This is a genomic window from Sulfuricurvum sp. (assembly GCF_028712165.1).
In the GTDB taxonomy this organism is placed as follows: Bacteria; Campylobacterota; Campylobacteria; order Campylobacterales; family Sulfurimonadaceae; genus Sulfuricurvum.
In genome coordinates, this window is the sequence record NZ_JAQTQR010000013.1 from 1 (window position 1) to 43,389 (window position 43,389).

38 protein-coding genes are annotated in these 43,389 nt (G+C 43.5%); 8 read left to right on the plus strand and 30 right to left on the minus strand.

Features of this window, described 5'->3' with window-relative positions:
• The 5 genes from PHP90_RS13995 to nifN all read right to left on the minus strand — a co-directional run.
• On the minus strand, positions 1-86 hold an 86-nt coding region (locus PHP90_RS13995), incomplete at its 3' end, for a nitrogenase-stabilizing/protective protein NifW (RefSeq protein ID WP_366141099.1).
• 38 nt (positions 87-124) lie between these two features.
• On the minus strand, positions 125-640 hold the full coding sequence (locus PHP90_RS03535; RefSeq protein ID WP_299925330.1) for a flavodoxin: 516 nt from the start codon (positions 638-640) through the stop codon (positions 125-127).
• A 2-nt stretch (positions 641-642) separates the two neighbouring features.
• The gene (locus PHP90_RS03540; RefSeq protein WP_299925333.1) at positions 643-1,098 is read right to left on the minus strand and encodes a NifX-associated nitrogen fixation protein; all 456 of its coding nucleotides are present in this window, start codon (positions 1,096-1,098) and stop codon (positions 643-645) included.
• Position 1,099: 1 nt separating this feature from the next.
• The gene (gene nifX / locus PHP90_RS03545; RefSeq protein ID WP_299925336.1) at positions 1,100-1,552 is read right to left on the minus strand and encodes a nitrogen fixation protein NifX; all 453 of its coding nucleotides are present in this window, start codon (positions 1,550-1,552) and stop codon (positions 1,100-1,102) included.
• Complete coding sequence (nifN, locus tag PHP90_RS03550) at positions 1,542-2,840, minus strand: nitrogenase iron-molybdenum cofactor biosynthesis protein NifN (protein WP_299925339.1); 1,299 nt, start codon at positions 2,838-2,840, stop codon at positions 1,542-1,544. Before nifN ends, nifX begins: the two co-directional genes overlap by 11 nt.
• A gap of 116 nt (positions 2,841-2,956) precedes the next feature.
• On the opposite strand from nifN, the gene trpB reads away from it, so the two are divergent.
• A complete protein-coding gene (trpB, locus tag PHP90_RS03555) occupies positions 2,957-4,174 on the plus strand; it encodes a tryptophan synthase subunit beta (protein WP_299925342.1) in 1,218 nt (405 codons plus the stop codon).
• A gap of 5 nt (positions 4,175-4,179) precedes the next feature.
• On the opposite strand, the gene nifE is transcribed toward trpB, so the two are convergent.
• From nifE to PHP90_RS03575, 4 genes are read right to left on the minus strand one after another with little or no spacing between them, the layout of a single operon-like run.
• Positions 4,180-5,538: a nitrogenase iron-molybdenum cofactor biosynthesis protein NifE gene (gene nifE, locus PHP90_RS03560; RefSeq protein WP_299925345.1), complete on the minus strand. Its 1,359-nt coding sequence runs from the start codon at positions 5,536-5,538 to the stop codon at positions 4,180-4,182.
• A gap of 60 nt (positions 5,539-5,598) precedes the next feature.
• Positions 5,599-6,204, minus strand: a complete 606-nt coding sequence (locus PHP90_RS03565; protein ID WP_299925348.1) for a class I SAM-dependent methyltransferase — start codon at positions 6,202-6,204, stop codon at positions 5,599-5,601.
• On the minus strand, positions 6,204-7,043 hold the full coding sequence (locus tag PHP90_RS03570; protein WP_299925351.1) for a mechanosensitive ion channel family protein: 840 nt from the start codon (positions 7,041-7,043) through the stop codon (positions 6,204-6,206). Before PHP90_RS03570 ends, PHP90_RS03565 begins: the two co-directional genes overlap by 1 nt.
• A gap of 20 nt (positions 7,044-7,063) precedes the next feature.
• Entirely contained in the window at positions 7,064-7,933 is an 870-nt protein-coding gene (locus PHP90_RS03575; protein WP_299925354.1) for a hypothetical protein, read from the minus strand.
• A gap of 182 nt (positions 7,934-8,115) precedes the next feature.
• Between PHP90_RS03575 and PHP90_RS03580 the strand changes: the two genes are divergently transcribed.
• The 3 genes from PHP90_RS03580 to pcm are packed head-to-tail and all read left to right on the plus strand — an operon-like array spanning position 8,116 to position 9,576.
• Entirely contained in the window at positions 8,116-8,454 is a 339-nt protein-coding gene (locus PHP90_RS03580) for a TraR/DksA family transcriptional regulator (RefSeq protein WP_299925357.1), read from the plus strand.
• A 10-nt stretch (positions 8,455-8,464) separates the two neighbouring features.
• Positions 8,465-8,938, plus strand: a complete 474-nt coding sequence (locus PHP90_RS03585) for a DUF2603 domain-containing protein (RefSeq protein WP_299925360.1) — start codon at positions 8,465-8,467, stop codon at positions 8,936-8,938.
• Positions 8,939-8,958: 20 nt separating this feature from the next.
• Positions 8,959-9,576 (plus strand): protein-L-isoaspartate O-methyltransferase, encoded by a 618-nt coding sequence (gene pcm, locus PHP90_RS03590; RefSeq protein WP_299925363.1) that lies wholly within the window; start codon positions 8,959-8,961, stop codon positions 9,574-9,576.
• A gap of 5 nt (positions 9,577-9,581) precedes the next feature.
• Here pcm and amrS read toward each other — a convergent pair whose 3' ends face one another.
• The 6 genes from amrS to PHP90_RS03620 form a co-directional block, all read right to left on the minus strand.
• Entirely contained in the window at positions 9,582-10,607 is a 1,026-nt protein-coding gene (amrS, locus tag PHP90_RS03595) for an AmmeMemoRadiSam system radical SAM enzyme (RefSeq protein ID WP_299925366.1), read from the minus strand.
• Between the two features lie 33 nt (positions 10,608-10,640).
• Complete coding sequence (locus PHP90_RS03600) at positions 10,641-11,072, minus strand: host attachment protein (protein ID WP_299925369.1); 432 nt, start codon at positions 11,070-11,072, stop codon at positions 10,641-10,643.
• Between the two features lie 106 nt (positions 11,073-11,178).
• Positions 11,179-11,607 (minus strand): Hsp20/alpha crystallin family protein, encoded by a 429-nt coding sequence (locus PHP90_RS03605; protein ID WP_299925372.1) that lies wholly within the window; start codon positions 11,605-11,607, stop codon positions 11,179-11,181.
• 120 nt (positions 11,608-11,727) lie between these two features.
• Entirely contained in the window at positions 11,728-13,839 is a 2,112-nt protein-coding gene (locus tag PHP90_RS03610; protein WP_299925375.1) for a Tex family protein, read from the minus strand.
• A 68-nt stretch (positions 13,840-13,907) separates the two neighbouring features.
• On the minus strand, positions 13,908-14,876 hold the full coding sequence (gene corA, locus PHP90_RS03615) for a magnesium/cobalt transporter CorA (RefSeq protein ID WP_299925378.1): 969 nt from the start codon (positions 14,874-14,876) through the stop codon (positions 13,908-13,910).
• Between the two features lie 13 nt (positions 14,877-14,889).
• Positions 14,890-16,101, minus strand: coding sequence for a phosphoglycerate kinase (locus PHP90_RS03620; protein ID WP_299925438.1), 1,212 nt, complete (start codon positions 16,099-16,101; stop codon positions 14,890-14,892).
• Between the two features lie 156 nt (positions 16,102-16,257).
• Here PHP90_RS03620 and PHP90_RS03625 point away from each other — a divergent pair, with 156 nt between their 5' ends.
• A complete protein-coding gene (locus tag PHP90_RS03625; RefSeq protein ID WP_299925381.1) occupies positions 16,258-17,709 on the plus strand; it encodes a pyruvate kinase in 1,452 nt (483 codons plus the stop codon).
• Between the two features lie 13 nt (positions 17,710-17,722).
• Here PHP90_RS03625 and PHP90_RS03630 read toward each other — a convergent pair whose 3' ends face one another.
• The 15 genes from PHP90_RS03630 to PHP90_RS03700 all read right to left on the minus strand — a co-directional run bounded on the left by PHP90_RS03630 (position 17,723) and on the right by PHP90_RS03700 (position 37,832).
• Complete coding sequence (locus PHP90_RS03630) at positions 17,723-19,099, minus strand: sensor domain-containing diguanylate cyclase (RefSeq protein ID WP_299925384.1); 1,377 nt, start codon at positions 19,097-19,099, stop codon at positions 17,723-17,725.
• Positions 19,100-19,169: 70 nt separating this feature from the next.
• Positions 19,170-20,810 (minus strand): alpha-glucan family phosphorylase, encoded by a 1,641-nt coding sequence (gene glgP / locus PHP90_RS03635; RefSeq protein ID WP_299925388.1) that lies wholly within the window; start codon positions 20,808-20,810, stop codon positions 19,170-19,172.
• 29 nt (positions 20,811-20,839) lie between these two features.
• A complete protein-coding gene (gene glgB / locus PHP90_RS03640; protein WP_299925391.1) occupies positions 20,840-22,756 on the minus strand; it encodes a 1,4-alpha-glucan branching protein GlgB in 1,917 nt (638 codons plus the stop codon).
• A gap of 29 nt (positions 22,757-22,785) precedes the next feature.
• Positions 22,786-24,258 carry a glycogen synthase GlgA gene (glgA, locus tag PHP90_RS03645; RefSeq protein WP_299925395.1) on the minus strand — a complete coding sequence of 491 codons (1,473 nt, stop codon included), beginning with the start codon at positions 24,256-24,258 and terminating at the stop codon, positions 22,786-22,788.
• 47 nt (positions 24,259-24,305) lie between these two features.
• Entirely contained in the window at positions 24,306-25,727 is a 1,422-nt protein-coding gene (locus PHP90_RS03650; RefSeq protein ID WP_299925398.1) for a glycogen/starch synthase, read from the minus strand.
• On the minus strand, positions 25,720-26,724 hold the full coding sequence (locus PHP90_RS03655) for a UTP--glucose-1-phosphate uridylyltransferase (protein ID WP_299925401.1): 1,005 nt from the start codon (positions 26,722-26,724) through the stop codon (positions 25,720-25,722). The genes PHP90_RS03650 and PHP90_RS03655 overlap by 8 nt, the downstream gene beginning before the upstream one ends.
• Positions 26,717-28,747, minus strand: a complete 2,031-nt coding sequence (locus tag PHP90_RS03660; RefSeq protein ID WP_299925404.1) for an alpha-amylase/4-alpha-glucanotransferase domain-containing protein — start codon at positions 28,745-28,747, stop codon at positions 26,717-26,719. The genes PHP90_RS03655 and PHP90_RS03660 overlap by 8 nt, the downstream gene beginning before the upstream one ends.
• An 8-nt stretch (positions 28,748-28,755) precedes the next feature.
• Positions 28,756-30,747: a glycoside hydrolase family 57 protein gene (locus PHP90_RS03665; RefSeq protein ID WP_299925406.1), complete on the minus strand. Its 1,992-nt coding sequence runs from the start codon at positions 30,745-30,747 to the stop codon at positions 28,756-28,758.
• A complete protein-coding gene (locus tag PHP90_RS03670; RefSeq protein ID WP_299925408.1) occupies positions 30,747-33,254 on the minus strand; it encodes a sugar phosphate nucleotidyltransferase in 2,508 nt (835 codons plus the stop codon). Before PHP90_RS03670 ends, PHP90_RS03665 begins: the two co-directional genes overlap by 1 nt.
• 235 nt (positions 33,255-33,489) lie before the next feature.
• Positions 33,490-34,692 carry an ArsS family sensor histidine kinase gene (locus PHP90_RS03675; protein ID WP_299925410.1) on the minus strand — a complete coding sequence of 401 codons (1,203 nt, stop codon included), beginning with the start codon at positions 34,690-34,692 and terminating at the stop codon, positions 33,490-33,492.
• 3 nt (positions 34,693-34,695) lie between these two features.
• A complete protein-coding gene (locus tag PHP90_RS03680) occupies positions 34,696-35,367 on the minus strand; it encodes a response regulator transcription factor (protein WP_299925413.1) in 672 nt (223 codons plus the stop codon).
• On the minus strand, positions 35,360-35,746 hold the full coding sequence (locus tag PHP90_RS03685; protein ID WP_299925416.1) for a periplasmic heavy metal sensor: 387 nt from the start codon (positions 35,744-35,746) through the stop codon (positions 35,360-35,362). The genes PHP90_RS03680 and PHP90_RS03685 overlap by 8 nt, the downstream gene beginning before the upstream one ends.
• 12 nt (positions 35,747-35,758) lie before the next feature.
• Positions 35,759-36,862 (minus strand): cytochrome b/b6 domain-containing protein, encoded by a 1,104-nt coding sequence (locus PHP90_RS03690; protein ID WP_299925419.1) that lies wholly within the window; start codon positions 36,860-36,862, stop codon positions 35,759-35,761.
• A 13-nt stretch (positions 36,863-36,875) separates the two neighbouring features.
• Positions 36,876-37,412, minus strand: a complete 537-nt coding sequence (locus tag PHP90_RS03695; protein WP_299925422.1) for a diheme cytochrome c — start codon at positions 37,410-37,412, stop codon at positions 36,876-36,878.
• A 12-nt stretch (positions 37,413-37,424) separates the two neighbouring features.
• Positions 37,425-37,832: a DUF1924 domain-containing protein gene (locus tag PHP90_RS03700; RefSeq protein WP_299925424.1), complete on the minus strand. Its 408-nt coding sequence runs from the start codon at positions 37,830-37,832 to the stop codon at positions 37,425-37,427.
• A gap of 201 nt (positions 37,833-38,033) precedes the next feature.
• Between PHP90_RS03700 and nifJ the strand changes: the two genes are divergently transcribed.
• The 3 genes from nifJ to PHP90_RS03715 form a co-directional block, all read left to right on the plus strand.
• Positions 38,034-41,597 carry a pyruvate:ferredoxin (flavodoxin) oxidoreductase gene (gene nifJ / locus PHP90_RS03705; RefSeq protein ID WP_299925430.1) on the plus strand — a complete coding sequence of 1,188 codons (3,564 nt, stop codon included), beginning with the start codon at positions 38,034-38,036 and terminating at the stop codon, positions 41,595-41,597.
• Positions 41,598-41,599: 2 nt separating this feature from the next.
• Entirely contained in the window at positions 41,600-42,595 is a 996-nt protein-coding gene (locus tag PHP90_RS03710; protein WP_299925433.1) for a dihydroorotate dehydrogenase-like protein, read from the plus strand.
• 18 nt (positions 42,596-42,613) lie between these two features.
• Positions 42,614-43,389: MFS transporter (locus PHP90_RS03715; RefSeq protein ID WP_299925435.1), on the plus strand; the 776-nt coding region annotated here is incomplete at its 3' end.

Below are 43,389 nucleotides of genomic sequence, written 5' to 3' on the forward strand. Positions count from 1 at the left end.
ACAAGACGCTCATCGTATTCCAAATCGAAAAAATCAAAGAAATCTTCGGTATCGGTAATTTTTTGAAATTCGGCTAATGTTCCCATCGTATGCTCCTTGTATTACTCGTTATGCAATTTTGACTCTAGAGTCCTATTTCACTTTTCAGTTGACTTGCCCATTCTTTAACACGATCTTCCGTCAAATCTTCTTGATTGACATCATCAATCCCTAATCCGCAGAATTTTCCGTCACGTTCTGCCAATGAAAATTCATAATCGTATCCGCTTGTTGAAGTAAATCCGTATGCACATGCACCGAGAGAAGTGAATAGATCATGCATTTTTCCAAGAGCGCTTAAAAAATGCTCTCCGTGTGTTTTCTGATCACCTGCACCGAAAAATGCAACTTTTTTACCCTCTAAATCCGGGCGGTCGTTACTAAGATCGTAAAGTGGGTCAACCCAATCGCGTTGAGGATCACCTTGACCCCAGGTAGAGGAACCGAGCAACAAGACATCAAAATCTTCAAATTGCTCTATACCGTCAAAATCTTCTTCCATATCGATAAGTTCTGCACCTTTGAACTCATCCGCAAGAAGTTCTGCCGCACCCCGTGTGACACCGCTGCTGCTACCAAAGAAAATACCGACTTTTGCCATAGTTACCCCTCCTGTTTAATACATGGTTTATATTGTTCGTAAATATCGATTGCACTTTGCAAGCTTTTGTCTCCGTCTTCAAATAATGCTTCCAATGTACGGAAACTGAAACGGTGTGCATCTTTAAAATACTTATTGACGATACAAATACGATCCGCGATTACGGCACAGCGCCCGAATCCTTCATGACTCATTTCCATAATAACATTACAGACAACACCCGTTTTACGTTCAAAAGAAAGTGCAATTGCTTTGTAAATCATTTTGATGTCGTTAATCATCATTTCATCAATGTCTGCGATCAAAGGAACTGCTTTTAATTCTTCTTTGGTTTTGACATATTTTTTTACCAACAACTCTTCATCACTGATTCGTGACCAGTTGCCAAATTGATCGAGTGCACGAATTTGTCGTACAATCTCCATCCCAAATTCACTCAATTGTTTTTCTGCGTCCATATTATTCTCCTTCTGCCCATCGGTCTTGTCGAACATCGTGTTCGGTTTGCATTTGAATGATGTTTTTAATCCATGGTGGAGGATTTCCATTAATCATTTGCACTAAAGTTTTCAACACATCTTCGATCAAAGTCGGCTCATTCACTTTCATAGGATGGATACCTGCACGGATAACTTTTGCTGCTGCCGTACCGCCGATACTCTCACAATACATGATGTTTACACCTTTGAGTGCACGAACACGAAAATCCGTTTTATCATCATCTTCAAGTTCAGAGGTATCGGTTTTAATAACTTCAGAGAGGGAAAACCCGTCTTTAGAGACGTTGTAAACAACAAACTCTCTCGCTCCGCCGAAGTGGGCGTTGATCTCTTCCATATCTTTGGTCGCGAAGGCGACTTTCATCGCATTTTCCATGGTTCCATTCCCCTCTACTGTGATTTTAGTGTTCATGTTTGACCTTTCTCAATGAATTTGCTATCTCAAATAAAAAATAGGTACTGCCTTCGTACAACTGATCGCTTTTAAGCTGATTCCCCAACTCTTCGTAATTCGGGAATCCGCGTAGAACGAGTGCCGTATTGTGATATGTATGCAAGATTCGTTCTGCATGAAAATTACTGATGACCATATCCGCAGAATCGAAAAAAGTTCGTGCATCTTCCAGGTCTCCGACAAATACTTTTTCCGCTTCAATATTGTGCAATGCATCACTAAATGTTGTAGATATTGCAGCATCGATGGTTCCGCCGACACTTCGGAGCAATGCACAGATTCCAACGAGCATATCCGGTTCACCGGTTACGACAAAATGGGAGCTTCCAATGAGAAAATGGGCATCCAACATCGCATCTTGAAGACGTGCACGCCAGCGTTTCATCAAAGGTTTTGGGTCTGTGTGTCGTATTTTCATCAAGGTCGCTACAAAATTGTCGCACCCGTCTAACCCCATCAAATGATCGAAATGGAGATGTTCAATTGCAGGGTTCTTTTTTTGTAATGCCTGAGCCGATTTTTTCATCGATGCACCGATACTGATTACAATCGAAGAGGTGGCCAAATCACGAATCTGATCGACTGTGATCCCGCCATTGGCCAATTTCCCCTGCCCTGCTTCCCAATATCCGTCCAGTGAGGTTGAAAGATCCGGTAGAGCATAGGTCTCAAATCCAAAATCCTCGCACAGACATTTGATCTTTTCAACCTCGATCGGCTGCATACTCAAATGCGGCAGAAAGACAAGTTTGTTAGTTTTTACTTCGGTAGCGGCAACAGTAAGTTGTTCGATCATCGCGGTGACGGTAAGAGCCCAACCGCTCTCCATTCCACCCTCATAATCAGGTGTATTGACATATACATAAGGGATTTCGATATGCATCCCTACTCCGCGTACGTCATCGCCTTTGGTCTCGGTGAGTCCAGTCGTATGCAATCCGATCATGGAAGGTTTGAGCGTCTTCTCTTTGTTTTGAATATTTTCAATCGCCATCAAGATCGAATAATCACCGCCGTCAAGCACCGCGGTGATATCGCTGACAGATGTATTGTTAATCGCGATCGGTTCATTAAAATGGCGTGTAAAAAATACTTTTGTATACGAAGCACACCCTTGCGCACTGTGCATCAGGGGCATACAATCTTTTACCCCCAGATAGGCGAGAGTCGCACCCATCGGCTGCGAATGCTTGATCGGGTTGACTTGAAGAGGTTTATGTTCATGACGAGAGAGGGAAAATTCCATGACAACTCCTTAGTTACCTTAGATATTGCAAGAAGTGTGCGAGAAGAACCATTTTAAGACATACAATACATTTATTTATCTATAATCAGAAACATTTAAATACATAGGAGCATCATTTGAACACTTCTTATCTCGAATCTCACCCAGATGAAAACGGATATTTTGGAAAATTTGGAGGCTCTTTTATCCCCCCTGTTCTCGAAAAACCGTTTGCAGAAATTACGCAAGCCTATAAAGAAATTAAAAACTCTCCTGAATTTATTAACGAACTCAAATACGTCCGCAAACATTATCAAGGGCGTCCGACACCCGTAACATTTGCACAAAACCTCACCAAACACTGTGGAGGAGCTAAGATTTATCTCAAACGAGAAGATCTCAATCATACCGGAGCTCACAAACTTAACCACTGTATGGCAGAAGTGATCCTCGCAAAACATTTGGGAAAGAAAAAAGTGATTGCAGAAACGGGAGCAGGACAACACGGTGTCGCATTAGCAACAGCAGCAGCTTATTTCGGTCTGGAATGTGAAATCCATATGGGTGAAGTCGATATTGCCAAAGAGCACCCAAATGTTGTACGGATGAAAATATTAGGGGCGAAAGTTGTTCCTGCAACACACGGGCTAAAAACTCTAAAAGAAGCAGTAGACTCAGCTTTCGAAGCCTATGTAAAAGATCCCGATAGTACCATCTACTGTATCGGATCAGTCGTCGGTCCCCATCCGTTTCCGATGATGGTTCGTGATTTTCAGTCCGTAATCGGTTTCGAAGCAAAAGAGCAGTTTATGGAGCATGAGGGAAAACTCCCTGATAACGTAATTGCGTGTGTTGGGGGCGGCTCGAATGCGATGGGGATTTTCTCCGCATTTATCGATGAACCGAGTGTCAAACTCTACGGAGTTGAACCGCTCGGTAAAGGGGAAAAGCTCGGAGACCATGCCGCAACTCTCACCTACGGTGAAGAGGGAATTATGCACGGATTCAACTCTATCATGCTCAAAGATGCCGAAGGTAACCCTGCCCCTGTACACTCAATCGGATCGGGTATCGACTACCCCTCTGTCGGACCTGAACATGCTTATCTAAAAGAGATCGGTCGAAGCAATGTGGCACTTTGTAATGACGATGAAGCCATCGAAGCTTTCTATACTCTTTCTCAATTAGAAGGGATTATTCCTGCCCTTGAATCGGCTCATGCGGTCGCTTATGCTATGAAACTAGCGAAAACACTCCCAGCCGATCAAACCATTTTAGTCAATCTCAGTGGACGCGGCGATAAAGATATCGACTATGTTATCGAGCACTATCCTGTTCCTAACGCAAAATTTTAAATCTTTCATACTTCCCACGGTGCCGGTTTGCCGACATTGGCAAACACGGGATTGCGGAATGCGTATTTCAGATCTTCCGCAAGGTTGAGTAATCCGTTATAGCCGCCATAACTCGTTTTTTTCTCCTGATTGACGTCAATAAACGAGATTTTTTTCTTGATCGCGGTATAGAGGCTGCGTCCTCCAGCAAGAAGAATATGGGCTCCTGTCTGATCGATGATTTTCCCCTGTTCAGAAGCAGGTTTGGTCATCAGCACCCCATTTTCTCCCAGATACTCACGAGCTTTATCGATGTCATCCTGCGTTGATTTTGCGACACTTGTCGCTACCACTTCAATCCCTAAATCCTGAAGTCCTGAAGCGATCGACCATGCTTTGTTTCCACCGGTATTGAGAACCGCTTTTTTCCCTGCAAACATTGTTCGATACGGGATCAAGTTGGCTTCCAACTCCGCTTCGGCTTCGGCGATCACTGCTTCGGCTCGTGCAATGAGTTCCGGATCACCCAAAGCGGTGACGATTTCACGAATCGCAAAAGACGTATCGCGCTTTCCGTAAAACGATACCGAAATCCAAGGGATACCGTATTGTTCCTGCATTTTGCGGGTTAACGTGATAAGAGATTTGGCACACACGATGACATTAAGTTTTGCACGGTGGGCACAGCGGATATCACCGACACGGCCGTCTCCGCTCATCGAACTGAGGACTCGTATACCGATCTTCTCAAACAGCGGCATATACTGCCACATATCTCCGGTAACATTGTAATCGCCGATCAGATTGATATCATAGGGAGTCGTGAACTCAGGTTCTTTTGTACCGATCAAATGCTCTAACACGGCTTCTCCCGCAAGACGCGAGCCTAGGTTCTTACTTCCAACAAATCCCGGAGCGTGAACAGGAACGATAGGTACACCGTGTTTTTCAGATCCTTTTTTACATGTCATATCCATATCATCACCGACCAATGATGTGACACACGTCGAATAAACAAAAATCGCTTCAGGCTTATAATGCTCCATCACATGATCGATCGAATCCGCAAGACGTTTATCTCCGCCAAAGATTACATCATTGGTCGTGATTCCGGTCGTAAATCCCATTTGTGTATGATCTGTTCCCTTGTACGACGTTTTTGTCTCACGGGTTTCCCAAGATGCTCCCAGACACGTTTGAGGCCCGTGAACCAAATGGACTGCATCGGCATACGGAAAAAGGGATATTTGTGCACCATCAAATGCGCATCCCCCGGCAGCTAGCCCCGGTTTGGGCTTATCACACCCTTCTCCGGGTTTTTTGTCTTTACTGTGAGAGCAGGCACTCTCGTTCATAAGTTCTTTGATTTTAGCTCGGCTTACCATCGGATACTCCTTGGAAGTGTATTATCCGAAAGTATGCATAAGGCGTACGAGCGAAGGGGTTTAGGATTTTTTACTGGCGGTTACGAGGAAGATAGGATAGTCCTGCGTCTCTTTTTCTATCGTATGGGCATGATGAAAACGGACATGTTCAAATCCTGCATCTTCAATCGTTTTGCGCAACGTATCCCGATCAAAACCGAAATGATGAACTCCCTCATTTCCGTGGCTGTGAAATGTCCCGTCTTCGGCTTCCAAATCGGCAATTGCGATAAAACCGTCACGTTTTAGATGCGCATGAAATGCTCTGAATAAATCTGCCGTATCTTCGACGTGGTGCATTGCCATTGAACTGACGATACCGTGGAATTGTTTTTCCAGAGGCGTTTCGCAAATATTTTGGCAGATTGCTTCCACTCTAAGTTTGTCCGAATTTTTACTCTCCAACTGCTCCAGCATTTTCTCGGAAAGATCGACCCCGACAACCTGTTGAACCATTTGAGCTATTTTAAAACTAAGCAGTCCCGTACCCGCTCCGAAATCCATAATATGCATCGTATTGAGTAAAGAAATTCGATTTGATATCGTTTGGAACACCGCATGGGCGATATTTTGACGCATATCGCCTTTGTCCCATTCCGCTGCCGCCTTATTGAAACGTTCGCTCATTATAAACCCTCATTTATCTGTTGTGAAACCATACGTATTTCACGTTGAGGATAGGGAATCGTAATGTTCGCCTCTCTCAACGCTTTATAGATGGCCATATTGGCTTCGTATTGTATCTTGAAAAAATTGCGGGTCGGAACCCAATAGCGTACTCCGAGCTCAACTGCACTGTCTCCGAATTTTTCGATACCGATGATCGCCTGGGTCTCTTTTGAGACGTTTTCAATCCCCTCTATCACTCTACGGATAATTGCGATCGCTTTTTCGGCATCGGCATCATAGGAAATCCCGATACTCGACTCTACGATACGGTATTTAAATGAGTTGACGATCACTTCACCGATCATATTTTTATTCGGAACCGTAATAAGCTCTTCATCTTCGGTTCGCAGTGTCGTATACGCAAGACGTATCTCTTCGACTTCACCATAGACTTTGTTGATCAGAATCGTATCCCCGATTTTAAACGGTCGTGTAATGATGAGTGAAATTCCGGCCGCATAGTTGGCGACACTTCCCTGAATCGCCAAACCCGCCGTTAAAAAAACCGCACCGACCGCTGCGATAAAGGGTGCAATAGATATTCCCAATTTACCGATGGCGACAACCAGCATGGCACCGAAAACCAATATTCGGATGCCGTTGGCAACAAATTTCCCCAGTGTTACGTCAAAATCATGCTGTTGAAAAAATTTGATGAGAAGATTGTATACATATTTCGACAAAAACCAGCCGATCGTTACAATGATCAGTGCTCCGATAATCTGGAAGCTGTAATTGGCTAAAAAATCGATCGCTTTGACGTAAAACTGATTTAAATATGCTATTTGCTGTTCCATACAATATCTCCTGATTTCAATTACTCATGCCCTTTATGTTTCTTACGTCCGACATAATTGAGGACTGCCATAGAGACGATCAAAATACCCACGCCGCTGATAAGATAGAAAGCATAATTCATGTTGCGAATATCGTCAATCGCCACTTTAAACACCACCATCAACGATTCGATCGAGAGGGCAATAATAATCGAGGTAAGAAATTTCGTCAGCGTTTTGTATTCATTTCCCTCCTCAGGTGTCAATGAACGATAGAATACCTCATGCTCTAATATTGTTTTCGAGAGATCAAAAATCGCGATAGCCAGTGTAATTCCGATAATCGATTTGAACACGTGCTGCAATGTCTCATCACCGAAACTTATCAGTGCTTTTACAAAACCGACCAATCCGTAAACACCTAAAAAGAGTGCTAGTAAAACCAACCCTCCGCCCAAAAGTGCATAAACCCCGACAGAAAGTTTGGATATAAGCCGGTTGCTGTCGATCAGATGCATTTTACTCAGCACGGCAACCACATCGATATCAAACACGGCAATCTTGCCATCCGGATACTTTCGGGCAACCGAAACTTTCGGCTTTCCGCTGTTGGCACAGATATAGGGGTTGGAGATGTAATTGCCTTTTTCATCAAACTGTATTCGGTTGATGAAATAGGAACGGTCTGAGCCTTTTAACGACATATCATGATCATGCCGACGCCATGTAGGGGTTATCTGTTCCCCTTTAGCGTTCATCAGATACATATCGCTCAGACATGGTAATCGTTTGAAAAAATTTCGTACCTGGAGATCATCAAAATCTTGGCGAGGATTATCGCTGATTGTAGTAACTAAAAACCCCTCTACCGCATCCCGATTATCACGATAGATCTGCATCATTTGTTTCATTCGCTGTTATCCACTCTATAAAGTTATTTTAGTGTATCCAAAATGGTTCCAGTAAGTCAAAAAGAATAGACCCAATCGCTAAACAATCTACTAAAGATGTAGCATAATGTTTCTTATCACTTATTAGTATTTTTTTGTTATCATCTAGCTTAATTAAATTTTTGTTATAGAAAGGGGATATTATGAGTACACAGAAAAAACTGACTCTCAAAGATTTTGAAACCATCCTAAAAACAGAAAAAGCAAACATAGAGAAAAACATACGATTGATCAAAGCAGAAGTAACCAGTATTGATTCCGGAAAAGATATCGGCGATATAGAAGATATGGCTGAGATTGAAATCAACAACACAACCGACCATGCCATTCTCTCTCAGCTCCAATCTCAACTCTTTGAAATCGATGCCGCATTAAATCGTATCAATTTGGGGATATACGGTATTTGTGAAAAAACCGGAAAATCAATCCCGATTGAGAGATTAATGGCAAATCCGACGGCACGTACCGTTGTTGGGGAATGAAAGGGTTATTATGTCTTATCCAGAGCATCTGAACAATCATTTGGGAGAAGTTGCCGAAAAACTCGGTATTGATCCCATCGATATGACCATCGTCAAAATGACCCCCGGTGTTGATGATCGACATAAAGAGCTTGAGCTGATACAAGGGAGTTGGAAAGAGACACGGCCGTGGATTATCATTGACGAAAAAGATCGTATTTATACGTTGACATCGGCCGAGTCTTTATCGATGATCATACGACTCCTCAGTAACAGTCAAAGTGAAAATTTTCAACATAAACTTGAAAAAGCAATTTGGCAGCGTTTGCCTATCGATTTTGAAGATGTTTGGTCCGTAGCAATGGACCGAATACAGACAATGGCTCGTTCCCAATCAGACAGTACCGTCGTCAATATTGATCTCGATTGGCTGGTAAGTGAGATCAAACAAAAATACCCGAATCTTTTTTACCATTTAGACCAGATAATGACGCAGAAAGAATAATTGAACGACAGTGAAATAAAATGCTCGGCAATGAACAGCTTATTCATCACTTAATAGCGGCAGGGGTTCTTAGAACCCAATCTCTCATCGATGCTTTCAAAAAATGCGACCGTATTTTTTTTGTCCCCCAAGAGTATTTTTCTTATGCCTATGAAGACCGTCCGTTACCCATAGGAAAAGCTCAAACGATATCCCAACCTTATACCGTTGCTATTATGCTCGAGCTCCTCGCTCCTCAGATTGGAAACAGGGTGCTTGATATCGGTTCAGGATCAGGATGGACGACCGCACTGTTAGCAACGGCTGTGGGAGCATCAGGAAGTGTGGAAGGGATAGAAATCGTTCACTCATTGGTCGAATACGGAAATAATAATTTAGCCAAAGCCGATATTCCTAACGCATCGATCAAGTTAGGTGACGCAACCTATCTGGGAAAACCGGGGGAAGTTTATGATCGGATACTGGTTTCTGCCAGTGCAACTGAAATGCCTCTACAGCTTTTTGATCAGCTTAAACCCGGTGGAATACTTGTTATACCGATCCAAAACAGTATTTGGCGTTTTATCAAACAAGAAAACGGTTCAATCGATTCTTACGAGCTTCCGGGATTCGTTTTTGTCCCGCTTATTCTCTCATAATAAAATTATTTCCAAATCCCCTCTATCTGTGTTTCACAGTAAGGACAGCGGTTTAAATTTTTCAAATGATTCGTAACATATTGTCCAATATGTCCATGACGATCGATCACCAATTTGTAACAGTTTGGACAATAGGTAGATTCTCGTGTCTCATCATCAATATTACCGACATAAACATATTTTAATCCGGCTTTTTTACCGATCTCATACGCACGTCGAAGCGTAGAAGCCTGAGTTCTAGGAACATCCTGCATTTTGTACATCGGGTGAAATCCGCTGATATGCCACGGCATAGAGGGATCAAGTGCTGATTGGAAATCTGCGATCGCACGGATCTCTTCGTCCGAGTCGTTGTATCCGGGAATCAGCAGGGTCGTTGTCTCTATCCATATCCCTTTTTTATGGGCGTATTCGATTGTGTCCAGCACCGGTTTGAGCGAAGCACCACAGATATTGCGATAAAACGATTGATCATATCCTTTGATATCAATATTCATTCCATCCAAATACGGAGCAATGGTATCAAGCGCTTGATGCGTTTCATAGCCGCTGGTAACGTAGATATTTTTCAGTCCCGCCTCATGAGCGAGTTTGGCAGTATCATACGTGTATTCAAAAAAAACGACCGGTTCGTTGTAGGTGTAGGCAATACTGTCGCATTTGTATTCCAATGCCAGGTCAACAGCTTCCTGCGGTGAAAGGGGACGTCCGAATATTTCGTGATGATGTTCTTTCGGGTATTGGGAAATATCGGCATTTTGGCAAAATTTACACGAAAAATTACATCCAACCGTTCCGAATGAAAATACCTTTGACCCCGGTAGAAAATGAAACATCGGTTTTTTTTCGATGGGGTCTACATTGACCGCCGCAGCAAGTCCGTATGTCAGAAGTTGCAGTTGCCCATCTTGCACTTGACGAATTCCACAGATTCCGTATTCACCTTCGGAGAGTTTACAGTGCTGATTGCATGCGAGGCATGCAATCCTCCCGTCTTCAAGTTTTTGGGATAACCATGCTAATGATGACATAATGACTCCTTTTATAAAAGTGTCTAATCCGGTTTATTTCGTAAAATACTCCAGTAATTGATCATCAGGAATTTTAGTCACATCAGCATGAAGATTGATCGTCATTGTACTTTTTATTGCCGGATCGATTAATTCTACGATTTGATTATTAATCGCTTTCGGTGCGGAAAAATACCAAGAATCATATCTGTATTCTTGCAAGCTTCTTGAAATCTGAGCCGCAATCTCTTTAATGCGGCGATGTTCTTCTTCTTCCTCTAGATTATGGTTTTCACCTGATCCGCTTGCACCAACGCCTTGGAAATTTCCTTTTCGATCAGAGACTTTATCTCTCAGACGTTCATGGGTTTCAAGACTATCGATCGATTGAACAAGCTCGACTGATTCCCTACCCATAGGATCCACTTTGATAGCAAAAAGTTTAAAGCGCTGTAAATCAGTAACAATAATAAGTTTTATTGACATAATCACTCCTCTCTTTTAAAAATGCTGAAGATTTAACTGAGCGAAAAAGATCAATTGAATTTCTCCAACTTTTACATTGTAGCAAAAGTAGCACAATGTGAAACGTTTATTTCACTTTGATTTGTTTGACTGTGTCGTCTTTAGACTCTTTTTTCGGCAGAGTGACTTCGAGAACACCGTCTTTATTTTCGGCATGGATGTTTTCAGTATCGACATTTGAGGGCAAAGTAAAACTACGTATAAAGCTGCCAAAGTTGCTTTCACACTGGTAATAGTCCTCTTTTTTAACCTCGTTTTTCTCTTTTCGCTCCCCTTTGAGGGTCAAAACACCATTTTCTACCTTCACGCTTATGTCCTCTTTTTTGACACCTGGAAGGTCTACATCGATGTGGTAGGCATATTCGCCTTCACGTGTATTTACGGAGGGGGTAAAGCTCGAAAACACATCTTTACTTAAATCAGATGAGAAAGCTTCACCTATGCGTTTTTCTAATGAACGCAACTCTTTAAACGGATCAAATCGTGTTAACAACATAATAAACCCCTTCTCGAGTAATTTACAGAGAAATGAGATGTTGCACCATACCTCTGCATGAAAAATTTTAACTATGCAGTGGTGAAAAAAATATTAATAAATGAATTAAATTATTATTTCTTAGTTCTTTAAACTCAAAGCTACTTTTCCTTTAATCACATCAACCTCCACGACTCGAATACAGCTCAACTGCTGATTGACACTAAGGACTTCGAGCGGATGTGCAATCCGTTTTTCACTCATTTGAGAAATATGGATCAACCCGTCGTTTTTAAGACCGATATCGACAAATGCTCCAAAATCTGCGATGTTTCGTACAACACCTGAGACGATAGAACCCTCTTTAAGCTCTTTGATATCCGTCAAATCCGAACGGAAAATGATCGGAGGCAGCGTTTCACGCGGATCAAATCCCGGTTTGCGCAGTTCTGTAATGATATCTGCAAGCGTCGCTTCCCCTACCCCTAATTCCAGTGCAATGTTTGGAATCTGCTCTTTGGTGATAGCGCTAAGATCGTATCGTTTTAACAGGGTATTGGCTGCATCATAACTCTCAGGGTGAATCCCTGTATTGTCCAACACACTTTTACCCTCGCGTATCCGGAAAAATCCTGCACACTGTTCATACGCTTTGGCTCCCAGTCCCTTGACCTTGAGGAGTTCCTGCTTGCTTTTAAAAGCACCGCTGTGTTCACGGTAGTCGATAATCGTTTTCGCCAATTTGGCACCGACTCCTGCAACGTAGGACAAAAGTGAGGCCGAAGCACTGTTGGGATCGACACCGATTCGGTTGACCAGATCTTCGGTTACCTCATGAAGTTTTTTTTCCAGCTGTTTTTGATCGACATCATGCTGATACTGTCCAACTCCGAGCGATTTCGGATCAATTTTGACCAGTGCTGCCATCGGATCGCGCAAACGCTGGGCGATTGATATCGCTCCGCGTATCGTAACATCGAGCTGCGGATACTCCTCCTGTGCGATTTTAGAAGCCGAATAGACCGATGCCCCCGCTTCGGATACGACGGTATAGGTGAGACTCAGTCCCTCTTCACGGTTCAATCGGGCAAAAAATTCCTGAGTCTCGCGTGATGCGGTCCCATTACCGATGGCAACCGCATTGATACCGTAACGCTCGGCAAGCTGTTTAACCACTTTGGCACTTTTTTCATAATCGCTCTGCGGAGGGGTAGGATAAATCACCGCATGATCCAGATACGTACCGTGTTCATCCACTACGGCGAGTTTGCACCCCGTACGATACGCCGGATCGGCTCCCAATATAGCTCGTTTGGTGACTGGAGGTGATCCCAGCAGCTGTGTCAGGTTTTTGCCGAAGGTATTGATCGCCTGTGTGTCGGATTTTTCTTTGATCATCATATGGATTTCACGTTCGAGAGAAGGGAACAACAGCCGTTTAAACCCGTCGAGATAACTTGCCAATAAGAGACTTTGGGAACTCTTGGCATTTTTTGGAATCCGATAGCGCACAATCGCATTTTCTACCCGATCCAGATCGAGTGTGATCTTTACGCTCAGTTCTTTTTCACTGACACCGCGCATAATCGCGAGGTAACGATGCGACGGGATTGATGATATCTTTTCGCTTTTTCCGGCGAGTTTGGCAAAAAGCCCCTCTTCTTTCAACCCTTTCGAACCTTTGATCTCAAATGACGAATAGTCCATAATCTGACGTCGCCAGTGATCTCGTTCTCTCGGATCATCGCTGTAGCGTTCCGCCACTATGTCCTGAGCCCCTTTGATTGCATCCTCTCGGGTTGTGATGCTCCCTTTTACGAACGATTCAGCACGCTTCGTAAACTCTGTAATATCCAACTGAGCTCTCTCCAACAGATCGGCCAATGGTTCCAATCCTGCTGCAATCGCTGCACTTGCACGGGTATTTTTTTTCTCTTTGTAGGGTCGAAAGATATCTTCTACCTCCTGCAGTGTTGCGGCATTGTTAAGCCGTGAACGCAGATCCTCGCTCATCACAGCGCGCTCGATGATCAGCCGTTCGACTTCCTCTTTGCGTTCCAGCAGTTTTTTTGAGTAGGCATATACGCTCTCAAAATCGCGCAGCTGCTCGTCCGTAGCTCCGTCTGTCATCTCTTTGCGATAACGGGCAATAAAAGGGATGGTAGATCCCTCTTCGAGAAGTTTTAGGATATTGGTAATCGTTTTGGAACTTAGTCCGGTTTTTTCGATGAGAAGTTGTATCAGGGGGGTCATAAAAATCCTAGGAAATAATAATCCGATTATATCGAACGAAGTTAAATTGTGAGGAGTTATTCCCCCCGTTACAACCAACCGCGGTTGCGAAAATAGATCAGCGGTATCACTCCTGCAATCACCATCATCATCAATGACATCGGATACCCGAATGTCCAGCTCAGTTCCGGCATAAAATGAAAGTTCATCCCGTAAATGCTCGCGATCAATGTCGGAGGCATCAAAACGACGCTTGCTACGGTAAAGAGTTTGATGATCTTATTTTGCTCGATATTCGTCTGAGCCAAAAAGAGATTTTGGAGGTTATCGAGAGTATTGCCGTCAATCGTAATGAACTCGACCAACGAGTTAATATCTTTGATCATTATGACCACGTCTTGTTTGATGTTCGACGGAAGTTTGGTCGATTTTGCCAAAGCCGTCAAGATACGGCGTTTATCAAAGACCGATTGACGTACCTTTAGGGTAAATCCCTGCAGTGTCGAAATTTTGCGTAGCGTATCTTCGGACTTGCCGTCTGATTCCCATAAAAGCTTTTTACGGATGTCATCGCTTTCATTTGCGGCATATTCCAGTAAATCGGCATCCTGATCGATCCGGATGTCAAATATTTGCATAAATACGTCGTATCCGTTATAGAGCTCTTTTGGGTGGGAAGTGAGCATCTTGTGGATCATCTCAAACGTTTGAAGTTGTTTATCACGAATCGTAAAGAGGATATCATCCTGTAAGACAAAACTGATACTCTCATTGTAATGCGATTTGGCGGTTTCGACAAAAAAGAATGACGCAAAAAAATACGAATTGATGATAATACTGCGATTGTCTTCCCAATAGCGTGAACTTATTTCGATCTCTTCACGTTCCTGTTTGGAAGGAATCTTAATATCAAACAATGTTTCAATCTGCAGAATTTCATCTACCGAGGGGTGAAGCATATCAATCCAAACGATATTCTTCACCTCAGAGGGCGATTCGATTGCACTTAAAGATGTTGCGGTAAAAATCTTATTATCGCGTGTATAAAATGTTACCATTCAAGCCTCCGCGTTATGATTTTCGATCCAATTTCTCAAATCCGGGAAGTATCTTCCCTTCGAGCAATTCCAAACTTGCCCCTCCGCCGGTCGAAATGAAACTGAATTTTTCTTTCTCCCCCGCTTTTTCGACGGCATCGACCGTATCCCCGCCGCCGACAATGCTGTAAGCATAACTTTCGCTGATGATGGTTGCCAGCTTGTAGGTCCCTTTTGAGAATTGGTTGATCTCATAAATCCCCATCGGTCCGTTCCATATTATCGTGTTTGAGAGCTCAATCGCTTCAGAGAAGAGTTTCAATGTAGCGGGTCCGATATCGACGGCATGAAATCCATCTAAAACATCTTGTACCGGAACGACTTTAACATCGATCGGATGCTCAATAGAATCCGTAATGACGACGTCCACAGGCAAATATACTTTTACATGATGCTGTTTTGCCTCTGAGAGTACTTCTTTTGCCGTTTCGAGGAAATCCTCCTCTACCAATGATCCTTTCATATCATAGCCAAGCGCTTGCAAAAAAGTATTGCTCATCGCCCCTCCGATAATCAGTTTGTCCACTTTTTGCATTACCGACGTCAACAACGTAATCTTAGTAGAGATTTTGGAGCCTCCGACAACCAGTGCAATCGGACGGATCGGATTTTCAAGCGCTTTTGTAAACGCCTCGATTTCCCGCATCATCAAAAAGCCTGCCACCTTCGTCTCGACATAATCCGCTATTCCGTACGTCGAAGCATCCCGACGATGGGATGTCCCAAATGCGTCATTTACGTATACATCGCAGAGTCCGCCGAGTTGTTTGCAAAACTCGGGATCATTTTTTTTCTCACCCTCATAAAATCGGATGTTTTCAAACAAAAAAATCCGTTCGATCGAGCACTGGGCATTTTCGGTTTTTAAGGTATCCAAATCGTCGATAAATTCGACCCGTTTCTGAAGCAGACGCTCCAGTCGTTTTTGAATATGTTTAAGCGAATAGCGTTCATCATATCCACCCTTCGGACGACCCAAATGACTCACCAATGTTATCGAACAAGCATTATGATCGATGCAATAATTGATTGTCGGAAGAGCCGCACGAATTCTGCTGTCGTCGGATATGTTGTACTGTGCATCCATTGGGACATTAAAATCGACACGGATCAAAACCTTTTTTCCGGTTACGTCAATATCTTTGAGGCTTTTAACCCCGCCCATCGTAATAATATTGCTAATCATCATTTGCCTCTTTTGTAAAGCTTATGGAACATTAGAGTATCCAAATTACACATATATTACACCAAAATTCTTAACATCTGACATCAGAAAAACACTTGTAACATTTCTATCGTACTATTAGTATTATAATCAATCCAATCAAATCCGGAGTGACCGATGGAAAATGCTTTTTTAACCGAACTGCTCGACAAATTATTGGACTTAAAAGAAAAAATGACATCCGGCATTGAGAGTGATCAAATCAATGTTTCTTTGCTCAATATGAAGCAATATCTAAATCTTCGTAAACACGATTATTCTCAACTTCAAGATGAATTGACCAAAGTCGGGCTCTCCTCATTCGGCCGGTCACAAGGACATATTGAAGCAAGCATCAATGTCGCTATCGAGATGCTCTCGCATGCTTTGGGCAAAGAATCAATAGTGCAACAGGCGGTGTTAAGTTATGAAGCGTCTCATGCGATAATGGATAAAAACAGCGAAATTTTTTCCACATCAAGCGATAAAACTAAAATTATGATAACCGTCCCTTCCGACTATGCGGACGATGAATTTTGGTTTTCCAATCTCTCTCATGAGGGAGTACATCTCTTCCGGATTAATACCGCACATGATTCAACCGAGGCATGGAACGATATGTCAGAGTTGATTAAACTTGAACGCTATGCCAGCGGTAAAGATTTGCGTATCTATGTCGATCTCGCCGGTCCAAAAATCAGAACATCTCTCTTTAAATCCAAAAAAGACCCCGATAAAGTAAAAAAAATAAAAGTCAATTACGGAGAAAAAGTACTGATCCGTTCCGCCAATCAGCCTCCGTTGGAAAAAAAACCGAAACACTATGCAGCGATTATCGGGTGTACGCTTGAACAGCTGGGTAATCTGGTAAAAGTCGGTGACAGAGTTTTTGTCGATGACGGAAAGATCGAAATGCTTATCGAAGCGATCCATGGAAATGATATCGCCTGCAGCGTCTTGACACATAAAGAAGGCGGCAGTAGTATCAAAGATGAAAAAGGGATCAATTTCCCCGACAGCAATATCGATATCCAAGCCATCACAGAACATGATAAAGAGATCCTCCCTTATATCTGCGAGTATGCAAACATCATCGGAATCTCATTTGCCCAAACACCCGAAGACATACGGGATTTAATCAATCAGCTGGACGTTCTGGGGAAAAAAGGGGAAATTTCCATCGTTGCTAAAATCGAGACCAAAAAAGGGGTAGAAAATCTGCCTCAAATCCTCGAAGCACTCATCGAATACGGCAACTCCGGAGTCATGATAGCGCGCGGAGATTTGGCTATAGAGATCGGATTTGAAAATCTGGCGTATATGCAAGAAGAGATTCTTGACCTGTGTACTGCGGCACACATGCCGGTGATATTGGCAACTCAGGTCTTGGAAAGTAAAATGAAGACAAATATCCCCAGCCGAGCCGAAATCTCCGACGTCGCCTTTGCGCACAAGGCCGAGTGTGTTATGTTGAACAAAGGGGAATACGCACTGGAAACCATCAAAATTCTCAGTACGATTCTAAAGCAGATGGATTTGATCTTCCGCAAAAACAAGCTGCTCTATAACCACAGTTTTCAGTGGAAATGATCCAAAACTGGATTTATCCCTGATATATCTCAGTTCTGTTTCTACCGTTATTTTTAGCTTCATACATCGCTTTGTCCGCTTTTTCAAAAAGGGATTTTTTGGTGTCTTCTTTAGAGAGCTGGGCGATCCCGAAACTGAGGGTCAAAGTATTTTCGACATACTTGAACATATACGTTTGAACCAGTTTACGTAGATTTTCGGCTAAATTATATGCACCGTTAAGATCCGTAGCAGGGGTAAGAATCACAAACTCTTCCCCTCCCCATCGTGCGAAGATATCTCCGTTTTTGATATTGTTTGCTATCAGGCTCACCACATCTTTGAGTAGTATATCTCCGGCTTGATGCCCATAGGTATCATTAACCAGTTTGAAATTATCCACATCGAAAATGATAAGGCTCAATGGCTGATTATTGAGATTAGCACTGCCAATCTCCAACGCAAAAATTTCTTCAAAATTTTCACGGTTATTGATTCCGGTAAGATTATCTTTGTAGGCTTTTTGCTCCAACGTGTTGGTCATCGAATAGAGTTCGTCAACCTTGTTCTTCATTGCTTTGTTAATGTTTTTGAGCTGCTGTTTCGTCTCTTCGAGTTCAGTAATGTCGTGGCGTATCGCAATATATTCTACAATATCGCCATCCACATCCAAAATCGGGATAACCGTCGTATCAACAATGTACTGTCCCCCCTCTTTTTTCATGTTGGTGACTACGCCGTTCCAACTTTTTTTTGCTTTTATAGTGTCCCAAAGATCTTTAAACGCTTCTCTGGGCATATCGGGATGTCGGATAATATTATGCGGTTTTCCGACAAGCTCATCTCGGCTGTAGCCTGATATCTCGCAAAATTTATCATTGACATAGGTGATAACCCCTTTCGGGTTCGTTTTAGAGACGATATTGCTCAGATCGACCGCTTTTTTATATTCGGCCAAAAGATTGGAGTTTTCACTTTTATAATTTTGATTGCCGCCAATAATGATCTCAAAGTTGCTTGCTAAATCATTACCCATTTGCAATGTGAGGGATTCGATTTCACTTTGTAAGGCGAAAGAGAGATTCCCATTTTCATAAATGATCTCTTCAATGGCATTTTTTAGTTTTGTAATCAATGAAAACAGATCGGCAGTGGTTACGTTGTAGTTATTTAATAGTTGTAGAAATTCGATCTTGACATGACATTCGGAAACCGTTGCACGCCATTCGATCACACTGATAAAACAATCGCAGAACTCATAAAAGAGATGGGTATTTTTTTCGATTATAGGCAAAGAGTGTCGATGAAGTACGTTTTGTACCTCATTTTTAGCCATCCATCTTTTAATGATTTCATTTCTATTGACTCGTAAAAAATAGGAAAACTCTTCGGTATTTATAATCTTAATCACACACACTCACTTTTAAATTTTATTATCATTCATTTTACTCATTGTATAGCAAAAATTATAAAACAATTCATCAGTAATTATACATCTTCACATAATATTCATGCACCATACGACCAGAGTCAAAGGCCGGAATTACATCACTCATCGCACTTTTCATCATCTGGCACCATTGTTCCGGACGATCATAATACATCGGAATGATCTCATTTTCGAGAATATCCATCATATTTTTGTTATCCTCACGGTCTTGCACCTCGATCGGAGTACTGTGATCGATCGGCGGAATCGTAAAGGCGTTGAATCCGTGTTTGGCAAATTCCGGATGCCATCCGTCATTAGTAGAAAAGTGAATTGAACCGTTCATACTCGCCGTCATACCGCTCGTACCGCTCGCTTCGCGTGAGACACGCGGTGTATTGAGCCATACGTCAGAACCTTTTTTCAGGATACGGGAGAGTTCCAACTCGTATCCTACGAGTACGGCCATATTTTTGAATCCGTGGCTGATATAGATAAGTTCATTAAATGCATTAATAGCGTTGGTATCGAAAGGATACGGTTTACCCGCCCAAATGACCTGAATCGGTTTATCGGTACGTTCCAATAGAGATTTAAAACGGGCAAAATCATGTTTGAGCAGTCCGGGACGTTTGTATTCGGCAAAACGTCGAGCCCACACAATCGTTAAAATATCCGGATCAAACATTTTACCCGTCTGATCGGCAACTACATTAAACAGGTTGCGTTTGAGATGTTTTTTTCGTCCGATAAGAGCATAGTCTTCATGTTCATCGAGTGCCGCGAGCATACCGTTGTCCGACCAAAAACGTCTATTCTGGGCATTGGTGATATAAATGATTTCGGAACGTCCTTCACAATTTTGCCACATACGATTGGCAACTTCACCGTGTATTTTAGATACGGCATTAGTAATCTTGGAAGAGCGTAACGCTCCTACCGTAAGATTAAAATTATTATCCGTCATATTCATGATGTTACGGACGGTACCTAAGTCTAGCCCATTGAAAAAACCGAATTTATGGAGCAATTCTATATTGTGTTGTTCATTGCCCGCATCTTCAGGAGTGTGAGTTGTAAATACAACCCGTTTTTTAACCTCATTCATATCCCGATATTTCGCATAAAGTTCATATACTAACGGAAGTGCATGTCCCTCATTCATATGATAAATATCGATCTTTTGTCTCAATGCTTCGAGGACTTTTACCCCACCGATACCCAATACAACCTCTTGCGATATTCGAGTCTCTTCATTCGCATCATAAAGTTTGTGGGTAATAGTACGGGCCAAAAAGTCATTTTCGGGAATGTCGGTAGAAAGGAGAATAATAGGTGCGGAGCTGAATACATTGGGCGGCAAATAAAATGCCTTAATAGAGACATCCTTGGAATGGATGTTAACGACTGCCTGGACGCCAAGGTCTTCTAGAAAGTAGTAATGTTTTCGGATAAACTCCATCTCCAAACTGCGGTCTTCGTGTCGGGATTGATCGTAATACCCGAAGCTCCATAATATTCCGATACCAACAACATTTTGACGCAGATCGTAGGCACTTCGCATGTGAGAACCGGACAAAAATCCCAGACCCCCTGAATACGTTTTCAGAGCTTGATGAATAGCAAATTCCATAGAAAAGTATGCAACACTGGTAGAGTATTTTGGGTCGATTTCATAATCATGGAGTATCATATTTTCTTCTTTAATTAGCTTTTATAAGATTATTGTACCGATTTATCGATCAATTTTTGTTTCAGATACACAACCCCCAGCGGAGGCAATGTCATAGAAATAGAGTATTCCCTCCCATGAGTCGAAGCATGAAATGTATGGAGCGGTTCTCTGTTGCCGATATTCCACCCCTCATATAATGAAGATTGGGAGTTGAATATTTCAACGTATTCCCCCTCTTGCAAAACACCCATATGATAATTTTCACGCGTCGCATCTGCAAAGTTGCAAACAACATAGATGTCATCAGCCGGATTATCGCTTTTTCGCACGAAGCTTAGACAATTGTGGCTGTAATCACGATCATCAATCCACTCAAATCCCTCTCGCATCACATCATACATATGCAAGGCGCGCTCATCACGGTAGAGACGGTTGAGATCTGAGACCATTTTGTTCAACCCTTTATGCATCGGGTTATCCAACAAATGCCAATCCAAAGAACGTTCAAAATTCCATTCGGCGTATTGTGCAATCTCTCCCCCCATAAAGAGGAGCTTTTTCCCCGGATGTGCCGTCATATACGCAAACAGTGTTCTGAGATGGGCAAATTTTTGGTTGGCATCTCCCGGCATTTTATTGATAAGAGAGCCTTTCATGTGAACGACCTCATCATGGCTCAGAGGAAGCATAAAGTTTTCATCAAACCCGTACCACATACTAAACGTCAGTTGGTGATGGTGGTGCTGACGATGAATCGGATCATAACTCATGTATTTGAGCGAATCGTGCATCCACCCCATGTTCCATTTGAAACCGAAACCCAATCCCCCGATATCCACCGGACGGGTTACCATCGGATAGGCGGTCGATTCCTCGGCAATCATCATAATATCACTAAACTCGCCGTATACGCTGACATTGAGTTTTTTCAAAAACTCTATCGCTTCGAGATTTTCATTCCCGCCGTATTCATTAGGGATCCACTCACCCTCTTTTCTCGCATAGTTGAGATACAGCATCGAGGCAACGGCATCAACGCGAATGCCGTCTATATGGTATTTATCGAGCCAGAACATCGCCGAACTGATCAAAAAAGACTGTACTTCATTACGACCGTAATTAAAAATGATGCTTCCCCACTCCGGATGAAATCCCTGACGCGGGTCGTCATGCTCATAAAGTGCCGTACCGTCAAAATTGATCAATCCGTGCATATCAACTGCAAAATGTGACGGAACCCAGTCCATGATCACGCCGATATCGTTTTCATGCAGGGCATCGATGAGAAACATAAGATCCTGAGGTGTCCCGTAACGCGCCGTAGCGGCGAAATACCCGACAACCTGATACCCCCATGAACCGTCATAGGGATACTCGCTCAGCGGCATAAACTCGACATGGGTGTAGTTCATCTCTTTCAAATAATTCACAAGCTCGATAGAGAGTTCCCGATACGTCAAAGGACGGTTATCTTCCTCTACCTTTCTGCGCCATGACCCCAGATGCATCTCATACACACTGATTGGGGCATCGTGCGCATTGCTCAGATGACGATCCCGCATCCAATGCTGATCTTTCCAGTCATACCCTTCCAGACTCCAGACACGAGAGGCCGATTTAGGCGGCTGTTCGCTGTAAAATGCAAACGGATCGCTTTTATCGTGAACAATGTTATGGAATTTGGAAACAATATGATATTTGTAGGTGAGTCCCTGCTCTACGCCCTCAATAAAACCTTCCCAGATTCCCGATTCATCGCCTCGTAGCTGCAGAGGATGAGACGAAGTGTCATAATGGTTAAAATCTCCCCTTACGCTGACATACGATGCGTTTGGAGCCCATACGGCAAAATAAATACCTGCTTTTCCCTCATGCTCCATTGCATGGGCACCAAGCTTATCGTAGAGCTTTGTATGCGTCCCTTGTTTAAAGAGATAGATATCCATCTCACTCAATCTGGACATATTGTAATTTATGGGGTGATCTTGGTTATTCATTGCCCTCTTCTCCCATTTGAAATCTTGTAGTACAGCGCTTCGTATTCGAGTGCGGAACCATTCCAGTCAAAACGCTTACTCATAGCATTTTTCTGCATTTGTTCAAATCCTATACGATCATTGTACCATGTATGAACCGCCCATCCGACAGTATTCACAAGCGCATCGGACGAAGCGTCGTAAAATTTGAACCCAGTGCCGTGCATTTGGTCGTTTTGATAGTTTTCGATCGTATCGTCTAACCCGCCGGTAGCGCGTACGATCGGAAGAGTCCCGTATCGAAGACTGTATATCTGATTCAAACCGCACGGTTCAAACAAAGAGGGCATTAAAAACATATCGCTGCCTGCTTCGATTTGGTGTGCGAGATCATTTCGATATCCGATAAAGCAGCCGAATTTATCGGGGTGTTTATGGGCGATATCGCTGAAATAATGCTCTGCCCACTTCTCTCCGGCACCGAGCATCACAATCTGAATATCCATTTCCAAAAGTTTCCAGATCGCATGCGCCAGAAGTTCAATCCCTTTTTGCTCTGCAAGCCGACCGACCAATCCGATCAAAGGAACATCGGCTCTTTTAGGCAAATGAAATGTTTCCTGTAAGGCATCTTTACAGAGCGCTTTACCGCTCATATCCTCTGCATCAAACGTTTGTGCGATAAATGAATCCTCAGCTGGGCTCCATTCTTGATAATCGATTCCGTTGAGTATCCCGTAGAGTTTATACGATAGATGATCGATCAGGCTCTCTAAACCCCAGCCAAATTCCGAGGTACGGATCTCGTCGGCGTATTTTCGGCTGACGGTAGTGATGGCATCTGCATGAATAATCCCCCCTTTGAGGAGATTGACCCCATCGTACTCTTCAAGCTCATAGAAATGATTCCAGCCGATTCCGAGGACATCCATCAGCCCCTTATAAAATCTCCCCTGATGCTGAAGGTTGTGGATCGTAAGCAAAGAACCCGTAAAAGCAAAATCCGGATCGTAGGTATACAGTGTGTTAAGCATCACAGGAAGCGCAGCCGTATGCCAATCATTGGCATGAATCACATCGGGATGAAAACGGAGCATTTTGGAGAGCTGCATCACGGCACGGGAAAAAAAGATAAACCGGTTGTCGTTATCGTTAAAACTGAATCCATCCTCTTCATAGAGCCCTTTTCGTCCAAAATATCCCTCATGCTCGATAAAATAGACGGGAACATCGCTCCCCGGCAATAGACCCTCATAAACCGAGGCCCACTCTTCACCCATAATCCCCATCGGTACCCCGAGAGAACCTTCCATCGGCGTAAGAGCGTATTTTTCCCGATCTACGATATAGTACCGCGGCATCACGACCCGAACATCATGTCCCAAAGCACGAAGCGCTTTCGGCAGTGCTCCTACCACATCCGCCAAACCGCCTGTTTTGGCAAACGGCACTACTTCAGATGCAGCGATCAAAATGTTAAGTTTATTCATCAATTTCCTTTTAACGCACTCATATCACTATCAATTATAAAGTTTTTTTACTTCGATATACTCTCATAGAGACGACTGTAGATTTTTGCACTCTCAGACCAGGAAAAATCACATCCCATGTTGTGGTTGGCAATCTCGTCGAATCTCTTTTTATCGACATAGAGCTCACATGCTTTTTGTACCGCTGCGTACAGAGCGCGGGTGGTAGGAGAGTTAAAGACGATTCCGTAGCCCGCAGAACTCCCCTCTTTGTAGTTTTCAAATTTTTTCACGGTATCGGCCAATCCTCCGACACGATGAACAACCGGCAATGATCCGTACGCAAACGCAATCATTTGATTCAGTCCGCACGGCTCAAACAATGAGGGCATCAGGAGAAAATCGCTTGCTGCATACATGCGATGCGATAACGCTTCATCATACCCCATATACAGACTGACATTCTTATAACTCTGCGTAATAGCATTCAAAGCCGTATGGTACTCTTCTTCACCATCTCCTAAAATGGCAATATTGCATTCCAAAGCTGCCATTTTCGGAAGCGTTTCGATGAGCAGATCGATCCCTTTTTGTCCGGTAAAACGTCCTATAAAAACAAAAAGCGATTTCGTGGCCCCTTTGAGACCAAAGTGTTTGAGAATATCACTTTTAGAAGCTTTCTTCCCTTTGACATTTTTATACGTACTGACCAGTGCAGTGTCGCTCATAGGTGAAAAATGCTCTGAATCGATTCCGTTGAGAATCCCTTGAAGCTTAGGCCGATGAAACTCTATGAAGCCTTCCAACCCGCACCCGAATTCATGCGTTAAAATCTCTTTGGCATAATTTGGACTGACCGTCGTGATAGTATCCGAATACGCGATACCCGCTTTCATGAAATTGACTTTACCATGGAATTCTAGTGCATCCATGGTCATATAGCCGCTATTTATCCCTATCTGTCCCAAAACATCCGCTTCAAAAATCCCTTGATATGCCAAATTATGGATGGTATAAAGCGTTTTAGTCGGTATCGTCGGATCTTCGCGTATGAGTAATGCAGCCAATGCACACTGCCAGTCATTGAGATGAAGGATATCGTAATGTTCACTTCGGATCAATGCAGCGAGGACATGTGAAAACAGTCCAAAGCGCAACGCATTGTCTTCATAACCGCACTCAGGAGGACCGTAGAGAAAATCACGTTCGCACAGCAGCGGAGCATACACAAAACGGTACTCTACCCCCTCGAACAAACATCCGTATATCTCTATCGTATACTCTACTCCACCCATCTCAATGTTAAAGGGTTCATTCAAAAGAGTGATATCATATTTATCTCGATCAATCGACCGGTACAGAGGCAGTACGACATGAACATCATACCGACCGCATAACGCTTTTGGAAGACTATGCGCTACATCCGCCAATCCTCCGGTCTTTGCAAATGGATATACCTCGCTCGCCGCGAACAACACTCTTTTAGCCATGATTATCTCCTCGTAAAAGTTTTGCTGCCAATTCCGGTTCCACCGGATTGATCATCATATCGGTATTGATTTCAAATCCGCCGAATCTGTAAAGTCTGGGCATGATCCGGACAATCAGACGATGTGCATCACATAAGTGTGACTCATCCCCTAACGGCGGTGTTGAAACCCAGAGGTTAAAGGCAAATTTATTTAACTGTATTGATAGTTTCTGCATAACCGAAACAAGCAATGATGCAAGCTCATCCAAATGTTCATCACTTACCGTATCAATCTGACCGACACATTTTTTCGATCCGATCATAACCTCGAAAGGATAACTGCTGGCAAAGGGACAAAAAGCATTGAAATCACCGCGTTTATCGATCATCCGTATCTCAGCATCCTCTTCATCGCTTATGATGGATTCCATCATTGAGCGATTATGGTTATACATATACTCACGGCTTCGACGATAAAAATCGCGCTGCGATTTTGGCACGAGAGGCAAGCCGATCAGCTGTGTGTGGCAATGGCTTTGGGTGGAACCGGCATCATAACCTTCATTTTTAAACAGTGAAATGAAGGTGATACGGTGATCACGCCGTAAATCATCAACCCTCTCTCGAAGTGTTCTAAGCCAAGAGAGCATGTCATGATGGTTCCATTGGGTCATTGAACGATAATGAACCGGAGTATCGATAATAACCTCATGCGCACCGAATCCGTCCCAATACTCAAAAGCTCCATTATGATGCTGATGGGGCACTTCGATCGCTACAGCCTTATAGAGATTGGGAACGACCCGAGTCTGCCAGCCTGGATGATTGCTGAGACTATCATTTTCACGTATAGCGTAAATTTCTTTGGGAGTCATCGCTTCATTTCCATCGCAGAAGGGGCATTCCGACTCTAATGATACCGATGTCTCCTCACGCGTGTTATCAGGGCGCTGAAGACGTTCGGGAGCAATAATGACATGGGAATCGTGCAAACGATCATAGCGAATTTCAGACACGCGTTATCTCCAGTGTACCTACAACGTTTAGTGAGGATTCAAAATCAAAAATAAACGCGATACTGAGACCTTGAACACTCAAATCAAATCCCTGCTCGCTTTGAGAGAGCGTTTGAAGCTGAAAATAGTGTGCACTAAAAACTCTGTCTGTACGGAAGGTGATTTTTTTCTTTAATACGGTGTCAATGATCTCAACGCTTTGGATACCTTCGAGCGTTCCGTTTTCCTCCAGTGATATGCCGTTGATACGAAGTTTGTCATAATCGGAAAAATGGAGATTATGTTCCATTACGTAGTTAAATTTCCCTGAAGCCTCACTCTCCAATAGGATTGAAAAATCGATCGTATCCGCACCGAAAGAAAAGTTCTTAGTCAGTTTTGTGTTTGCTTTTCCCTCGCTGTAGACTCCGCCGTTTCGCTCAAATGTAAGGCTATTCTTGCCCATTGAGGACTCAAAAGGCTGATTCGCAAAATCACCGTATTCACGGAAATTACAATGACGAAACGATTCAGCGTTAAAACTATCGTCACTGATATGATCGATAAACGAATTTTTCAAATACCAATCATAGATAATGGCATCTCGAAGCGAATCATCGAACGAACCGCTTGCATGGTGGATCGTATCGATTCCCTCTTCAATCGGAGCCGATTTTTCACGCGGAGCCTCAAACAACCTTTTGTGGTATGCCTCTTTACGTCTGGTCAAAGTGTTTTGATAATTGAAACACTTGTCGCGAATATCGAGTTCTACAAGCTGTCCTCCGTGCGCTGCATCAAAACGGGCAATCAGTTTGGAGGATACCGACTTGTATTTAGGATAACCGTCGAGTTCATTGGTGTCACTCACCAATGCTTTTTTCTTGCCATAACGGATATTTTCACACTCTATGACATACGTATAAGCGTTGTCTCTCAAGTTAGGAAGATAGAGTCCTCCGAATACTCCATGCCAGAGCGAATCATTCGTTTGGGCTTTGTGCAAAGGAAGTTCAAAATCTCCTTCGCCTGCATGAAACGCGCGAGAGAGTTCGATAGTTCGTTTGTGCAATCGGTTGGATTCGGGATATTTAACAAAAAAGTTTTTCCACGTTCCCCCTTTGAGGAACTTTACCCCTTCGCGCTCGTAGCGCTCCAGTCCCATCTCCTCTTTCAATGCTTCAAGGGCCAGCGCATCATCGGCTTTTAGACTCCATTCACCCATTTCATAATACGAAACATTCGGCAGATAGGCAATGCCGCGAGGATGGTGAGAATTAAAATACTCTCCGTAATGACGTGTTTCAATGGACTCATCGGCTAGAACCGTTTGGACAAATTTTTCCAGCCACCCTTTTTCATAGACCCACTCATGCGTTCCGGGCCACATTCCGAATTTTTCCGCATCATCAAATATGATTGCTGCCGAATCGTTTTCGCGGTTATACGATTTGATTGCACGAATCGCACTATCGACGTTTAAAAACGGTATCGCATAGCGGAGTTTTTGGCTGATCGGGAACAGTCCCATCGGAACTCCCCCCTCTTCACTCATATAATAGCCGTCCAACACCTCTTTATCAAATCCGGCACATTGAAAATGGTAATCATCCATAACCGTATAGTTGATCCCTGCACGGTTCAGATCGGGGATCAAAGCGGACTCCCATACCCGTTCGGTAAGCCATAGCCCCTGAGGGACTTGTGAAAATCGCTCTGCAATCGAATCGTTCAACCGTCCTATCTGTGCAACCCGATCACGTGATGGGATAACGCTCAAAATCGGTTCATAATATCCTGCACTGAAAAACTCAATGCTTCCTTTTTTCGCAAGCATTACAATTTTCTCATACAGTGTGGGGCGCAACTGTTCTATCCGCTCCATCAGCCAGCCGCTGCAATGGACCGAAAATTTAAATTCGGGATATCGGCTCATCACCTCGAAAAACGGTTCATAGCACGTTTTTATTCCCAGTTCGATAACCCAGTCAAAATTATCCACAGGCTGATGCATATGGATTCCAAACAGCAGTGATGTCTTCATACTTTCTCCTATATAAACCAGTCGTTTGTAAAGTGATCATCCAGCTCAAGCAATAAGAAACCGTTTGCCGGCATCGTCTGGATAACTGTATCTTCCTGGAGCAATTCAAACCGCAAATGCAATGTCCTATTCGAACTAAAAAACTCGCGAGAGAGTGCAAATTCCAAACGGTTTCGAACGGCCTTCGGATCTAGTATTATACGCTGCTGTGTTTCTTGAATGATTACAGCAACGTGCATTTCACGTGTACCGATAATCATTCCTACCAATGACACGTAAAAGGAAGTATCGTCATAACCATAGTAAATAATATCAATAGGTCCGCGAACGCGATCCATCGTCGAAAAGCCGCCGCGTTCATCGATTACACCGCTTCCGACCCATGCGAAAAAGGGGCTGTTCGGATTGCCGATTACCGGGGAAATCAGATTATGCGGTTTACGGGTTGTAGGTTTTGCTGCGGCATTTGAAATAATACTATCCCATAAATGCGATGGTATCTCCCTACCCATCAAACGATAAATCTGGATCAGATGTTCTCGAAACAGTGCATCGAACTCTAATGAAAACTCCGTAAAATGATCTTCACCGTACCACCAAAACCAGTCGCTGCACTCCGATGCCAAAAGATGGTATCGAATCTCTTCCGTTACTTTGTTATTCAGTCCATACTCTTCTACAGCTCGACGCGTCTCGAAGATCAGTTCCCATGCCCGATTTTTTTCAGGATGCCCTACCCATGTATCAAAGGTTCCGTGTATCCAGCTTCCGGGAGTGATATGATCTAAAACTGTAATCTTGGATTCCTGTGACACTTCATCCATCGTTACGGTTTTACACCATTGAGTAGCCGAAAGAGCACCATACAGTCCATTGAAAAAATCCAATCCGTTATTGGGATAGAATTCCCATGCATTTTCTCCGTCCACTATGACAGAAATATAGGGATTTTTTTCTCGCAGAGCAATCTGATGAAGAGCTTCCATAAAGTGCTCTCCTGCTCTCAAACCTTCCATATGACGATACTCAAATCCGATCAGATCACTCAGTCCATGGTCGCGAAAAGCAATGGCAACGTCATCGTATTTATAAGGTTTAAAATGAGACGACGCTGAATTATTTTGAAGAGTGCGATGTAAGATTGCTTCATCCGTGGCAATCCATTGTATCCCATATTCTTTGTAAAGAGCGATACTTTTCTCATCGACTGCACCTTCAGCCGGCCAAAAACCGCTTGGTTTGCGCTGAAAAACACTTTCGTATAATGCGATAGAACGTACCACATGTTCGCGTGCATCGTCCATCAAAGAATAAGCGCTTGCAGGTAACTGTGTTGCCGCATTGGCACGTGAGCCGTTTTCCATATCGATCAATAGCGGCAGTATCGGATGAAAATAGGGAGTCGTTGAAACGGATATAATCCCTTTACGCTGTAAATCGGCATAAAACGGCAATATCTCCCGGACAAAACCGCTCAGTGTATCAAGCAACTCTTTTTTATCCGCTTGCGTGTAACCTTGTTGTTTTAAAAACAACGCTTTGACAAAATCATTTTGGGTACGCAGATAATGTCCGCACCAAGCGAGGAAAAACACCACTTCCAAATCAAGAAGTTCTTCATCCGAAAAAGTTTCCTGATAATACAGTCCACTATAGCGCTCTATCGGACGTACCATCGTCTCATATTGCGTTGAGGTGCAGAGTTTAACGATCCACTCTCGCTCAGTATCACTTAATTCAGCAGGATGCTTAACCCATAATGAAAGAAAAGCATCATGTTTTAAAGGTTCTCTGTAAAGAAGCATCTGTTCGATCAACGAAGCGCTGAGATTAAATGTTGCCTTGAGACCCGGATGGAGGCTCATCAGCCACGGCATTTCATAATAATCTTTAATGGCGTGCAAAAATACCCACGGCATTTTCATAACCCCGTCACTTCCCCTGTAATCGGGCTGGTGCATGTGCCAGAAAAAAGAGAGGTGTAAGGTTATTTTCTCCATTACGATTTACTCCACTCCTCTATTTTAGAGGTATACAGTTTTGTATAATACTCACCTTTTTCATCAGTAGCCGCTTGTATTGTCAGGTTCAAAGAATTATTGTATTGATCCGGAATCATCAGAACCCAATCATCGGTATCAAACCAAATTTTTACTCCATCGAGAGTAGAAGATTCTTTCCCTTTTGAATCTTCCAGGAACTTACGCATCATTTTTCCTTTTAATGCCTGAGTACACGGAAGCTGAATCGTTGCATAGTAAAAATGAGGCAATGATTTGATGATCTCGGAAAGCTTCACGCCATGAGTAACGATCATCTCTAAGATTTTCAGTGTGGCATACATCGAATCTCTATGGGTCGCAAATTCGGTAAAGGTAAAGTTCCCCTCACCGGTAGCAACCAAATCATACGTCTTCATTTTCGACGCTTTAAAATTCGCGTATTGTCCACGTTCAATCTCAAGTTGATCGAAGTAAACGATATCCGCTGCCCAGGTCGGAAGGAAAACCCTCTTCTTCTCTCCCGAAGCTTTTGCATCCATATTGAGCAAACTGAGTACGACATACAATGAAGTCTGTTTGGTAAGCAATACCCCCTCATCACTGATAATATCAAGACGCTGTCCATGAGGGAAAAGGACAAAACCTGCATCCAGACGAAGTGCTCGGATTACAGCACCCATATCCTCATAGGAGCGTTTCGCCGTATTATTGATATTTGCAAGTCGTTGTTCATCTTCATAGGCATTGAACATAATATGTTCGACATTTAAGTCATTTAATATAGTCGGAAAGACTTCAGATGCCAAGCCGTGCATTACATCCACTGCAATACGGCAATCAAGACATTTAAATCGATGCGATTGCAATATACTTTCTATCCCTTTTTTATATTCATGGTATTCTCGTTTGTGGTCGAGAGGAAATATTTGCCCGATTTGAGTGTAATCAACACGACGAAACGTCTCTTTGAAAAATGCTTTTTCCACTTTTTTTGCTACATCATTATTGATGCGGAGGGCTTCATTGTTATAAAACGTAATCACGGTACTCGTAGGATCATCGAGTTTTTGATTGAAATGGACTCCGGCAGTATAGTTCTCATGAAACGAAAGACTGCAACGCATGACAGCTGAAGGGATTGCATTATAGTCGACGACATCGACTCCGGAGGATAGCAAACCTCCTAAAAATGCCCGTTTGAGCATTCGTGAACTTTTATCGTAGTGGCGTGAGACAAGCACGGTAGAACCGATAGGAAGCTGTGCTCCAAAGGATTCAGCCAGTTTGGTGGCCATTTCGCAGGAGAGTTCTACGTTGGATTTTCCGATAACCATTCCATCTTCAAAAATAGAATTTTTATATTTGTTTCCTAAAATAAGACTTCGGCTGACTATAGCGGCATCTTCGATCATTTTGTTCGGCCAGATAGTGACGTCTTTTTCTATCGTGACCAACACTCCTATTTCACACCCCTCTGCCAAGATCAATCCCGATTTTGCGGTAACATTTTTACCGATCTTATTATGATTGCAAATAACGCATCCATCCAGATTGGCATTTTTACCGATCTCAACATCGTCCCAAATAACGCTATTTCGAATTTTGCACCCTGAGCCGATCGTTACATTGTTTCCGATAACAACATTATTCAGTTTTGCACCGTGCTTGATTGTTACATCGTTTCCAAGCACGACAATCCCGACAATCTCGACACTCTCATCGATATTGAAATCCTCTTCATGGATCAATACACCGTCAGGATATTTGATTGCTTCGCCACCCAGCTCAAATTTAATTTTACCGCTTAAAATATCTTCATACACATCACGATAACTTTCCGGATTTCCGACATCACGCCAATACCCTTGAGCATGTCCGGCCATCAAATCGATCCCCTTACGCATCAGAAGCGGAAACAGATCTTTCGCAAAATCGAAATTTTCATTTTTTGGAATATAGTCTAAGATTTCAGGCTCGATGATATAAATTCCGGTGTTGATCGTATCACTGAACACTTCTCCCCAGCTCGGCTTTTCGAGGAATTTTTCTATTTTTCCCTCTTCATTCGCGATAACGACACCAAACTCCAACGGATTTTCAACCGATGTGAGTGTAATGGTCAGTTTTGACTTTTTCTCTTCATGATAATCAAAGATTTTCTGAAAATCAAAATCGGTTACCAAATCTCCGCTGATAATAATAAAGTTTTCGTCTCCGATGTATTCTTGAGCCTTTTTAACCGCACCGGCTGTACCGTAATCATCATCCGGCACTACATACGTGATCTTAATACCCCATTTACTTCCGTCTTGGAAATAATCTTTGATAACTTCAGGTTTAAAATATAGGAGGATTATGAACTCTTTGATTCCCAAATTCCGCAAACTCACTATAGTATGTTCCATCATTGGTCGATTCATAATCGGTAACATCGGTTTAGGGATAGAGTTTGTAAGTGGCTGGATACGTGTACCGAATCCGCCTGCCATAACCACAGCTTTCATAAGAGTCCTTCGTGCGTAAAGTAGTCTGTTCAGCCAATACTCTATTAACTGAACCATATTTAGTCTTCAATATTAACGTGTTGAGTTAAACTTTTGATACTAATGTTTAATCATAACATACGTTCGACACAAATTATTACATTATTATCACTGAACTATCTCAGAACCGATTATATTTAAAAAATAGTGTCATTTATAACGATTCTACTCAATAATTTAACCCAAAAATCGCTTGCTATTCCACAATAATTGAAAAGCAATGATATTCGTTTTTATAATCGTACGTCAATTGATATCCGTGTTTGATAATAATCTTACTTACAATATTGAGACCCAAACCGAAGCCTTGCGTCGTACGAGAGCTCTCTTGTCTCGTAAAGGGGGTCAAAAAATAGCTAAAATCTTTTTCCAGCGGTTTACCGTGATTTGAAACACTGATGCGGTTTATATCGATTTCCAGGACTATAGGGAGCCGATCGGTATATTTCAGAGCATTATCAAGCAAATTTTTCAGTGCAAGTGAAAGATAGTGGACATCACCGGATAATATGAAATTATTTTTTATCTCAATCTTGACAGCTGACTCATCTTCAAGACAAAGTTTTGAGAGAGCTTCCATGACCAATGTTTCCGCACTGAATTTTTCAGATTGTATTGTGTCGGTCGCTTGAAGTTTTTCAATCTCCAAAAGTTCTCGCGTAAGTTGATCCAGTTCTTGGAACGAATGTTTCAGTGTCGCTTTTGCTTTGGAATCTTCGATTTGTTCCAGTGCAAACAGCCCTCTCGCAATCGGGGTACGCAGCTCATGTCCGACATCCCGCAAAAGCTCTTGACGTGAAAGAATCAAATTTTCGATAGTTTGAGCCATTTCATTATAAGTTTGTGCGACTTCTCCTATCTCATCACGTGTTCGGACTTCACTGCGGCTGCGATAGGCCCCTTTGGCAAAACTGCGCATGCTTGAAGCGATGGAATTAAGCGGTGATAACATTCGTAAGATACTGATAAAGATAATGATCAATACCGCTATATCGGCGATGACCAGTGTATTGAGTACCCACCCTTTTTTCTGAACCTCCAGAAAGCTCTTATCGTGCAAATAGATCTCTTCGTCAATGTATCGCACATGCAGAACATAATCACCGTTTTTCGCTTCAAATATTTCAAATACACCAAAGGTATGCGGTTGGCGGACAAGCATCCTTTCAGGAAGTTCCGGAGCTGTTTTTACCAAATTGATCGTTTTGAGTTTATTGTCAAGTTCATTAGCCGATGATGTTGCCATCCAACCAAATATTTTACGCCCGTCAACGATATATTTTTGAAGTATGAGAGATTCGTATTTTTGAGTATTGATCGTATCGATTTGATACCCTATTCCGATCATAAGGAGAAGACTGATACTGAATAAGAGTGTAATTTTGGTAAATATCGACATCATTTATCCTGTAAATTTGTAGCCGATTCCCCAAACCGATTTGATATAGCGGGGTTCTTTGGCATCATCGCCGATTTTTAGACGGATATTGCTGATATGCATATCGATAGTTCGGTGTTTGGTATCGTCACCCAAGCCTAATGAACCGATGATCTGATCACGGGAGAGGTTTTTACCCCGATTTTTAACCAACAGCCAAAAAATATCGAATTCGATCCGTGTCAGATCGATCGGATAACCGTCCATACTGACGGATTTATTTGATTCATCAATCGTGAAATCAGATACGATGTGTTCATTTTTTCGTCCGTAGCGGCGTAAAACCGCTTCCAAACGCAACACCAACTCCCGCGGTTCATACGGTTTATCGAGATAATCGTCGGCTCCGAGATCGTAGCCGTATATTTTGTTGCCGATATCGGTGCGGGCAGAAGAGATAATGATGGGGATGTCGAGTCGGCTTTTAATCATTTTTGCTACATCAAATCCATCCATACCGGGAAGCATCAGATCCAAAACGACAATATCATATACCTCTTTTCGTTCCAGCAAGGATGCAAGAGCATCTTTGGGATTGGAAAAACCTTTTACTTCAAATCCGTAAGGCTCCAAAAATGAGATCATCATCTCTTGCAGGGGAATGTCATCTTCGATCAAAAGAACTTTTTTACTCAATCTCCCACTCCCTCATATGCTGAATGAATCGTCGCTTTTGCTCCGGAGTCAAAATCGTATGAAGACGCTCAAACAATCGTACCCGAATCTCAATCGACATACGTTCCATTTCCAAATTTTTAGCACGAAACGATTCGGTATCGAACGTCGGAGCAAGAAACAGTCCGTTAATATCCTGCTGTGTTTGCTTGCTTTGATGATGATATTTGCGATATGCCTGCTGATACTCTTTCATCGCATCCTCAACAGAGCGATGTTGTTGCTGTGTTAACCCTAAATCATCCAGATCCATCGGAAAACGGTGTCCGTCGTTGTCGGCATAAGAAGGACTAAACCATGCCAAACAAAGTGACATTCCCAACAACATAATCCATTTCATTTACTCCCCCTTTCATATCGCTTTGATCGCATTATCTTCAATCGTCCCCTGCTCTACATCGCTATGGCACGCTTTACAGTTTGCGCGGCTTTTCACACTGTCGCGCTTAAAGACCTCAGCAGGTATATCCCTGTGCGTCCGTTTCCAAAACGGTGTTTGGGTAAATGCTATCATATCGCGATTTTGAAGCGATTGCATCATTTTTACCGACATCTCCTGTTGTGAACTCTCTGCAGAGTGTGCCAGAAGATAGGCTAAAATCGTTTTATGATCCGCAGGATCAAGCGAAGCATCATCGCCGAAATGGTTCGATAAATCCCCCATCAGTTTTGTCCACGATTCTCTCGCTAACAGCGTCGGAGGATATAGAGTATGACAGGAACCGCACTCATTGACAAAAGCCGGATTGGCTTTTGCATAATCGACTTTTTCATTGTAGCCGAGGGTGATCGGATTGTTCGGTACACTGAGTGTATAGATAAGGAATACAATGGTTCCGCCGATTCCTATGATTGCAACCATTTTTTGTGTTAATGACAATACGGCACTTTCACCCTCCATATTTTTGTGTCCGTCAATAATTGAGTTAAGCGTGCGATCCGATTTGTGCAGCACTCTATCGCTCAACACTCCCATTACATGCGCCGCTATCAAGACCCATAACAGATTGACAAAAAACTCATGTATCTCACCGAACCATTTCATATCTGAAAAGTAACCTGCATGCAAAAATGCGAGTATCCCTCTATTTTCCTGTATCCCATAAGCAAGCATTCCGCTTATTGTTGCAAGTGCAACGGTTGCGAGCATCGCGATCATTACAAAACTAGCTGCCGGATTATGGCCGACATAGTGTCGAGTCGGATTAAAGAGCGATAAGAGATATTCTTTCAGCGCGTCGAAGCGCAGAGTAAAATCACCAAAACGGGAATATTTAGGTCCCATAATCCCCCATACGATGCGAAACACCAGCAATACCCCTACCGCACTGCCGATCGCCGCATGCAAAGAGAGCCATCGATCTTCCAACGAGGCGATCCACGCCCCGAGAATCAAAGAAACAAACAGCCAGTGAAACAACCGTGTCGGAAGTGTCCAAACATATACCCGTTTCATAGTAATCTCCTATTTATTCCCAACTGCCGTAATTTGGGATTCGAATTTCGCGTTCACGATAACTGCCGCTTGCCGCTTTCGTATGACATGCGGCACAATTTGCGAAACTTTTGACTTCCGCTTGCGTGACCATTTTTTGCGCTACCTCACGATGTTCCCGTTTAAAATTCGGTGTTTCAGAAATACGCATCGCGATCTCTCCGCCCATTCCGGTCATACGATCATTTCTTGAGGCATGTGTTGCCAAATAGTTTTGGATCGTTTTGTGATCTGCCGGATCGAGCGAAGCATTCGTTCCGAAATGGCTGTCCAACGTATTCATCGTTTTGTCCCATGAACGCTTAGGCAAAAACTCGGGCTGATAGGCAATATGACATGCTCCACACTCTTTTTGATACAACGCCATCGTTGTCTTATCTTGTTTGGTCATCGGTTTTGCAACCACAGAAGAAGAACGGTGTTCATGTTCTTCATAATCGTCTTCTGCGTAAAGATACGCTCCGCCTGCCAGAATAAGTGCGGCTACTGATATATTTAATAATGTTTTCATTGTATTGCTCCGTTAATTTTTCATAATATAGGTGAGGACATCACCTTTTTCTTGTGCAGTTCCCTCACGGGCATAAACATCCATGAAATTGCGTCTAAGCCATTTGGTAACCTCTTTGGTACTGGTAAGACGCTGAGGATTTGTACTCGGAGAGAGCGGATCTATCACTTTTCCGGTCAAAGCATTTTTTCCCGGATTGGCCAGATTGAGAGTATGACAACTGGTACATGCCATCGGCTTGCCTTGTTTTCCGGTGTGGGTTGAGGTAAAAATCTCTTTTCCTCTGGCAGCGTCAAATCCGCTGAACGAGCGATTTTCCGTTTTTGCTGCAGTTTCCAGTTCTTTCATATATTGAACAACTTCGGGTGATGCCGCCATAAGCGACATCGAGAACATAGCGACGATTGCAAGGTATTTCATAACCTTCCTCCTGTTTATTTGATGTTCAAATAGTAAAACAAAGGTGTCAATACGTTCCGTCTATTCTCTTGACACTTTCTTGACATTTATATGGTTCTTAGAAGTTCTTCCAAGAATTAAAAATTACGATTAAATTTCAGTTCGGTCTACTAACTTGGGCTATAATGTAAAACCGTAAATTTTATTGGATGGAGCAACTCTATGTCTGAATCCACTACCATTACCGTCGATGGAAATGAAGCCGTCGCACTGGTCGCCCATAAAATCAATGAAGTCATCGCGATATACCCCATAACCCCCTCATCCCCCATGGGAGAATTCAGCGATATTTACAGTTCCAAAGGGGAAAAAAATATTTTTGGAACGGTTCCTGAAGTGTACGAAATGCAAAGCGAAGGGGGAGCCAGCGGCGCCGTTCACGGTTCCCTCCAAACAGGAGCCCTGACGACTACGTTTACCGCTTCGCAGGGCCTTTTGCTAATGATCCCCAATATGTACAAAATTGCAGGAGAACTCACTTCAACGGTTTTTCATGTCGCCGCACGTTCTCTGGCCGCGCAGGGGCTCTCTATTTTCGGAGATCATCAAGATGTGATGGGAGTTCGGCAGACCGGTTTTGCCCTTTTGGCCTCAAACTCGGTTCAGGAAGCCCACGATTTTGCCCTCATATCCCAAGCGGCATCTCTGCGCTCTCGAATCCCATTTCTGCATTTTTTTGACGGGTTCCGGACATCGCATGAAGTGAGCCGGATAGAACAGCTAAAAATCGATGATCTAAAAGCGATGATCGATCCGGAATTGGTAGCACAGCACCGAAAGCGGGGGTTAAACCCTGATCATCCCGTCCTAAGAGGAACTTCCCAAAATCCGGATGTCTATTTCCAGGGTCGCGAAAGCGTCAACCGCTACTATCAGGCATTGCCGGGTATTCTGCAAAATGAGATGGATCGTTTTTATGAATTGACAGGACGCCGATACAACCTGTTTGACTATTGCGGTGCCGAGGATGCGGAGCGTATCCTCGTTCTCATGGGATCCGGTGCCGAAGCGGTCGAAGAGAGCGTAGCGTATTTAAATACCCAAGGTTCCAAAGTGGGAATGATCAAAGTTCGTCTCGCGTTGCCGTTTGCACAAGAGGCCTTTATACAAGCGCTTCCGAAATCACTCAAATCCATCGCCGTATTGGATCGAACCAAAGAATCCGGAAGTTTGGGAGAGCCGCTGTATCACGATGTCGTGACGACCCTTTTTGAGCATCGGGATACGTTCCGTGTTATGCCAACCATTATCGGGGGGAGATACGGACTCTCATCCAAAGAGTTTACTCCTGCCATGATCATCGGAATTTTCGACGAATTGGCCAAAACAACTCCGAAAAATCATTTTACCGTCGGTATTGATGATGATGTGACCTTTACGTCACTGCAATACGATCACGATTTTATTTTGGAAAACAGTGACCAGTTTCAGGCGGTTTTTTACGGACTGGGTTCGGACGGTACCGTCGGTGCGAACAAAAATACAATCAAGATCATCGGAACCCAAACCGATAATTATGCACAAGGATATTTTGTTTACGACTCCAAAAAGTCGGGCTCGATGACTACCTCGCATCTGCGTTTCGGAAGCAAACCGATACAATCGAGCTATCTCATCCAAAAAGCCGATTTTGTCGCCGTGCACCAGGCCGTATTCCTCGAAAAACTCGATTTGCTCGATATTGCCAAACCCGGTGCTATCTTTTTGCTCAATTCTCCGTATCCGAAAGAAGAAGTATGGAATAGATTGCCTCGCGTGACACAAGAACAGATCATTGCCAAACAGATACGATTCTTCGCAATCGATGCCTATAAAGTTGCACAGGCATCCAAAATGGGACGACGAATCAACACCGTGATGCAGACGTGTTTCTTTGCTATCAGCGGGATTCTCAGCAAAGACGAAGCGATGCGAAAGATCAAAGCCTCTATCCAAAAAACCTACGGCGCAAAAGGGGATGTCATCGTTCAAATGAACTATGACGCCGTGGATACAACCCTCGAAAATCTCTATGAAATCAAAGTCCCGGATAATGCGAACAGCTCACAAGCCCTTCATCCGATTCTCAAAGGGGATATGACTCCGTTCATCGAGGAGGTGATCGGAAAAATAAGCGCTTTCAAAGGGGATCAGGTTCGTGTATCCCAAATGCCGGATGACGGCACATGGCCTACCGGAACGGCACAATATGAAAAACGCAATATTGCTCAGGAAGTTCCGTTTTGGGATGCCGATACCTGTATCCAATGCAACAAATGCGTCTCTGCATGCCCCCATTCCGTCATCCGCTCGAGTATTTTCGACGTATCCTTTCTGGAGAATGCACCGCAAGGATTCAGTGCCAAAGCGGCAAAAGGGAAAGAGTACACAGAAAACGACCGCTTCGCAATATCGGTTGCCGTCGAGGACTGTACCGGCTGTGCACTGTGCGTAGAAGTGTGTCCGGCCAAAAACAAATCCCAAACCAATCTCAAAGCGATCAATATGGTGCTGCAGCTGCCGTTGCGCGAAAGCGGAATCAAGCAGTGGGATTTTTTCCTCTCGTTGCCTAAAATGGATCGTTCTTCTCTCGATCACAGCAATCTCAAAGATTCACAGTTCCTCGAACCTCTTTTCGAATTTAGCGGTGCATGTCCGGGATGCGGAGAGACCCCTTATGTCAAACTCGCATCTCAGCTTTTCGGGGATCGTATGGTCATCGCCAACGCAACCGGATGCAGTTCTATCTATGGCGGCAATCTTCCTACGACACCGTGGCGTAAAAATGACGAGGGAAAAGGACCGGCATGGTCGAATTCGCTGTTTGAAGACAATGCGGAGTTTGGATTAGGATTTCGTCTGGCCATCGATTCGCATACAGACCGTGCAAAACAATTGCTTGAAAATCTAAAAGATAAGCTAGACCCTTCTGCGGTCACCGATATTCTTAACGCCGAACAGCATGATGAAGCACAGATCAATGCCCAACGACAACGGGTTGAATTGCTCAAAAAATCGTTGGAAGCACTTGATCATGACGATGCCAAAACGCTGATCGAATTGAGTGATTATCTGGTCAAAAAGTCGGTCTGGATCATGGGCGGCGACGGATGGGCGTACGATATCGGATACGGAGGGCTCGATCATGTCCTGGCCAGCGGTAAGAATGTCAACATTCTCGTCCTCGATACACAAGTCTATTCCAACACCGGAGGTCAGCAGTCCAAAGCGACCTTCACCGGTGCCGTGGCAAAATTTGCCGCAGGTGGAAAAGCGGCTATGCCGAAAGATCTCGCGGCAATGGCTATCAATTATCAAAACGTCTATGTCGCGAAAGTCTCAATGGGAGCAAACGACACGGCTACCGTAAAAGCGTTTGTCGAAGCGGAACGTTATGACGGCCCTTCGATCATCATCGCCTATTCGCATTGTGTCGCACACGGATATGATCTGAAATACGGATTTGATCAGCAAAAAAGAGCCGTAGACAGCGGTCTGTGGCCGATATTCCGTTTTAACCCCGACAAGATCAAAGAGGGTCAAAATCCGATGACGCTCGATTACAAAGGGCCTAAAATCGATGTAAAAGATTTTATGTATCGTGAAACCCGATTTAAAATGGCAGAAAAAATGAACAAAGAGGCCGCGGATTCTTATTTGGCTACCGCATCCCAAACTGCCCAATCGCTCTATCACCGATACCAAAATCTGCACGCGTATTATCAACCGTCCGAGGAGAAGGAATAATCATGGATCTCTCTACTACATTTTTAGACTTAGCACTTAAAAACCCTCTGATCGCGAGTGCATCGCCGTTGACCGCTTCACTCGACAGCATCAAAAAACTCGAAGATAACGGGATCGCCGCCGTCATTATGCATTCTCTTTTCGAAGAAGAGATTACGCATGAGATCCGCCAAATCGATCATTTCTTACACATACACAGCGATTCGTATGCGGAAGCTACCAGTTACCTCCCCAGCGAGGTCGATTTTGATAATCTCCATGCTGATCACTATCTGGAAGAGATACGACGTATTAAAGAGTCGGTATCGGTTCCTGTAATTGCATCTCTGAACGGCGCTTCCGCCGGAGGATGGGTCAAATACGCAACCAAACTCCAAGAGGCCGGTGCCGATGCGCTGGAGCTCAATATCACCTATATCCCCACTTCCATGGAACAGCAAGGTCATGAAGTGGAGCAGATGTATATAGATACGGCAGCGATGCTTGCACAACATATATCGATCCCGCTTAATGTCAAAATGAATGCCTACTTTTCCAGTCCGGCCAATATGGCAAAACGGTTCGTCGATGCAGGTGTAAAAGGGCTGACCCTTTTTGACAACCCTACTCTCGTCGATGTCGATCTCGAACTACTGAGCCCGTTGCAGCATGCAAATATCACCTCATCCGCACGTTTAAGTGAAACCCTCCGATGGTGTGCGATACTCTATAACAAACTCCCCTGCTCGCTCTGTGCCAATACCGGAGTCCATGGCGGAACCGATGTCCTGAAAGCCATTATGAGCGGTGCGGATGCGACTGCATTGGCTTCTGTACTTCTGATTAAAGGAGAAACGGAGATAAGTCAAATATTACTTGATATTAGAGAGTGGATGGAGAAACATGAATACGAATCGATTACCCAGATGAAAGGGAGCATATCTCTTTGTCATACCGACAATCCATCCGCATACGAGCGGAATTCCTATATGTATGCCCTGCAGCATTACCGACGCTAAGATTCGAGTGATTCGGGAATGAAAACGGCGTTCAACCATGTAACTTTAATCGTATTATTAGCAGCACTTACATCGGTTACACCGCTCTCTATCGATACCTATCTGCCATCCATGCCTGCAATCGCACATTCTCTCGGTGTAGGTATTGAAAAGATCGAAGCGACGATCAGTATTTTTCTTTTGTTTTTTGCCATCGGTCAGATGGTCGGGGGGATCCTTTCAGATAGAATTGGGAGACGAAAAACCGCCCTCTTGGGTCTTAGTATTTTCTCGCTGGCCAACTTTGCCCTGTTTTTTACAACGTCACTGAGTGAACTTTACCTCTTCCGTGCAATTCAGGCGTTTGCAGGAGGTTTGGCCATTGTCAACTCCTCCGCTATCGTCCGCGATCTATTCCACGGTACGGAAGCGGCCAAAGTCTTCTCAACGATTGCTTCCATCACGATGATTGCCCCGATGATTGCACCCGCTATCGGTTCGGTTATCATCTCCTTTTTTCCATGGAACACCGTTTTCTTATTTTTAGGCATATATTCCTCTGGGGTGACAATCGCGCTTTTAGCCAAACTCCCAGAGACAGGAACTCGCTCCACATCAAACATACTCGAAGCCTATAAAAGAATTTTGACCCATAAAGAAGCGATCAGCTATATTTTGGCCCTTACGTTCAGTTTTTCGGGGATGTTCATATTTATAGAAAAATCAAGTTTCATTTATATGGAATATTTCAAAGCAGACCACCGCCTTTTTCCGTTTCTCTTCGGTGCCAATGTATTGGTAATGATCGGTATGAC

Coding starts and splice junctions, on each gene's coding strand:
- PHP90_RS03535 (WP_299925330.1), bottom strand. CDS start 640: ATGGCAAAAGTCGGTATTTTCTTTGGTAGCAGCAGCGGTGTCACACGG.
- PHP90_RS03540 (WP_299925333.1), bottom strand. CDS start 1,098: ATGGACGCAGAAAAACAATTGAGTGAATTTGGGATGGAGATTGTACGA.
- nifX (WP_299925336.1), bottom strand. CDS start 1,552: ATGAACACTAAAATCACAGTAGAGGGGAATGGAACCATGGAAAATGCG.
- nifN (WP_299925339.1), bottom strand. CDS start 2,840: ATGGAATTTTCCCTCTCTCGTCATGAACATAAACCTCTTCAAGTCAAC.
- nifE (WP_299925345.1), bottom strand. CDS start 5,538: ATGGTAAGCCGAGCTAAAATCAAAGAACTTATGAACGAGAGTGCCTGC.
- PHP90_RS03565 (WP_299925348.1), bottom strand. CDS start 6,204: ATGAGCGAACGTTTCAATAAGGCGGCAGCGGAATGGGACAAAGGCGAT.
- PHP90_RS03570 (WP_299925351.1), bottom strand. CDS start 7,043: ATGGAACAGCAAATAGCATATTTAAATCAGTTTTACGTCAAAGCGATC.
- PHP90_RS03575 (WP_299925354.1), bottom strand. CDS start 7,933: ATGAAACAAATGATGCAGATCTATCGTGATAATCGGGATGCGGTAGAG.
- PHP90_RS03580 (WP_299925357.1), top strand. CDS start 8,116: ATGAGTACACAGAAAAAACTGACTCTCAAAGATTTTGAAACCATCCTA.
- PHP90_RS03585 (WP_299925360.1), top strand. CDS start 8,465: ATGTCTTATCCAGAGCATCTGAACAATCATTTGGGAGAAGTTGCCGAA.
- pcm (WP_299925363.1), top strand. CDS start 8,959: ATGCTCGGCAATGAACAGCTTATTCATCACTTAATAGCGGCAGGGGTT.
- amrS (WP_299925366.1), bottom strand. CDS start 10,607: ATGTCATCATTAGCATGGTTATCCCAAAAACTTGAAGACGGGAGGATT.
- PHP90_RS03600 (WP_299925369.1), bottom strand. CDS start 11,072: ATGTCAATAAAACTTATTATTGTTACTGATTTACAGCGCTTTAAACTT.
- PHP90_RS03605 (WP_299925372.1), bottom strand. CDS start 11,607: ATGTTGTTAACACGATTTGATCCGTTTAAAGAGTTGCGTTCATTAGAA.
- PHP90_RS03610 (WP_299925375.1), bottom strand. CDS start 13,839: ATGACCCCCCTGATACAACTTCTCATCGAAAAAACCGGACTAAGTTCC.
- corA (WP_299925378.1), bottom strand. CDS start 14,876: ATGGTAACATTTTATACACGCGATAATAAGATTTTTACCGCAACATCT.
- PHP90_RS03620 (WP_299925438.1), bottom strand. CDS start 16,101: ATGATTAGCAATATTATTACGATGGGCGGGGTTAAAAGCCTCAAAGAT.
- PHP90_RS03625 (WP_299925381.1), top strand. CDS start 16,258: ATGGAAAATGCTTTTTTAACCGAACTGCTCGACAAATTATTGGACTTA.
- glgP (WP_299925388.1), bottom strand. CDS start 20,810: ATGATACTCCATGATTATGAAATCGACCCAAAATACTCTACCAGTGTT.
- glgB (WP_299925391.1), bottom strand. CDS start 22,756: ATGTCCAGATTGAGTGAGATGGATATCTATCTCTTTAAACAAGGGACG.
- glgA (WP_299925395.1), bottom strand. CDS start 24,258: ATGAATAAACTTAACATTTTGATCGCTGCATCTGAAGTAGTGCCGTTT.
- PHP90_RS03650 (WP_299925398.1), bottom strand. CDS start 25,727: ATGGCTAAAAGAGTGTTGTTCGCGGCGAGCGAGGTATATCCATTTGCA.
- PHP90_RS03660 (WP_299925404.1), bottom strand. CDS start 28,747: ATGAAGACATCACTGCTGTTTGGAATCCATATGCATCAGCCTGTGGAT.
- PHP90_RS03665 (WP_299925406.1), bottom strand. CDS start 30,747: ATGGAGAAAATAACCTTACACCTCTCTTTTTTCTGGCACATGCACCAG.
- PHP90_RS03670 (WP_299925408.1), bottom strand. CDS start 33,254: ATGAAAGCTGTGGTTATGGCAGGCGGATTCGGTACACGTATCCAGCCA.
- PHP90_RS03675 (WP_299925410.1), bottom strand. CDS start 34,692: ATGTCGATATTTACCAAAATTACACTCTTATTCAGTATCAGTCTTCTC.
- PHP90_RS03685 (WP_299925416.1), bottom strand. CDS start 35,746: ATGAAATGGATTATGTTGTTGGGAATGTCACTTTGTTTGGCATGGTTT.
- PHP90_RS03690 (WP_299925419.1), bottom strand. CDS start 36,862: ATGAAACGGGTATATGTTTGGACACTTCCGACACGGTTGTTTCACTGG.
- PHP90_RS03695 (WP_299925422.1), bottom strand. CDS start 37,412: ATGAAAACATTATTAAATATATCAGTAGCCGCACTTATTCTGGCAGGC.
- PHP90_RS03700 (WP_299925424.1), bottom strand. CDS start 37,832: ATGAAATACCTTGCAATCGTCGCTATGTTCTCGATGTCGCTTATGGCG.
- nifJ (WP_299925430.1), top strand. CDS start 38,034: ATGTCTGAATCCACTACCATTACCGTCGATGGAAATGAAGCCGTCGCA.
- PHP90_RS03710 (WP_299925433.1), top strand. CDS start 41,600: ATGGATCTCTCTACTACATTTTTAGACTTAGCACTTAAAAACCCTCTG.